This is a genomic window from Microcoleus sp. B4-C1 (genome assembly GCF_036705285.1).
Classification (GTDB): domain Bacteria; phylum Cyanobacteriota; class Cyanobacteriia; order Cyanobacteriales; family Microcoleaceae; genus Microcoleus.
Genome location: NZ_JAUBUC010000033.1, coordinates 1 through 57,521 on the forward strand (window position 1 = coordinate 1; position 57,521 = coordinate 57,521).

Annotated in this window: 55 protein-coding genes; 20 read left to right on the top strand and 35 right to left on the bottom strand. The window is 46.5% G+C overall.

The window, feature by feature from the left end; genetic code table 11:
• Window positions 1-73 precede the first annotated feature (73 nt).
• Both QUB26_RS14980 and QUB26_RS14985 read right to left on the bottom strand, forming a co-directional pair.
• On the bottom strand, window positions 74-2,029 hold the full coding sequence (locus QUB26_RS14980; RefSeq protein WP_333318620.1) for a CHASE2 domain-containing protein: 1,956 nt from the start codon (window positions 2,027-2,029) through the stop codon (window positions 74-76).
• A gap of 71 nt (window positions 2,030-2,100) precedes the next feature.
• Window positions 2,101-2,772: a response regulator transcription factor gene (locus QUB26_RS14985; protein ID WP_333318622.1), complete on the bottom strand. Its 672-nt coding sequence runs from the start codon at window positions 2,770-2,772 to the stop codon at window positions 2,101-2,103.
• 363 nt (window positions 2,773-3,135) lie between these two features.
• Between QUB26_RS14985 and QUB26_RS14990 the strand changes: the two genes are divergently transcribed.
• A complete protein-coding gene (locus QUB26_RS14990) occupies window positions 3,136-3,954 on the top strand; it encodes a methyltransferase domain-containing protein (RefSeq protein ID WP_333318624.1) in 819 nt (272 codons plus the stop codon).
• A gap of 543 nt (window positions 3,955-4,497) precedes the next feature.
• On the opposite strand, the gene QUB26_RS14995 is transcribed toward QUB26_RS14990, so the two are convergent.
• From QUB26_RS14995 to QUB26_RS15010, 4 genes are all read right to left on the bottom strand, one after another.
• Complete coding sequence (locus tag QUB26_RS14995; RefSeq protein WP_333318627.1) at window positions 4,498-5,097, bottom strand: Uma2 family endonuclease; 600 nt, start codon at window positions 5,095-5,097, stop codon at window positions 4,498-4,500.
• A 79-nt stretch (window positions 5,098-5,176) separates the two neighbouring features.
• Window positions 5,177-7,417 carry a phosphoketolase gene (locus tag QUB26_RS15000; protein WP_333318629.1) on the bottom strand — a complete coding sequence of 747 codons (2,241 nt, stop codon included), beginning with the start codon at window positions 7,415-7,417 and terminating at the stop codon, window positions 5,177-5,179.
• Window positions 7,418-7,745: 328 nt separating this feature from the next.
• Entirely contained in the window at window positions 7,746-8,969 is a 1,224-nt protein-coding gene (locus tag QUB26_RS15005) for a COP23 domain-containing protein (RefSeq protein WP_333054773.1), read from the bottom strand.
• A gap of 762 nt (window positions 8,970-9,731) precedes the next feature.
• The gene (locus QUB26_RS15010; RefSeq protein WP_333238015.1) at window positions 9,732-10,340 is read right to left on the bottom strand and encodes a COP23 domain-containing protein; all 609 of its coding nucleotides are present in this window, start codon (window positions 10,338-10,340) and stop codon (window positions 9,732-9,734) included.
• A 681-nt stretch (window positions 10,341-11,021) separates the two neighbouring features.
• Between QUB26_RS15010 and QUB26_RS15015 the strand changes: the two genes are divergently transcribed.
• The 3 genes from QUB26_RS15015 to QUB26_RS15025 all read left to right on the top strand — a co-directional run bounded on the left by QUB26_RS15015 (window position 11,022) and on the right by QUB26_RS15025 (window position 13,261).
• The gene (locus tag QUB26_RS15015) at window positions 11,022-11,627 is read left to right on the top strand and encodes a hypothetical protein (RefSeq protein ID WP_333238013.1); all 606 of its coding nucleotides are present in this window, start codon (window positions 11,022-11,024) and stop codon (window positions 11,625-11,627) included.
• Window positions 11,628-11,765: 138 nt separating this feature from the next.
• The gene (locus QUB26_RS15020; protein WP_333238011.1) at window positions 11,766-13,142 is read left to right on the top strand and encodes a cytochrome P450; all 1,377 of its coding nucleotides are present in this window, start codon (window positions 11,766-11,768) and stop codon (window positions 13,140-13,142) included.
• On the top strand, window positions 13,139-13,261 hold the full coding sequence (locus QUB26_RS15025) for a hypothetical protein (RefSeq protein ID WP_333104963.1): 123 nt from the start codon (window positions 13,139-13,141) through the stop codon (window positions 13,259-13,261). The genes QUB26_RS15020 and QUB26_RS15025 overlap by 4 nt, the downstream gene beginning before the upstream one ends.
• A gap of 420 nt (window positions 13,262-13,681) precedes the next feature.
• Here the strand turns inward: QUB26_RS15025 and QUB26_RS15030 are convergent, their stop codons facing one another.
• The gene (locus tag QUB26_RS15030; protein WP_333238009.1) at window positions 13,682-13,969 is read right to left on the bottom strand and encodes a hypothetical protein; all 288 of its coding nucleotides are present in this window, start codon (window positions 13,967-13,969) and stop codon (window positions 13,682-13,684) included.
• Window positions 13,970-14,463: 494 nt separating this feature from the next.
• Between QUB26_RS15030 and QUB26_RS15035 the strand changes: the two genes are divergently transcribed.
• The 3 genes from QUB26_RS15035 (at window position 14,464) to QUB26_RS15045 (ending at window position 16,995) form a co-directional block, all read left to right on the top strand.
• Entirely contained in the window at window positions 14,464-14,724 is a 261-nt protein-coding gene (locus QUB26_RS15035; RefSeq protein WP_333238006.1) for a MoaD/ThiS family protein, read from the top strand.
• Between the two features lie 490 nt (window positions 14,725-15,214).
• Window positions 15,215-16,513, top strand: coding sequence for a threonine synthase (gene thrC, locus QUB26_RS15040; RefSeq protein ID WP_333238003.1), 1,299 nt, complete (start codon window positions 15,215-15,217; stop codon window positions 16,511-16,513).
• A gap of 206 nt (window positions 16,514-16,719) precedes the next feature.
• Window positions 16,720-16,995 carry a MoaD/ThiS family protein gene (locus tag QUB26_RS15045; protein WP_333054763.1) on the top strand — a complete coding sequence of 92 codons (276 nt, stop codon included), beginning with the start codon at window positions 16,720-16,722 and terminating at the stop codon, window positions 16,993-16,995.
• 226 nt (window positions 16,996-17,221) lie between these two features.
• Here QUB26_RS15045 and QUB26_RS15050 read toward each other — a convergent pair whose 3' ends face one another.
• The 4 genes from QUB26_RS15050 to QUB26_RS15065 form a co-directional block, all read right to left on the bottom strand.
• The gene (locus QUB26_RS15050) at window positions 17,222-19,108 is read right to left on the bottom strand and encodes a ribonuclease J (protein ID WP_333238001.1); all 1,887 of its coding nucleotides are present in this window, start codon (window positions 19,106-19,108) and stop codon (window positions 17,222-17,224) included.
• A 297-nt stretch (window positions 19,109-19,405) separates the two neighbouring features.
• The gene (gene dapA / locus QUB26_RS15055) at window positions 19,406-20,299 is read right to left on the bottom strand and encodes a 4-hydroxy-tetrahydrodipicolinate synthase (RefSeq protein ID WP_333237998.1); all 894 of its coding nucleotides are present in this window, start codon (window positions 20,297-20,299) and stop codon (window positions 19,406-19,408) included.
• Between the two features lie 106 nt (window positions 20,300-20,405).
• A complete protein-coding gene (locus QUB26_RS15060) occupies window positions 20,406-21,449 on the bottom strand; it encodes an aspartate-semialdehyde dehydrogenase (RefSeq protein WP_333237996.1) in 1,044 nt (347 codons plus the stop codon).
• A gap of 132 nt (window positions 21,450-21,581) precedes the next feature.
• Window positions 21,582-21,785, bottom strand: a complete 204-nt coding sequence (locus tag QUB26_RS15065) for a hypothetical protein (RefSeq protein ID WP_333252797.1) — start codon at window positions 21,783-21,785, stop codon at window positions 21,582-21,584.
• A 675-nt stretch (window positions 21,786-22,460) separates the two neighbouring features.
• On the opposite strand from QUB26_RS15065, the gene tig reads away from it, so the two are divergent.
• The 3 genes from tig to clpX all read left to right on the top strand — a co-directional run bounded on the left by tig (window position 22,461) and on the right by clpX (window position 26,425).
• A complete protein-coding gene (gene tig / locus QUB26_RS15070; protein WP_333318631.1) occupies window positions 22,461-23,876 on the top strand; it encodes a trigger factor in 1,416 nt (471 codons plus the stop codon).
• 506 nt (window positions 23,877-24,382) lie between these two features.
• Entirely contained in the window at window positions 24,383-25,072 is a 690-nt protein-coding gene (clpP, locus tag QUB26_RS15075; RefSeq protein ID WP_333045253.1) for an ATP-dependent Clp endopeptidase proteolytic subunit ClpP, read from the top strand.
• Between the two features lie 9 nt (window positions 25,073-25,081).
• Window positions 25,082-26,425 carry an ATP-dependent protease ATP-binding subunit ClpX gene (gene clpX / locus QUB26_RS15080; protein WP_333103398.1) on the top strand — a complete coding sequence of 448 codons (1,344 nt, stop codon included), beginning with the start codon at window positions 25,082-25,084 and terminating at the stop codon, window positions 26,423-26,425.
• 255 nt (window positions 26,426-26,680) lie between these two features.
• Here clpX and QUB26_RS15085 read toward each other — a convergent pair whose 3' ends face one another.
• Complete coding sequence (locus tag QUB26_RS15085; RefSeq protein ID WP_333318633.1) at window positions 26,681-28,762, bottom strand: DNA polymerase III subunit gamma/tau; 2,082 nt, start codon at window positions 28,760-28,762, stop codon at window positions 26,681-26,683.
• On the opposite strand from QUB26_RS15085, the gene QUB26_RS15090 reads away from it, so the two are divergent.
• Both QUB26_RS15090 and QUB26_RS15095 read left to right on the top strand, forming a co-directional pair.
• The gene (locus QUB26_RS15090) at window positions 28,739-28,975 is read left to right on the top strand and encodes a hypothetical protein (protein WP_333208245.1); all 237 of its coding nucleotides are present in this window, start codon (window positions 28,739-28,741) and stop codon (window positions 28,973-28,975) included. The genes QUB26_RS15085 and QUB26_RS15090 overlap by 24 nt on opposite strands.
• Window positions 28,976-29,300: 325 nt before the next feature.
• Complete coding sequence (locus tag QUB26_RS15095) at window positions 29,301-30,212, top strand: hypothetical protein (protein ID WP_333054755.1); 912 nt, start codon at window positions 29,301-29,303, stop codon at window positions 30,210-30,212.
• 17 nt (window positions 30,213-30,229) lie between these two features.
• Here QUB26_RS15095 and QUB26_RS15100 read toward each other — a convergent pair whose 3' ends face one another.
• The 4 genes from QUB26_RS15100 to QUB26_RS15115 form a co-directional block, all read right to left on the bottom strand.
• Window positions 30,230-30,952, bottom strand: a complete 723-nt coding sequence (locus QUB26_RS15100) for a DevA family ABC transporter ATP-binding protein (protein WP_333054754.1) — start codon at window positions 30,950-30,952, stop codon at window positions 30,230-30,232.
• Window positions 30,953-31,077: 125 nt separating this feature from the next.
• A complete protein-coding gene (gene devC, locus QUB26_RS15105) occupies window positions 31,078-32,238 on the bottom strand; it encodes an ABC transporter permease DevC (protein WP_333237989.1) in 1,161 nt (386 codons plus the stop codon).
• Between the two features lie 196 nt (window positions 32,239-32,434).
• On the bottom strand, window positions 32,435-34,078 hold the full coding sequence (locus QUB26_RS15110; protein WP_333318635.1) for an HlyD family efflux transporter periplasmic adaptor subunit: 1,644 nt from the start codon (window positions 34,076-34,078) through the stop codon (window positions 32,435-32,437).
• Window positions 34,079-34,149: 71 nt separating this feature from the next.
• Window positions 34,150-34,887, bottom strand: a complete 738-nt coding sequence (locus tag QUB26_RS15115; protein ID WP_333318637.1) for a phycocyanobilin:ferredoxin oxidoreductase — start codon at window positions 34,885-34,887, stop codon at window positions 34,150-34,152.
• Window positions 34,888-35,026: 139 nt separating this feature from the next.
• Here QUB26_RS15115 and QUB26_RS15120 point away from each other — a divergent pair, with 139 nt between their 5' ends.
• On the top strand, window positions 35,027-35,224 hold the full coding sequence (locus QUB26_RS15120; protein ID WP_333138464.1) for a TatA/E family twin arginine-targeting protein translocase: 198 nt from the start codon (window positions 35,027-35,029) through the stop codon (window positions 35,222-35,224).
• Between the two features lie 78 nt (window positions 35,225-35,302).
• Here QUB26_RS15120 and QUB26_RS15125 read toward each other — a convergent pair whose 3' ends face one another.
• The 12 genes from QUB26_RS15125 to QUB26_RS15180 form a co-directional block, all read right to left on the bottom strand.
• The gene (locus QUB26_RS15125; protein WP_333246247.1) at window positions 35,303-35,608 is read right to left on the bottom strand and encodes a type II toxin-antitoxin system RelE/ParE family toxin; all 306 of its coding nucleotides are present in this window, start codon (window positions 35,606-35,608) and stop codon (window positions 35,303-35,305) included.
• The gene (locus QUB26_RS15130; protein WP_333203029.1) at window positions 35,601-35,870 is read right to left on the bottom strand and encodes a type II toxin-antitoxin system ParD family antitoxin; all 270 of its coding nucleotides are present in this window, start codon (window positions 35,868-35,870) and stop codon (window positions 35,601-35,603) included. Before QUB26_RS15130 ends, QUB26_RS15125 begins: the two co-directional genes overlap by 8 nt.
• 179 nt (window positions 35,871-36,049) lie before the next feature.
• On the bottom strand, window positions 36,050-36,829 hold the full coding sequence (gene panB / locus QUB26_RS15135) for a 3-methyl-2-oxobutanoate hydroxymethyltransferase (RefSeq protein ID WP_333318639.1): 780 nt from the start codon (window positions 36,827-36,829) through the stop codon (window positions 36,050-36,052).
• Between the two features lie 20 nt (window positions 36,830-36,849).
• Window positions 36,850-37,149: a type II toxin-antitoxin system RelE/ParE family toxin gene (locus QUB26_RS15140; protein ID WP_333318641.1), complete on the bottom strand. Its 300-nt coding sequence runs from the start codon at window positions 37,147-37,149 to the stop codon at window positions 36,850-36,852.
• The gene (locus QUB26_RS15145) at window positions 37,146-37,412 is read right to left on the bottom strand and encodes a type II toxin-antitoxin system ParD family antitoxin (RefSeq protein WP_333054747.1); all 267 of its coding nucleotides are present in this window, start codon (window positions 37,410-37,412) and stop codon (window positions 37,146-37,148) included. Before QUB26_RS15145 ends, QUB26_RS15140 begins: the two co-directional genes overlap by 4 nt.
• A gap of 148 nt (window positions 37,413-37,560) precedes the next feature.
• On the bottom strand, window positions 37,561-37,977 hold the full coding sequence (locus tag QUB26_RS15150) for an aspartyl protease family protein (protein WP_333246241.1): 417 nt from the start codon (window positions 37,975-37,977) through the stop codon (window positions 37,561-37,563).
• Between the two features lie 151 nt (window positions 37,978-38,128).
• Window positions 38,129-38,398 carry a hypothetical protein gene (locus QUB26_RS15155; RefSeq protein WP_333318643.1) on the bottom strand — a complete coding sequence of 90 codons (270 nt, stop codon included), beginning with the start codon at window positions 38,396-38,398 and terminating at the stop codon, window positions 38,129-38,131.
• Window positions 38,399-38,647: 249 nt separating this feature from the next.
• Window positions 38,648-39,448 carry a hypothetical protein gene (locus QUB26_RS15160; protein ID WP_333237977.1) on the bottom strand — a complete coding sequence of 267 codons (801 nt, stop codon included), beginning with the start codon at window positions 39,446-39,448 and terminating at the stop codon, window positions 38,648-38,650.
• A 64-nt stretch (window positions 39,449-39,512) separates the two neighbouring features.
• Window positions 39,513-39,992: a hypothetical protein gene (locus tag QUB26_RS15165; RefSeq protein WP_333237975.1), complete on the bottom strand. Its 480-nt coding sequence runs from the start codon at window positions 39,990-39,992 to the stop codon at window positions 39,513-39,515.
• A 90-nt stretch (window positions 39,993-40,082) separates the two neighbouring features.
• Entirely contained in the window at window positions 40,083-40,466 is a 384-nt protein-coding gene (locus QUB26_RS15170; RefSeq protein ID WP_333054741.1) for a toxin-antitoxin system TumE family protein, read from the bottom strand.
• 1 nt (window position 40,467) lies between these two features.
• The gene (locus tag QUB26_RS15175; RefSeq protein WP_333054740.1) at window positions 40,468-40,845 is read right to left on the bottom strand and encodes a hypothetical protein; all 378 of its coding nucleotides are present in this window, start codon (window positions 40,843-40,845) and stop codon (window positions 40,468-40,470) included.
• 83 nt (window positions 40,846-40,928) lie between these two features.
• A complete protein-coding gene (locus QUB26_RS15180; protein ID WP_333318645.1) occupies window positions 40,929-42,686 on the bottom strand; it encodes a serine/threonine-protein kinase in 1,758 nt (585 codons plus the stop codon).
• 619 nt (window positions 42,687-43,305) lie between these two features.
• On the opposite strand from QUB26_RS15180, the gene QUB26_RS15185 reads away from it, so the two are divergent.
• The 3 genes from QUB26_RS15185 to QUB26_RS15195 all read left to right on the top strand — a co-directional run bounded on the left by QUB26_RS15185 (window position 43,306) and on the right by QUB26_RS15195 (window position 45,665).
• A complete protein-coding gene (locus QUB26_RS15185) occupies window positions 43,306-44,736 on the top strand; it encodes a form I ribulose bisphosphate carboxylase large subunit (protein WP_333045238.1) in 1,431 nt (476 codons plus the stop codon).
• A gap of 137 nt (window positions 44,737-44,873) precedes the next feature.
• Window positions 44,874-45,284 (top strand): RuBisCO chaperone RbcX, encoded by a 411-nt coding sequence (gene rcbX, locus QUB26_RS15190; protein ID WP_333237970.1) that lies wholly within the window; start codon window positions 44,874-44,876, stop codon window positions 45,282-45,284.
• Window positions 45,285-45,329: 45 nt separating this feature from the next.
• Entirely contained in the window at window positions 45,330-45,665 is a 336-nt protein-coding gene (locus tag QUB26_RS15195; protein ID WP_190745620.1) for a ribulose bisphosphate carboxylase small subunit, read from the top strand.
• Window positions 45,666-45,875: 210 nt separating this feature from the next.
• Here QUB26_RS15195 and QUB26_RS32005 read toward each other — a convergent pair whose 3' ends face one another.
• Complete coding sequence (locus tag QUB26_RS32005) at window positions 45,876-46,106, bottom strand: hypothetical protein (RefSeq protein ID WP_445299609.1); 231 nt, start codon at window positions 46,104-46,106, stop codon at window positions 45,876-45,878.
• A 21-nt stretch (window positions 46,107-46,127) separates the two neighbouring features.
• Window positions 46,128-46,787 carry a restriction endonuclease subunit R gene (locus QUB26_RS15205; protein ID WP_333237968.1) on the bottom strand — a complete coding sequence of 220 codons (660 nt, stop codon included), beginning with the start codon at window positions 46,785-46,787 and terminating at the stop codon, window positions 46,128-46,130.
• An 85-nt stretch (window positions 46,788-46,872) separates the two neighbouring features.
• Here QUB26_RS15205 and QUB26_RS15210 point away from each other — a divergent pair, with 85 nt between their 5' ends.
• Window positions 46,873-47,022 (top strand): hypothetical protein, encoded by a 150-nt coding sequence (locus QUB26_RS15210; RefSeq protein WP_333318647.1) that lies wholly within the window; start codon window positions 46,873-46,875, stop codon window positions 47,020-47,022.
• A gap of 26 nt (window positions 47,023-47,048) precedes the next feature.
• Here QUB26_RS15210 and QUB26_RS15215 read toward each other — a convergent pair whose 3' ends face one another.
• Together QUB26_RS15215 and QUB26_RS15220 are read right to left on the bottom strand one after the other, a co-directional pair.
• Window positions 47,049-47,282: a hypothetical protein gene (locus QUB26_RS15215; protein WP_333318649.1), complete on the bottom strand. Its 234-nt coding sequence runs from the start codon at window positions 47,280-47,282 to the stop codon at window positions 47,049-47,051.
• 10 nt (window positions 47,283-47,292) lie between these two features.
• The gene (locus QUB26_RS15220; protein WP_333318651.1) at window positions 47,293-48,516 is read right to left on the bottom strand and encodes a hypothetical protein; all 1,224 of its coding nucleotides are present in this window, start codon (window positions 48,514-48,516) and stop codon (window positions 47,293-47,295) included.
• Between the two features lie 220 nt (window positions 48,517-48,736).
• Here QUB26_RS15220 and QUB26_RS15225 point away from each other — a divergent pair, with 220 nt between their 5' ends.
• A complete protein-coding gene (locus tag QUB26_RS15225) occupies window positions 48,737-49,006 on the top strand; it encodes a hypothetical protein (protein ID WP_333138436.1) in 270 nt (89 codons plus the stop codon).
• A gap of 127 nt (window positions 49,007-49,133) precedes the next feature.
• Here QUB26_RS15225 and QUB26_RS15230 read toward each other — a convergent pair whose 3' ends face one another.
• Entirely contained in the window at window positions 49,134-49,508 is a 375-nt protein-coding gene (locus QUB26_RS15230; protein WP_015179219.1) for a hypothetical protein, read from the bottom strand.
• 262 nt (window positions 49,509-49,770) lie between these two features.
• Between QUB26_RS15230 and QUB26_RS15235 the strand changes: the two genes are divergently transcribed.
• The gene (locus tag QUB26_RS15235; RefSeq protein ID WP_333237962.1) at window positions 49,771-50,340 is read left to right on the top strand and encodes a Uma2 family endonuclease; all 570 of its coding nucleotides are present in this window, start codon (window positions 49,771-49,773) and stop codon (window positions 50,338-50,340) included.
• A 7-nt stretch (window positions 50,341-50,347) separates the two neighbouring features.
• Here the strand turns inward: QUB26_RS15235 and ruvC are convergent, their stop codons facing one another.
• Window positions 50,348-50,881: a crossover junction endodeoxyribonuclease RuvC gene (gene ruvC, locus QUB26_RS15240; RefSeq protein WP_333054731.1), complete on the bottom strand. Its 534-nt coding sequence runs from the start codon at window positions 50,879-50,881 to the stop codon at window positions 50,348-50,350.
• Window positions 50,882-50,970: 89 nt separating this feature from the next.
• Complete coding sequence (gene bchI, locus QUB26_RS15245; protein ID WP_333318653.1) at window positions 50,971-52,086, bottom strand: magnesium chelatase ATPase subunit I; 1,116 nt, start codon at window positions 52,084-52,086, stop codon at window positions 50,971-50,973.
• A 1,399-nt stretch (window positions 52,087-53,485) separates the two neighbouring features.
• Between bchI and QUB26_RS15250 the strand changes: the two genes are divergently transcribed.
• Window positions 53,486-57,521: DUF4114 domain-containing protein (locus QUB26_RS15250; RefSeq protein ID WP_333318656.1), on the top strand; the 4,036-nt coding region annotated here is incomplete at its 3' end.

Here is a 57,521-nt window from a genome sequence, read left to right on the forward strand (position 1 = left end):
GCTGATGGTAGCCAAACAGAGATAAGTTCGACTGGATGATCCAAGAATCCCTGCGCCTTTAGGCAAGGGAGTGTCAACAGAACCACCGCCGTTTCGCTGGCCAGGTTAACTCGCACACTGTCCCCTTCGGTACATTCGGGTAGCGCCGAAATGCTCCGCCTAACTGTTTGGCTAAGTTCTTTGCAAGCTGGGTTCCTAATCCTGAAGGTTGAAGTTTAGGGTTTGGATCTTCGGTTATCTCCCTGTCTCGATCGATTTGGGCCAAGCTAAGCGTTTCTGACTGAGACGGTTTCCCCCTACCATTATCCGCCACCCGAATCACCTGCCGATCGCCCTCCTGAGTGCAAATTACGGTCAAGCGAGTGGCTTCGATCGCGTGTTTCCCCACATTGCAGAGCGCTTCTTCCAGAAAGCGGCAGAGTGCTCGCTTGTGTTCCAACCGCAGATGCGAGGTGTTCAAGGGATCGAACTGCACAATTTTGAATTTGATCGTTTTGAGGTAGGGCAATTCTTGTTCGAGCGTGTTGGAATAGACCTTGTAGAGCAATTCATGCAATGGAGCCTGCAGAGCCAATTCGATCGCACTTCCCATTCGCAAATGCGGTTCATCTGCGATCGCATCTCGTTGCACCGAGCCGTAAACTGCCCGTAATTCTTCATTCAGGCGTTGCAAATCCGATAAAAATGGCGGCGGTGGATCTTGCTCCCCAACTGTTCTCAAAATCACCACTAATGTTTGTAAAGGCCCGCTATGAATCGCATTAAAAGTTTGTTCGATCGCAAATTGACGTTCCTCCAACCGCAGTCGGAGTTCCTGTTCGTGGCGATAAAATAACGCTGCCGTCAACCCAACCCCATTCAACACGAGTACGAGCAATACAGGTACGATTGGCACCCACCATCCCAAAAGAATGAACCAGTAACAGAGCGCGATCGGGGTAATACTAGCGATTAAGATCCCGATCACAATTTTCCAGGGCGATCGCAGAAATTGTCCCAAACTCATCCCCAAGAGTCCCCAGACCGCAATCCAGAGCGTTTCCCAGCCCTCCCCCCAAACCTGAAGCAACGGTCGCCGATCGAGCACCGCGCTAATCATCTGGCTGGTTTCGTGGGCCTGCATTTCGACTCCGTAAATCCGTCCGGGATTGATACCTGCGATCGCACCTGAACTTGCCAGATCCTTCGCGCTAAAAGACATCATCCCAATCAGCACAATTTTGCCTCGAATCCAATCCGGGTTGACCTGTCCCGATTTGATTTGCGAGAGAGAAAGCACGCGAAATGGCATTGTCCCGCTGCGAACATTCAGTAAAATCTGGTTCCCGCCTGCATCCGCCCCCACATATCCGCCAGAGTTTGACTGCACTCTGGTCAATTCAATGTTGCCAAAGCGCTTCGCCTCCCGATCGCGAATTCCATTACCTAGCTTAATTCCTCGGGTTGCTAAATAGAGTTCTGCCAGCCGGATTGCGAAGGAAAAACGGTATTCCTGCTGATGGCTACCAGTGCCCAATAAACTGCGGCGCTGGTAGCCATCCGCATCGAGTACGAAATCTGCAAAGCCAACCTGTTCGGGTGGCAGCGCGGGCGGAGGTGCGACGGTAAAGCCACTGCGATCGGGCAAAGCAATCTCCACTCCGATCGTATTCTTGCTGCTGCGAAACACCGATGTCAGTTCAGCATTACCCGGTTCAACCGGAATATCGCGGACAATATCCAGCCCGATCGCGATCGGTTGATAGGCCTGCAAGCGTTTGAGTAAATCGGCAATATCGCGATCGGGAATCGGATAAGTTCTAGCGCGTTGAATATCCTCCTCAGTGATGCCGACAATTACAATCCGTTCATCCATTGGCTCAGGAGGACGCAAACGCAGAAATCGATCGAACGCAACCAACTCCCAAAACTGAAGCGCACCGCTCAATCTAGCCATCATCACAGCGACAATCACCATCAACCCTGGAAGCGATCCGCGCCGCCAAGTCGAGATATCTGCTTTCACTGCTTGTTCTCGATCGGGCTTCAATAATAGACATCTCCAATAATTCTTGTGGAACAGGCATCTTGCCTGTTCTGGATTTGGTATTCGGTCGAGGCCTAATCAATCAATCCTTGTTCCCTAGCTCGCACTTCCGTTTGAATCCGCAGATTTTTGTCATCTTCGGTATGCACATCTAGCACATCTCGAATCTTACTCCAGTAACACTGCACAGTGCGTTCAGAAACATTCATCCGTTTGGCGATCGCAGTATCCTGCAAGCTCTCGTGAAAAGCAAATTGCAACACCTGCATCCAGGCGGGTTTGAGTTGCAGCCCATTGCGGATCTCTCTGGGTGTATAAATCCGCTCGTGCAGCGCCCAATCAACCATTGCCAGCAAGTCTTTCATCGGCTGGCTCTTATCGACAACTGTGAAGCCGCCCATGTGATTGTCGATCGACGGTTTCAGCCAAACTAAAGTCCGAACATGGGCACTCTGCACCACAATATTCAGACTCGGATACTTATCCATCAACGTTTTGAGGAGTTGAAGCCCTGAATTCGCTTGCGCTATGGAGCCGATCGTCTCTGGCATCACCAGATCCACAATCACCAAATCCGGGGTCCTCTGCGCTATTTGCTCAAGGGCTGCCTGAGCCGTCGAAGCCGTCAGAATGTCTGCCTCTGGATATTCTTGCTTCAGAATGTTAAGCGTGCCACCTAACACCATCGCATGGTCATCCACAACTAAAAAGGTTCGTTTTTCAGATTGAGCTAGAGTTTTGGGCATAGTGCATAAAATAAAAATAGTAAGGTCGGCGGGAAAATCAGCGTCTTTAGTTTAGGTAATCCGTCATCTTCTTACAATAGAGGAATTACCGGGTTTCCGTCCTGCATCTGTCCGCCAACAGTGGTTGTGGATGTCGGCAACGAGAATTGCGCTAAAGCGCAGTTCTGATGATTGTGTTGCAAAATCCGCACTTCATCGTCCTGTATTCATCTCTCTCTTCTCGAACTCTGCGTTCTCTGCGTCCTCTGTGGTTAAATCATTCCCATGCCACCGGAAACGATCTTACGCACAGATAACTCGATCGGAGATTTGATTATATTTCTATTATAATCCTGGTATCCTAGTAAGAATAAGGATAATTTCATGCCAGCAGAAGGTTCGTATCAAGCAAACACGTACAATCTGGAACTTGACGCAGAAATTCAACGGTTAAAAGCTCAAGTTCTCCTCAGTTGGGAAAAGGAAGCGCGCAATTTAAAGTGGTTCGGTTTAGCCGACGGGATGAATGTTTTGGAAGCGGGAAGCGGGCCGGGATTTTTCACCGAAAAACTGTTAGAATTGCTGCCCAACAGTCCCGTAACAGCGGTAGAAATTGACCCGGTACTGCACGAAAAAGCAGTAAGATATTTGCAGGACAAAGGGGGCGATCAAGTAAATCACGTCCAAGCATCGGTTGCGGATACTGGTTTGGTGGCTAACACTTTCGATTTTGCGATCGCCCGTTTGCTGTTCGTTCACCTTCCCGATCCCGTCGCAGCAGCTAGAGAAATATTCCGCATCTTGAAGCCTGGGGGAAAACTGGTGATTATCGATAGCGACGCGGATATGTTTTGGCTGACAAATCCACCGTTGTCAGTCGAGATTGTCCGCGAGAAATTCAAGCAGGTGATGGCGTCGCGGGGCGGCGATTTATCGATCGGGAGAAAGCTGTGCCGCATTCTCAAAGAAGCTGGGTTTGGTAGCGTTGATTTAGAAGCGGTTGTCAGCCACAGCGATATCATCGGAATTAAGGCGTTTCAACCTTTGCTTGACTCCGGGCCCATTTTGCAAATGGTCAAACAAGGGCTGATTTCAGAGTCGGAAATAGCCAGCTATATGGTTTCGCGGGATGAGTTTGTCGCTGCGGGCGATCGATCAATGATGAGTTTTTGGTTGATGGCGTGCGGGGGAAAAAATCAATAAAATTAAGACAGGTTTTTCACAAAACATTGATATTCTGCCGCAGCAAAACCTCTAGCACTCTTGCTAAATTCCCCGATGACAAAGCAAACTTATTTAACAGCAAACCCAAAAAAACTTCAGAATAAATTCTCCCCTCAGCATTAGGTTAAAGCTGCACGTATAGCACTAGAATCGTATCATATCAAATCCGGTAGCATCGTCGGGCGTCAAATCTAGTCAACAGCAAAAAATCAAGGATCGTGCAACCGGGATTGAGATAATCCATCTGCGTTAATCTGTGTTTATCTGCCCTCATCTGCGGTTAAAAAAAGAGAAAATTTTAACCGCAGATGACAATGGATTAACGGAGATTCACGCAGATGAAGGAAGAGAGATAGGAATAATTTAGTAACTTTACACCTACAAGTCTAACCAATCGTTGGAGCCGATCGCGCAAAGGTTGTTTGTGAGAGCAAATGGTTGTCTGTCACATTTTAGCTTAACCAATAAAGCCGTTAGCGAAGCCCTCGTAGGCGATCGCACTTTTTACCAACTCCTCAACATTCAACCCACTTGCCGAACCCCATTAAGAAACTCCGTCCTTGCCTCAATCCTTGAAGGCATTAAAACGCAGCGTACCAGCAATTCTAAATCCAATTCCGGCAGCAACTCACTTCTTGAAACTTGCTCATAATTATCCTCCCGCAACCCATACACAACCAACTGATTATTTTCCCAAAACCAGACTTCGGGAATGCGAAGTCGCAGATATTTAGCTAGTTTATTTGTGCTACCGCTACTAATCGTTACTTCCACGGCTAAATCGGGATGCTCTTTTCTTGAACCTATATAATAAGACTCGTCTGGTTCAAATGATACATCTCTTGCCCGGTCTCTGCGAGTTGCACTCCCTACAGGAAAGAATTCAATTCCGAGTTCAAAAAAGTATGCTTCCAGTAATATAGCGAGCGCTTTTTTAAAGCTTTCATGTTCTTCGCCCACTGTCATAAACTCGATCCACCCATCAAGATAAGTTATCCGTAAACCCGGAGAGTCTGCCATTAAAGATTCGAGATCCTCAAATTGCTCCCAAGTATAATAACCAGGGAGAAGCAATCGCTGTTCCGCAAGCGTACCTTTTTCTTCTAAAAGTTGTGCAGTCACAGGTATCACCATCCTATTTTAAATATTACTAGCCCCTACCCAGCACAAACCAGGCAGGGGCATTCACTCACATTCTAACTTAATGAACTAGCTCGATCGCCCTTTTAGTCAACGCCTCAGCAGTCAACCCGTTAAACGCCATCAACTGACCAGCACTAGCAGTAGTTTCCCCCCGCTTCCAAGCGAAAGTATCCCGCTTGCAATTGCTCCGTAGCATCACAGGTTCCAACATCCCAGAAGCACCGCCTGTCACGCCAATCAAGGCATCTCCGCCAAACAATTCGGCAAATTTATCATCGCTCAAAAAGCCGCCGTCAGCTTCCGAACAAGTATCCCAAGCAACATCGCTAGCACGATACAAACGCCGGGGATTCACAATAGAAACAATCCGCACTCCAATCCCTTCTGTTTCTAAAAATGCCGCCGCTTCAAACACTGGCATTAAAGTCATGTCGCCGACAACTGCAAACACAACTTTCTTGCTTCCCCCTTGATTGTGAGCAGCTTGCGGGGAATCGACTTCGTGCAGCACTATTGCACCGTCTTGCAAACCTTGGCGAGTCTGTTCAAAAGTAGTGCGAATTGGCAGTGGCGACTTGCTTGCAGTAATCACAACTCCCTTATTTTTAGCAGTCAAAGCCCACTCGTAACAAGCTTGAATGCTGTTAGCATCCGGTGGAAACAAAGGAAACACATTTCCGTTCCGCATCATCGCGGCAAAATAAGCCTCAATTTCCGGTCGCTGGTGCGTCCAACCGTTGCGGCCTTGTTCCAATGCACCCGCTGTAAATAAGGTGACAGTTGCCGGAGTTGGACGGCGCAATTCTGCCATTGCTTGGGTTACAGTTTGCCAAATTGGTAAACCGTTGATGGCAAAAGATTCGTAGGAACACCACAAACTCCGCGCTCCAAATAGCGATAAACCTACGGCTAAACCAGCGCAAGCATCTTCGCTCAAAGGTTCGTAAACTTGACCGTTTGGCGATTGATTGTACAGGTCATCTGTCGTCGGGTGAATAATCTTGAGAGCTTGGTTGATATTGGCAATTGCCGATGCTTCATTGCCGTCTGCATTAGTGACAAGAAAAGTACGATCGCACTCGCCGACTTTCCCTACCAAACGTCCCATTGCTGTTGTCGAAATCTTCGCTTCTCCCCCAACTGCAAATTCTTCTAAAGGCAATTCGCCTAAATCTGCCAGCGGCAATGTAAACTCAGTAACAACTGTTTTCGCCGCCGGCCCGCCGCCCGCACGCTCGCAATTTGTCCGCACCAATTGCCAAGCAGCAGCAGTTAAAGCGCGCTCTTTTAAAGCACTGACAATGTGCGGAGCATCCAGCGTATCTTTCGGATAAAGGTTGTGAGATTTTGCTCCGCGCGCGTGGACGCCGGCACCTTTTAACTGTTTGATAATAAACGCAGTTAATTTGCCACCGAGAGCAGATTTGGCCGCTTTGTCTACTCCTTGTAAAACAGCTTTGGTAAATGCCATCCGCTGTTCGAGCGAAAAAGCAGTGCTGTCCACATAATCTTCCGGTTGATTTTTATCGTCAAATTCCTTAGCATCAACTAAGATAACTTCTTCAAAACCGTTCCCTTGCCAATAAGCAATCATTTCAGCATTAGTTTTAGTCGAAACCATGCTGTGATGTTCCTGAGAATATCCGTTCCAAACCAATACAGGCAAAAAGTTAGTAGCTTTGGGATAAGCAGTGTGGAAATGCGCCATGCTGCTCATCGGGTAAGGTTCGCCCATGCCACCGTCGCCCATTGTGAAAGCAAACAGTTTGTCGGGGTGCAAAAGTGCTCCAGCCATTGCGAAATGCTGCCCTTGTCCGAGGGGGCCGGCCGGTGCTAAAAGGCCGGGAATGAAACCGGAAAGATGTCCTAACAAACCGTCTTTTTCTCGGAATTTATCGCGCACTTGCTGCACGTTGAAAATTCCCATATCCTCTAAAGATCGATCGAGAAACATGGCACTATAAAATCCCGGCGCGTGATGGCCGACTTCGGTGACAATATTCTTGTGTCCCAGCATCACCAATGCTGCGTAGGCTTCTGCTTGGCTAGCAAAACCCCCCGGATGTCCCGATGCTTTGCTGGCGGTAACTTGCAGCGTCAGGTAGCGCAGGGCGTCTGCTGCTAGCATCGTTTGAAAGACGGCGACGGGATCGGCCGGATCGGCGATCGACTTGCTCCCCTGGGCGATCGCAGGTGTTTTCCCATAAGTATCAAAACCAGGGACTGTTTCAGAAAAATATTGAATGCCTTCGCAAAAAGCGGGCGTTGTTGACGTTGCCTGTGGGGTAGTTGCTGTCATGCTTGATACCGGAAAAATTTGAATTGGATTAATATAATAGTAATTTTATAGCTTCCGTGTTCCAAAAAATCATGAGTTCTATTAAGCTGTTGCGGCCTTTAAATTGTCTGTCAAAAAACAATCAAAGTCTTGTGGGGAGTAGGGGTTGAGCGTCCCGCCCGCCTCGAATATGCAATTTAAATGCGCGACAGCTTATGTCAGTGATAAATAAGTAAAATCTCTCAAATTTTCAGCTAATAAGTAGTTGTTTGAGAACCCGGAGTTTTTTAATAAATCCGGGTTCTGTGTTTACCCATTACTAATCCCTCTCAAATCTCAAATCGCCAATCTAAAATTGTTCCAGCCGTTCCCGCACATCGATATACAGCACAGTACCGCTTTCAGAAAGAGAAGGCACAGCTTTTTGATTCCGCAGCCAAACAAAAAAACTGCTAAGTGCAGGAGTCGGATCTTGATCGCGGCGCAGCGTGTAGATCAAACCTTCGCAAGGCCCATTAACGCGGCTAGTCGTGCAAATCGCTTTCTGGTTATTTACTATACCCACCGTCACATAATTTAGCTGTTTATTTCGGTTATAATTCTCAAGGCGCTGAGTCACTTGTTGGCAGCGAGTTAAAGGATCGTAGCCAGAACTAGAAAAGAAATTAGAATTCCAGCGAATCCAAGGCTCCCTGAACCCTTGCGGATTTTGATACACAGTCACCGGCTCGCCCGTGGAGGTATCGCATACAAATCCTCCATAACTCCGATTCGGCTGGTTTTGATCCGAGGCGCTGCTGAGAGAAAGATTGCTGAGAATGTCCCAGCCGTTACGCTTGTTTTGTGAAAGCAATGCCATAAAAGCATCGATCGGGATTGCCGCATTTAACCCCGTTTTTATCTCCTCAATCTGACCGTTCCACTGACTTCTAATTGTGCCAACAGTATCCCCCTGACCGTGAATTCCTATTACCCTGCCATCAGCATTAAATACAGGCCCGCCGCTCATCCCGCGCCTGGTTACAGCTTGGTAGCGCAGACGATACCCTGATGAGGCGCTGCCCAAGCGAGAAGAGATGATACCAGTAGTAAACTCAAGTTTTCGTTCAACTCCCGAAATTGGCAGCGGATAGCCAGAAACGTAAATAGCAGAACCAACAACAGCACGTTCTGACTCGCCCATTGGTGCTACTGGATACTGTTCTCGGCTCTGAAACTGGATCAAAGCCAAGTCTATATCCGTGTCATTTTTCGGTAGGCGCTGTATTCTAATCGCAGCATAATCCTTCTCTAAATGAGTGCGAATGCTGTATTTTTGAGCGAGGCTTGCCACTACATGATTAGCTGTCAAAACAGTGTAAATATTACCCTGTTTGGCAATAATTACTCCCGAACCACTAGCAAAAAAACCCAGCGTATTGTTGACTTCCACAGTTGTCAAGGTCGCTAGCTGGGCAATTTCTTCTGCTGTTTTGGCACAGGCAGCATATTGTTGACTGACAAGCGCCGTCACTGTTAATGCACCTGTCAAGATGATTGTCAGCGCGTCAAACCGCAAACTCCACACATTCATCGATAACTCCCTAGATGAAACGAGGCGAACTGCCAATATATACTAATTGGAATTCCCCAACTGGATTTAACCATTTTTTCCGATAATTCCGCTGTTGGTTCACTTCCCTCTTCAAAAGCATAAACGCAAAAATTTGGATCTCGATACTTGCCCCTACAGTTAATCCCAATCAAGAAACCTTTGGCATTAAAAATCGGGTCGCCACTCATACCGATTTTACCTCATTTGTATAGCCCAACCTATAACCTTGAGGCAAAGATTTGGCTAGCGGCACCGAAACGAAGCCCGCGTCAATCGATTTTAGATTTTAGATTTGAGATTTTAGAGGCGACCCCACGGATAAATGCTCTTTCTTGAGGATTTTCGATTTTCGATTTGGGATTGACTTGCGCGAGATAAATCACGTGGCGGGTACCACCTTTGAAATTCGTGGTCAGCGAAACTCCCAACCTCAGCACCCGCAGGAAAGCCGACTGCCAACACTGGCTCAGACACCGCTCCGGGTTCAAGGCTGAATAGTGCTATTTTATACTCGATCGCGCTGCGAAACATAACGATCGCCCGATCGGTATTGCCCAGCCGCCTCAGAACTCCTAGCAGTGGGTGGAGGAGGCCGTCGTCGGTGGCAATTGTCCGATCGCCACAACCTGCTAGTTAGTGAGCACCGTATAGGTTTGGCCCTGCTGCCGGACGATCGTCCCGGAACCAGAAGATATTCCGGTCGGGATGCGTACCGCTGTTTGACGCGCCAACTTTTCCACCTCAATCCTTGGAATTGGTGATGGGATGGAAAATTTGCCAATCTTTAAGGCTGTCCGAACGGTGGGGAAAAGGGGGCAGTTGCGCGCTATCGGCAGTGTTTTCCCCTAGCTTTTCGCTGACATCAATGTAAGGAATTTTACTGGTTTCATCAAAAGACGGCATCCCGACATATCCTTGGCGCCAAGCCAACAAATTATACAAAGAGCCGATCGGGTCTTGGCCGGGTCTGAGGGTATAAATCAAATTTTGACACCGCCCATTGACTTGATTCGCCGTGCAGATGACGTTCTGGCCGTTCATTTGGCCCGCAGTAATGTACTTAAGCATTCGTTGGCGGCGATAGATTTCGAGGCGTTGACTCACTAATTGGCACCGAGTTGCCGGATCGTAGCCAGAACTGGAGAAATAATCGGAAGTCCACTCAATCCAAGGCTCTACGGCACCTTTAGGGTTTTTGTACACCGTCACCGGCGCACCGGTCGAGGTATTGCACCAAAATCCACTTTCCCCCGGTGCTCGCCGACCGTAACTCGGTCCAGAAGCAACCGTCAGGCCACTGAGGGCGCAAGCTGTTGCCGCCAAAACTTTTGTCAATAATTGCTTTTTCATGATATGTCCACTCTTTATTTAGAGGATTCGGGACAAAAATCACCGAATGCTGAGATAACCCTCTTGACGCGCCTGTTCATTAAAGATCCGCTGACTTCGGAATAATGTTATTCGCGACTTGACCAGAAACCCGTTTTTTTTACGAAAACACTTCGTTGCAGCCGTTATGCCTGGTTAAAAAACCCGGTTTTTTTGCTCTTGATGCGTAAGTTTTGATATTGTTCGCGACTTGCACGTTCCCTCTAACCGCGATTTCGGCGCTGTTAAAAAAGCGATCCGAAGCCGAGCTTAAAATGCGCGCGCCAGTCGGAATTCTGTCCTCATTACTACTAATCAAACTCAGGCTTTTACCAACCGGAAAGAGGCTTTTAACCTCAGACCTTGGAAGGGATCGAGTTGGAACGGTACATCACACCACTGACAAGGTATTTGATATTACTTACGAGCTGGGTCGCAAGCTTGATCTGCTGAGACAGGTAAACTGCTGGGTCACACCAGCGAGGGGCAAAACCCCTCTTATCTGATCTAACACTAAAATCCACGTATTAACAAGAACTCTTAACTTGTTTTCATCTCCGTACTGCGGGAAATACTTCTAAGTGAGTGTAATCAGGGTCTAAGTGCTTTCTACCACCAAAATTCACCCTCCATACACTGACGTTTAGTAAAGTATTAAAAACTATGAACCGTATCTGCAAACCGTTAGGATATTTAGGCCTTTGGTTAATTTTGATGGGCGGTAGCAGTTGTTCTAGCTCCGATGCAGCTACCTCAACCGAAAACCAGAGCCAACTCTCAGCAAGCGCCACTCAATTCCAACACCTACAGCTAACGGGAAATCAAATTGAGGCTCGATCGAGTCAATTCACGCAGCCTTCTAACTCTGTTGCCTCTGTTTTAGGCAGTGCTGACCTCTCAGAAAATACTGCCACCGTTACGGTTTATAAGGTAGATAATTTGTGTCAAACTCTGAACCCGGAAACAGTTACAGGCCCAGAGAACCAGTTAATGTCATCGGCGGTTAATGAAGTGTTAAAGCAGCAGATTTTCGATAGTCTTGGTTTGGCTGGCTATCGCCTCAAGATCGATCGCGACCTCGGAATAGCTACCGTGGATCTGCGAGCCTCCGGAAATTCGCGGCAGAAATTGCAAAATCTGTCGAGTTGTCAAATGTTAGGTTTGTTCGGGGGCGTGCGCCAAACTTTAACCAGTTATGCTCCTTGGCAAATCAAAACTGTTCGTTTTACAGAGCTTGGAGAGAATATTTTGAGCACAGTTCGAGAATAAGCTATTAAAATTATTGGAGATGGGAATTACACAATTCTCCCCTTAAAAACAAGGGTTGGGAGGGATTGAATAAACCTTCAAACCCTTTGAAGTTTTTTGATACTGCTAAGTCCTGTGACCCAAACCCCGGTAATTCCTATGACACTACCTAACGGCCCCACAGATCCACCCCTTGTGCAGCTAATTCAATGGATCGGCGATCCCCTGACATTCATGGATAAATGTGCCAAACAATACGGCGACATTTTCACCGCTCAACTGAACAAGGGGAAACCATTGGTGATGATCCGCCACCCCCAAGCTGTCCAGGAGATGCTCAACAGCAACGCGTTTCACGCTCCAGGCCGCCTGAACAGCCTCCTCAAACCCTTGCTGGGAGAACAATCCATGTTTCTCCTCTCAGGAGAAAGGCACAAACGCCGGCGCCAATTATTGATGCCGCCCTTTCACGGCGAACGGATGCGGAATTACGGCCAACTAATTTGCGATATTGCTCAAGATGTTGCCAGCAAGTGGTCGGTCGATCGACCTTTTGTGGCCCGCAGCGCCATGCAGGAAGTCACCATGCGGGTAATCTTGCAGGCTGTCTTCGGCATGGATGACGGGCCGCGGTTACAAGCACTCAGGCCCTTACTTGCCTCAGTCGTCGATATGACCAACTCTCCCCTGCGATCGAGCATACTGTTTTTCGGCTGGATGCAGCAAGATTGGGGCTCTTGGAGTCCTTGGGGACGCATGAAACAGCGGCAGCGGAAAGTTGACGCACTCATCGACGCGGAAATTGAAGAACGCAGACAGCAACCAGACACCAGCCGCACCGACATTCTCAGCTTAATGATGGCCGCGCGCGACGAAAACGGGCAACCAATGACGAAGGAAGAATTGCGCGACGAGTTGATGACGCTGCTGCTGGCCGGCCACGAAACCACAGCAACGGCCCTAGCTTGGGCGTTTTACTGGATTCACAGTTTGCCCTCGGTGCGCCAGAAGTTGCTGCAAGAATTGGACAGTTTGGGGGAAAATCCCGACCCGATGGAGATTTTCCGCTTACCTTACCTGAGTGCTGTTTGTCAGGAGACGCTGCGAATTTACCCCGTGGCAATGCTGACGTTTTCGCGAGAAGTTCTCACGCCCGTGGAACTGATGGGATATCAACTCGAACCGGGCACGGTTGTCATCGCCTCGATTTATTTGACCCACAGACGGGAGGATTTGTATCCAGAACCCCTGCAATTTAAACCGGAACGGTTTTTGGAGAGGCAATTCTCGCCTTATGAGTATTTGCCCTTTGGAGGTGGCAGCCGCCGCTGTATCGGCTTGGCGCTGGCACAGTTGGAGATGAAACTCGTGTTGGCAACAATTTTGCGGAATTTCGACCTTGTATTGGCCGAGAAAAAGCCCGTACAGGCCAAACGCCGAGGGGTGACTTTAGGGCCGGCTGGCGGCGTGCGGATGGCACTGCTGGGGCGGCGGATGCCGCAGCCGAAGCCTGAACCTGTTGCTACTGGGGTTTGAAGTCGCAGCAGTTGCAGCGGGCGATCGAACTTTCTGCTTTGAGTGCAAACAATTTAGCGAGAATGTGCGATCGTCCGCCAATGCCACCATTTTTTGTAGCACCCGCTACAGATAAATAGCTAGAATCCTTAACCTGTAAGCCTCCCCCCTCTCAATTTTCAAATTCTCAGTCTAAAATAATAGGAGCCTCGCAAACACAGCCTGAAAGCAAAAGTGGGTGATTGCAATAGTCCTCTTGATATCTCAAAAGCATCCCTGCCATACTTTAAAAACATATGCATACCCTGTTATTCAGCAAGGTCGGAAGCGTGTTGGCATTGCCACCAATCTTCCGGCCTCTTTATTTTTTGGGCTACTTCAGGCATTGGAGACAAGATGCAGAAGGCAAGGCAAAAATATAAATTCTCCCCCTGTCCCCCTCTGCCCCTCTCCCCAATGTAGAGCTTCTCCCTCTAATTCCAATAGAATCCGACAGCAAGTTTAAGGAATCACTAAGGAATAATTAATAACTTGTTAAATTATCTCCTTTGGCCCTTCTCTCAATCTTCTGTTTTCAGAAATTCTGACACCGAGACAGACTTCGGGAGACTCTCCATATCTTGAATTTCGCTTTCGTGGGCAAAAAACTCGACTTCTTTGTCGTCAATCTGGATTTGATAGCTAGCGGTAGCTGTCACAACCCGTCGCTTTTTTTTATCTTCTATTAAAACCCAACACACGACAGGTCTTACCCATCTCTCAACGTGCTGGTTTTGCTTGGTACTCCCAAAGGCATACCAGCCTTTAGCTTCAATAATCTGAAGCACTTTAAAATCGTTACTTGCCATATATCTCTATCGCGTTAACTTCAGTATTCTTCTTAGATAGAACGGCTAGCTTGCTAAGCATGGCAAAGGTTTGACTATCCCAAGCCACACTTTATAACCTGATTTTTTGTCAGGAAAAGCGGGTTGGCAGGGCCTTGTCTGCGTTGTTGCCTGCTAAATGTAGTGCGAGCTTTTTGTACTCTCCCACAATTACCGTAAAGTATCTATACCGCATCCTCAAAAAATATTCTCGCATTAGCCTCAACAGCAGCCAACTAGACCTTAGCTAGCTGCATCTAAGTGGATGCCAACTGCTTCTAACGCCTGGTTGGTGAGAGCGATCGGCATACAATCCTGTTAAGAGTTTTTGCTGCAATCAACTATCATCTTTACCCGATGGGGTAAAACTTAACTAGAGGTTGCCGCTTTCAATTCTAAGCCTCGGTGCGCCTAATTACTAATTAATTGTATGGTGTAGTTGATAATTGCCAAACCGTCGATCGCACTCAACAGCCGTGTCTAACTCTTCGATTACCATCACCGTTAAACTGTTCGCCGCCTTCGGTGAAGCCTACGGCGTTTCGGAACTTACATTAGAACTTCCTCCCGAAACCCCAGTGTCTCAAGTGCTCGAAAGCTCGATCGCCCAATATCCTCAATTAGAACAATGGCGCGATCGCACCCGCTTCGGCCTCAACATGGAATTCGTCCCCCCCGACACCATCCTCCAAGACGGCGACGAAGTTGTACTCATCCCTCCCGTCAGCGGCGGGTAGGCTAAGTTGGTTCATCTGAAATGTTGCACCATTCTCAATAAGCTATTTATGAACAGGCTTTCCGGCCTGTTCCACAAAGAGTGAATTTTCTTGTGGAACAGGCCGGAAAGCCTGTTAAGCGAGAATCGTGCAACATCTCAGTTAATCAAAAATTCGAGGTTTTGTAGTTGTGTTCGATCGCACGACTGCCCAATTCTTAGCCAAAAAAAGATTTATTAAGTTTTGTAACAATTTCGTCGGCAAATCATCCTTGATCTCGATCGGGCTGGCGTGCGGGCCTGAAAATCTGGATTAAGAACCCGATCCTGAAAACAACTCAAATCCTTGTGGTCTGGGCGTCCCGCCCGCCCAAATATCAAAGTTAAATACACCACTGTTTAATTGAAAAATCAATCCCGACTAAAAAAATCGGGTATGGTTGACGAGGTAAATTGACCGTGTTAATCTTGCACAAGACTAAGAAAACATCGCAAAACTAGAGAGTTGAGCTATGACCCAGGCCACCAGAACACAATCCACAGCAGCAACCTTCACAGCCCTCAAATGTAAAGAATGCGGCGAAGAGTACGAACTCCAAGCCAAGCACGTCTGCGATTGCTGTTTTGGCCCGCTTGAAGTCAAGTACGACTACGACGCCATCCGCCGCAGCGTCACTCGCCAAACCATCGCAGCCGGCCCCAACTCGATCTGGCGCTACCGCGCATTTTTACCAGTCGCTACAGATAACGTCATCGATGTCGGCACGGGGATGACTCCTCTATTAAAATCCCACCGCTTGGCGCGCCGCCTCGGTCTAAAAAATCTTTATATTAAAAACGATGCCGTCAATATGCCCACTCTCAGCTTTAAAGACAGAGTGGTGTCAGTCGCCCTCAGCAGAGCGAGAGAATTGGGTTTCACAACGGTATCCTGTGCCAGCACCGGCAATTTAGCTAACTCTACGGCTGCGATCGCCGCCCACGCCGGACTCGACTGCGTAGTCTTCATCCCCTCCGACTTAGAAGCAGGCAAAGTCCTCGGCACTCTGATTTACAATCCAACTGTCATGGCAGTTCACGGCAACTACGATCAAGTTAACCGTCTCTGTTGCGAAGTCGCCAATACACATGGCTGGGGATTTGTCAATATCAACTTGCGTCCCTACTATTCCGAAGGCTCAAAAACCCTCGGTTACGAAGTTGCCGAACAGCTAGGCTGGCAATTGCCCGATCACATCGTCGCTCCCCTCGCCTCCGGCTCTTTGTTCACAAAGATTTACAAAGGCTTTAATGAATTCATCGAAGTCGGTTTAGTGGACGAAAAGAAAGTCAGATTCAGCGGTGCCCAAGCTGACGGCTGTTCCCCCATCGCCCAAGCCTTCCGCGAAGGCCGTGATTTCGTCAAACCGGTGAAACCGAATACAATTGCTAAGTCGATCGCGATCGGCAATCCAGCCGACGGTATGTACGCCTTGGAAATCGCCCGCAAAACAGGCGGCAACATTGAATCCGTCAGCGACACCGAAATCATCGAAGGCATGAAACTGCTAGCAGAAACTGAAGGCATATTCACTGAAACCGCAGGCGGCACCACAATCGCAGTCTTGAAGAAACTCGTAGAAGCAGGTAAAATCAATCCCGATGAAACCACAGTCGTTTACATCACCGGCAACGGTTTGAAAACGCAAGAAGCAGTTCAAGGCTACATCGGCGAACCCATCACCCTCGAACCGAAACTAGAAGCATTCGAGCGCGCCCTAGAACGCGCCCGCACGCTCGAACGCCTAGAATGGCAACAAGTTTCGGTTTAATAAATAGTCATTAGTCATCAGTCATTAGTCATTAGTTATTAGTTATTAAGCTGTTGACTACTGACTGAGGACTACTGATTAATAGTCATCAGTCATTAGTCATTAGTTATTAGTTATTAAGCTACTGACTACTGACTACTGACTACTGACTACTGACTACTGACTACTGACTACTGACTACTGACTACTGACTAAGGACTAAAAAAATGACCGTCAAAGTTTTAATTCCAACCCCCCTGCAAAAATTTACCAACAATCAAGCCACCATCGAATGCGCCGGCGATAACATTTCCGAACTCATTGAATCGCTGGAAACAAATTGTCCCGGCATCAAAAAAAGCCTGTGCGACGAAAAAGGAGAACCCCGCAGATTTCTCAACTTCTACGTCAACAGCGAAGACATCCGCTTTTTGGATGGCTCAAACACAGCCCTCCAAGATGGCGATGAAGTTAGCATTGTTCCAGCAGTTGCTGGTGGCTGATTTTGCAACCGCAGATGGTGGCAGATAAACACAGATGAACGCAGATAGAATTAATTACTATCTGCGTTCATTTGCGTTTATCTGCGGTTAAAAACGATTCCCTCACTTAGTGAGGAAACCTATTTGTGAAATCCAATCTAGGCTTGTAGTTGCGCTGGGGCGTCCCAGCGCAACTACAAACATAAAACTCATTTCTTTGTTCGCAGTGCGTCAAGGAATTATCCCACTAGGAAGCTGCCCTTGCAGCAGTCCGGGGACGGCGCCGGCCCGTCACCTGATTGGCAGGAGATGGCAAGGATGGGGATGATGGGGATGATTGCGATGATGGCGATGATTGCGATGATAATAGCTTAGGTGCTTCCAGGGCACCTGGAGATACTGCTGCTTTTTCCGATCGCACTGCTTCTTCAGGAATTTGCATCAGGAATACCAGCAACGGATTGCTTTGCAGTTCCCGGCGCATCACTCGCTGAATAGCCTTTTCTATTTGCGTTTGCACTCCTACCCAGTCAATATCAACTTGTGAGTCTGAAGTAGCAGGTTTTACAAATTCTGACCAACGATCGCTCAAAACTGTTTCAATGGTTTGAGTGATTAATTTGATCACCTCTGCGCGATCGGCTGATGTCACTACACCTTTCAAGTGGACTTCCGGCTTAGCAACTAATTTGCCTTCCCAGTTCAAAGCCGCCGCTACAGTTACAACGCCATCTCCGGCCAACTGCTGACGTTCCTTGAGGACACTGGCTTTGACAACGCCTGATCGAGAAGCATCTACCAATTCAATTCCTGAAGGCACTTGACCAGCAACTCGCATTGAATTTTCGGTCAATTCTACGACATCGCCGTTGTCAATAACCACCATATTGCTAGCGGGAATGCCCATGCTTTGAGCCGTCTTGGCGTGCTGGATCAGCATCCGGTGTTCTCCGTGAACCGGCAAGAAGAACTTGGGACGAGTCATGTTAATCATTAACTTTTGGTCTTCTTGACAACCGTGACCCGAAACGTGAATGCCTTTGTCGCGGCCGTAAACCACGTGTGCTCCCAGCATCATCAGTTTATCGATCGTGTTTACCACTGCGATCGTATTTCCGGGAATCGGATTAGCTGAGAAAATGACAGTATCGCCTTTTCTGATTTTCAGTTCGTGATGTTCGCCGTTAGCAATGCGAGTCATCGCCGCCATCGGTTCGCCTTGGGAACCTGTAGTTAAAATCAGCACCTTGTCTTCTGCCAAATTGCGGATTTCTTTCAGCGGTTTGAAAATACTATCTTCGCATTTGATGTAGCCAAGATTGCGGCAGTGAGCGATGACGTTAAGCATCGACCGGCCAACCACTCCGACATACCGATTGTTTTTCTTAGCCAAGTCCAAAACAATTTGCAATCGGTGTACCGACGAAGCAAAAGTCGTCAGCATTATCCGTCCCGGTGCTTGAGCGATAATTCTGTCTAAATTCGGCGCCACAGAACTTTCCGAAGCGGTAAAACCGGGAACTTCCGAGTTAGTAGAATCGCTGATCAAGCACAGCACGCCTCTCTCGCCGTACTCCGCCAGCTTTTGCAAATCAAAATGCTCGCCGTCTACAGGAGTGTGGTCAATTTTAAAGTCTCCGGTGTGGATCACAATTCCGACGGGAGTGTGAATTGCCACCGTAAAACTGTCGGCCATCGAGTGAGTGTTGCGGATGTATTCGACTAAGAAATTCTTGCCAATTCTGACAGTATCCCTGGGTCGAACCGTTCTCAATTCTGTGCGGTGAGACACTCCGGCTTCTTCTAGTTTTCCGGCTAGCAAAGCCATCGCCAAACGGGGGCCGTAGATGACCGGAATTTCAAATTGTTTGAGGTGATAAGGGATACCGCCGATGTGGTCTTCGTGACCGTGAGTCACGATCATACCTTTAATTTTGTGGCTGTTTTCCCGCAGGTAAGTCATGTCTGGAAGGACAATATTTACCCCGTGCATTCCATCTGTCGGGAACGCTAAACCAGCATCTAAAAGAATTATTTCGTCGCCGTACTCGAACACACAAGTGTTTTTACCGATTTCGTGCAGCCCGCCGAGGGGAATAACTTTTAGAGCAGATGCAGTTGTATTTTTGATCATGCGTATCCTTTGTTAGTTATTTTTGTTATTGGTCTGTGGTCTATGGTCTGTCGTCTTTCGTCTTTCGTCTACGGTTCGTTGGTAGGGCGATATTTTTCCAAATATTTATGGAAAAATCCCTGGCGGGTTTTACTCTCCCGTACAGTCAGTTGTCTTTGGCCTTCATTCTTCTATCTTCAGTCTTTAATCCTTGACTGTTAGCTACTTACTAACACTTAATTACTAATGACTGATGACTCAGAACTAATGACTGATAACAACCAATATTCAGTTGTCTGAAAACTCGTTCTCGCTCGTCTAGCTAGCTGATACTGCTGCTAGCTGACTCAGTACGTCCTTTAACTTTTGAGTTACCTCAACGGGCGGATCGCACAGGGGCGGACGGGTGGAGCCTACATCCCAGCCTTGAAGCTTGAGAGCTGTCTTGACGGGAATGGGATTTGTGGTGAGAAAAAGAGCTTTAAACAGGTCAAAAAGTTGCAAGTGAATCTGGGTAGCGACTTGAACTTGACCGGCCTCGAAAGCTTTGATCATCTGTTGCAGTTGTTCTCCTACCAGATGGCTGGCTACGCTAACTACACCAGATCCTCCTACCGCCAACATTGGCAAAGTTAGGGAATCATCTCCAGAATAGATGGCAAATTCAGGGGATGTCAAGCACCGAATTTGACTTGCTTGATCCAAGTTGCCACTTGCTTCTTTTACGGCCACAATGTTGGGGATTTCGGCCAATCGAGCCACCGTCTCCGGCAACATATTCTGACCAGTGCGACCGGGGATGTTATATAACATTATAGGCAATTCTGGAGCAGATTGCGCGATCGCCCGAAAATGATTATATAAACCTTCTTGCGGGGGTTTGTTGTAATAAGGAACCACCTGCAAACAACCATCTAACCCTAGTTTAGCTGCTTTTTTCGTAGCTGCGACTGCTTCTGAAGTAGAATTCGATCCTGCTCCTGCGATTACCAACGCCTTACCGGCCACCGCCTTTTGTACCACCTGAAATAATTCGTACTCTTCATCCCAGGTCATAGTGGGAGACTCGCCCGTTGTGCCGCACACTACCAAGCTATCCGTACCGCGATCGGCTAAATGAACTGCCAATTGTTCTGCTACCGCATAGTTAACGCTGCCGTCTTCCTTAAACGGCGTAATCATTGCAGTCAGAACCCGTCCAAACTTTACCACACTTTCTCCGATTTTAGACTGTTGATGTTTGATTTTAAATTTTTGATTTCAGATGAAAGGTTTATCTAAAATCCCCAATTTCAATTTTCAAGTTGCGAGGGTTCCCCTAATTAGAAGCCGCCGCCACTTGGCTTCGCAACAAATTTTTTTCTACCAGCAACTCAGCTATCTGCACCGCATTTAAAGCCGCCCCTTTGCGAATTTGATCGCCCGACAGCCACATTTCCAACCCGCAGGGGTGAGAAATATCTTGGCGAATCCTGCCGACTAACACGTCATCCTTACCGCTGGCTTCTGCGGGCATCGGGAAATAATTAGCTTGCCAGTCTTCTACCAGCTTAACCCCGCTTGCCTGCTTTAAGATTTCCCTGGCCTCGATCGCGCTAAAAGGCTCTGCAAACTCTAGATTAATCGCTTCCGAATGAGCCCGCAGTACGGGAACCCGCACACAAGTTGCCGTAATTTTAATCTCGTCCGTACCAAATATCTTCCGAGTTTCGTTTACCATTTTCATTTCTTCTTCACAATACCCCAAATCGTTAATCGGGGTGTTGTGCGGAAACAAATTAAATGCTAACGGGTAGGGAAATATATCTGTTTTGGGAGTTTCTCCCTGCAAAATTGCTCTTGCTTGAGCTTTCATTTCCTCCATTGCCCTGGCCCCCGCCCCGCTGGCAGACTGGTAAGTTGCTACAACGATGCGCTGTATCGGCCTAACTTTGTGAAGTGGCCAAACGGCAACCGCCATCAAAATAGTCGTGCAGTTGGGATTTGCAATTATACCTCGGTGAGCGGCTGCCGCTTGGGGATTGACTTCGGGAACCACTAGCGGTACCGTCGCATCCATGCGGAAAGCGCTAGAATTGTCAATTACCACTGCCCCGGCTGCCACAGCTTGCGGAGCCCATAATTTAGAAGTAGAGCCGCCGGCAGAGGCGAGCACCAAATCTACATTATCAAAAGATCGCGCCGAAACTGCTTCGACCGGCAGCATCTCGCCACCAAAAGGCAAAGTTGTGCCTGCTGAACGTTCCGAAGCCAGCAGCTTCAAGTTAGAAATCGGAAAACTCCGGCTGTGCAAGAGTTCTAGCAACTCGGCCCCGACTGCGCCGGTAGCTCCTAAAATGGCAACTCGATAGGATTGAGACAAATTAGTTTCCTCCACAAATTAAAGTCTAAACGATCGAAATCAAAAATTTAAATAACTGCAATTCTCAATATCAAACTTAATTAATGTTATGCGATATCAGGAGCATGAGAGGATAGCAATGGTGCAGTTAACCTAAAAGGGCGATCGAACTTCCCGATCGATCCGTGCGATCGTACCCAATCCCAGTTTAGCATCTTTTGCCACTCGCCCACGCCCAATCCGCATCCGGTTAAGTTTTGCGATATATCTGCATTTTCGCAGGCGCATCCATTGACTTTGACTGGCCGCAGAGACCGGCAAGATTGACATCACAGGGCGATATGTGCTATGGTGCATCGGCAATTAGTGGACTTAACCTCCACATTCCTAGCAAAAGCTAGTATCCTCAAACCCAAACTATTTGGCAAGAGCCAAAAAAGTAGCCGGCAATGACTTACAGTCTCATCCGGTAAAGGTGTTGTAGTTGTGCCGTTACGAGTCAAAGCGTACAAAATTAAAATGCAGGCAAAGTCAGATTTGTATGTATTTTATCAAGGAAATTGGGTCTAAAACCCTGTCCTTCTAGGACGGCTTTAATTTCTTAAATCCCTTCCTAAAAGTCAGGAAATTTCTAGTATTCTAGAGTAGTCAAGGTTAAACTCCTGCGCCCTAGTGCATAAAAACAGTTAACGACACACTTTGGCGCGTAAACCGGGGGACAAAGAGCGGCGAAAACTCTATAAACAGCTAGGGGCTTAACACAGTTCCTTTAACCAGAGAAACAAACTATTTAGTCTTGTTAAGTAGGGTAGGGCATACCCGAACTCTAGGTAAATATCCTAGTACGCTTTTGGAGATAGACCAAGAGGGATGACTGCGAATCAGGCTCGTTAATTGGTAGGATTTCTACGGTTAAAAAGTTTGAGGATTGCCGAAAGGACGCAACATTTTAAGGTCAGTCGCTGAATTAAGAATCCCTGACCTAAAGGACAGGGAGTGTCAATACACTATTGTTAAATATCAAAAAAGCCGATGAAAGTAACCCAGGAAAAACTTCCAGCTAGCCAAATTGGTCTGGAAATCGAAGTACCGTCAGAAAAGTCAAAACAAGCTTACGAGCAAGTAATTAAACAATTTGCTCGCGAGGTTAGTATTCCTGGGTTCCGCAAAGGCAAAGTTCCCCGTCAAGTTTTGCTACAGCGCCTAGGCCAGAGTCGTTTGAAGGCGACGGCTTTGGAAAATTTGATTAATGATTCCCTGCAAAAAGCCCTCGAACAAGAAAAAATTGCGGCAATTGGCAGTTTTGAACTTCGCACCGAGTTTGAAGAATTACTAGAGAAGTTCGATCCAGAACAGCCTCTGATTTTTTCGGCGAAGGTTGATGTACAACCCGAAGTGAAAATGGGTCAGTACACAGGTTTGCAGCTTCAAGCAGAAGAAGCTAAGTATGATGAGGGTCAGGTAGATGAGGTATTGGCAAAATATCGATCGGACAAAGCTACTTTAATCCCCGTAGAAGGCCGGCCGGCTCAGTTGGGAGACACGGCTTTGGTTGATTTCGCCGGCAGATTTGCGGAAGCACCCGAAGGCGAAACTCCCGCAGAAATTCCCGGTGGCGAAGCAGAAGACTTCCAAGTAGAATTGTCGGAAAATCAGTTTGTACCGGGCTTTATCCAAGGCATGATCGGGATGAATCCAGGAGAAACGAGAGAAGTTTCTGTACAGTTCCCCGAAGAGTATAGCAGTGAAGAATTAGCCGGAAAACCAGCAGTCTTTACGATTACCCTCAAAGAACTTAAGGAAAAAGAATTGCCGGAGTTGGACGACGACTTCGCCCAAGAAGTCAGCGAGTTTGAAACCTTAGCAGAACTGCGCGAATCGCTCGAAACTCGGTTTAAAGCAGACCAAGAAAACAAGACATCAGCTAATAAGGAAAAAGCTATATCAGCAGCCCTTGTGCAGCTAATAGAAGTGGAAATTCCCGAAACAATGCTCGATCGCGAAATCGATTATTTGTTGAATCAACAAGCCCTCCAATTGAAAAATTACGGCATAGATATCAACCAACTGTTTACCGAAGAAAATATGGGGCCGATGCGGGAACGCTCGCGCCCGGAAGCAATCGAGCGCCTCAAGCAGAATTTAGCTCTGGCAGAAGTAGCCAAGCTGGAATCCTTATCTGTTGAACCAGCAGAAGTAAAAGCAGAAGTAGCAAAAATCAGAAAGCAGTTTCCCAAAGGAGATTTTGACCCCCAAAGGTTGCAGGAATTTGTAGCAGAAGACTTGCTCAAACAAAAAACCCTGAAATGGTTGGAAGAAAAAGGAACAATCGAACTCGTACCTGAAGGCTCACTGACTCCTGCAGCAGCAGAATCAGAAGAATCGGACGCTGAAGATTCAGCAGAAGCAGCCACGAGCGTTGAAGTGGAAGTCGTAGGCGAAGAATAGGGCGCAGAATCAAAGTAGTAGGGACAGCGCACGCCAGCCCTTCTTCGTGTAAACAAACACGTTAAACCCTCAGTCCGGCAGGGGTTTAAACCCCTGCCTCAAAGCGAAAGTCCTCGCTATGAGGACTGAATAATTCATTAGTCCTCATAGCGAGGACTTTAGCTATAAGCCCCGTGGAATTGATTCCCTGGCGGACTAGCGGGTCCACTGGTGGACTTGGCGGGCTGAAAGCTTAAGTGGACACTAATTGGCTCTTGGAGTGTCCCTAGGGCGGGGATCGGGGGTATCTGAAGTGCGATCGAATTTTACGTTCACTGTCGAACTACTGTTGAATTTGAGTTAAATAGTCACAAGATTTTTGCTCGACTATGCCCTGTTTGGCCAATGCCCAATTCCCCATTCCCCCCATATCTGTTCAGAAGAGGCATAATAGTTAAAAGCTGGCGGCTTAATTTAAAGCTTTCATCAGCAGCAGCAAATTGTCTAGAATCCTTGACTGGTGTCTTATGGTTGTATCTCAATCTTCCAATTACCTAATTACAAGCTATAACGATTTTGATGTCAGTTCCAGCCCCAGCAATGTAGTGCCGATGGTACTAGAACAGTCGGGGATGGGCGAGCGGGCCTTTGACATTTACTCGCGCTTGCTGCGGGAGCGAATTGTGTTTTTAGGAACTCCCGTAACCGACGAAGTTGCTGACTCGATAGTGGCTCAGCTATTGTATCTAGATGCCGAAGACCCAGAAAAAGATGTCCAAATGTACATTAATTCCCCCGGCGGCTCGGTGACTGCCGGCATGGCAATTTATGACACAATGCAGCAAATCCGCCCGGATGTGGTGACGATTTGTTACGGTTTGGCAGCGAGTATGGGCGCATTTCTGCTGACAGCAGGAGCTCACGGTAAGCGGATGTCTCTTCCGAGTTCCCGGATTATGATTCACCAGCCGCTTGGAGGCGCTCAAGGTCAAGCAGTTGATATTGAGATTCAAGCCAAAGAAATCCTTTATCATAAGCGTAAGCTGAATCAACTGCTAGCGCACCACACAGGTCAACCGATCGACAAATTAGAGGCGGATACAGAGCGCGACTTTTTTATGTCAGCCGAGGAAGCCAAAAATTACGGTTTGGTCGATCGAGTTATCGAAAAGGAAAACCTTCCGACGGCGGGAGAGAATGTCACTGCACTGAATTAAGAGGCTGTTATGTCTAAGTACGACTCCCATCTAAAATGTTCGTTTTGTGGCAAGTCTCAAGAGCAAGTACGCAAGTTGATCGCAGGGCCCGGGGTGTATATCTGCGACGAATGCGTTGACTTGTGCAATGAAATTTTAGATGAGGAGTTGTTTGATTCGAGTGCAGTACCCGCAGCGGCGGTGGCTCCGAAGCAGGAAACGACGCAAAAGCGCCGCGCTACATCGGGCAAAAGTATGTCGCTGAGCCAAATTCCGAAGCCGAGGGAAATTAAAAATTATCTCGACGAAAATGCGATCGGGCAAGATGAGGCGAAAAAGGTGCTCTCGGTGGCAGTTTACAACCACTACAAGCGCCTCAGCTTTATCCATGCCAAAAATAGCGGCAAGCACCCGCCGGAAGAAGTAGAACTGCAAAAATCGAATATTTTGTTAATCGGGCCGACGGGCTGCGGAAAAACTCTGCTGGCTCAGACGTTGGCAGATATGCTGGACGTGCCGTTTGCGGTGGCTGACGCGACGACGCTGACGGAAGCAGGCTATGTCGGGGAAGATGTGGAAAATATTTTGCTGCGGCTGCTGCAAGTGGCAGATATGGACGTGGAAGAGGCGCAGCGCGGAATTATTTATATTGATGAAATTGACAAAATAGCCCGCAAGAGCGAAAATCCTTCGATTACGCGGGATGTTTCTGGGGAAGGCGTGCAGCAGGCGCTGCTGAAAATGCTGGAGGGGACGATCGCCAATGTACCTCCCCAAGGTGGCCGCAAGCATCCCTATCAAGACTGCATCCAAATTGACACTAGCAATATCATGTTTATCTGCGGCGGTGCTTTTGTCGGTCTAGAGAAAGTGATAGAGCAGAGAACGGGCAAAAAGTCAATGGGCTTTATTCAGCCCGGAGAAGCTCAGCCGAAGGAAAAGCGGGCTGCTGATGTACTCAAGCAACTGGAACCAGATGATTTGGTGAAGTTTGGGATGATTCCTGAGTTTATCGGGCGGGTGCCGGTGGCGGCGGTGTTAGAACCGCTGGATGAGGAAACGTTGATGGCGATTTTGACGGAACCGCGCAATGCTTTGGTTAAGCAGTATCAAAAGCTGCTGAAGATGGATAATGTGCAGTTGGACTTTAAGCCGGAGGCGATTCGGGCGATCGCCCAGGAAGCATACCGTCGCAAAACTGGAGCACGGGCGCTGCGGGGAATTGTCGAAGAATTGATGTTGGATGTGATGTACGAGTTGCCGTCGCGCAAGGATGTTGCCCGGTGTACGATTACTAAGGAAATGGTCGAGAAGCGATCGACGGCTGAGTTGTTGGTACTTCCCTCTTCCCTACCCAAGCCAGAGTCAGCTTAAAAGTAGATATTCACAATCACTAGGTGACTATAATTCAACCTAAAACTTTTAGGGTATTAAGAAACCTGGAAGGGCGGCCACTCTTAGCAGCGCCCCTACTAAAAAAACCGGGTTTCTCGGTTTTTTTTAGTGATCTTTTTTTTAGTGATCTATAGCAATCATCGCATCATTTGTGAATTTCTTACTCCCTCCCCTTGGTAAGGGGAGGGTTGGGGTGGGGTAAAAAATTTACGACTCCTGCAAGGATTGCTATAATTACCAATCTATAAAATCATCCTCACCTAACTCAGAAGATAACTCGGAAAAATCAGGTTCAGATTCCAATCTAAAAGTGTCCGACTCCCAAATCTCCAAGTCATCCGACAAATCGACTACTTGCCCGTCAAACATATCAGCCCATTGCCTAGCCCTATTCGCGACATCTCGCGCGTCATCACGCACCGCTATAGCCTGAGCGTTAAAGTCAGTTTGAGAGTCTGTAGAACCGTTTGTGGGCGATCGCGATTCGGAAATTGCCGGCACATTAACAGCGGTATTTTCAGTCGCAGGCGGGTGTTTTTGTTCTTCTCTACCCTTCCCCAAAAAATCATCTGTAATCTCAGAAGCCGCCGACTTCTGCACCTGTTGGCCCGCATCATCCGCAGGATGAGAATTGCTGGCATTTTCGCCACCACGTCCGTTAGAAGTTGGCAAATTCTTGGTGCGGGAACTATTAGTTTCAGCGGGATTTGTCAAGCCCACCTTTACTGTTACTCGACGGTTAAAAATTTGCAAAAAAGCTTCTGCAATATTAGCTACTTTGTCTTTAACCATATTGAGCAACGGCTGCGAACTAATCTTGACATAAGCAGTATCATTGCTAAAAATTACTAGCTGTCCATGTTGACGAAGCAGCGATTGAGTTCCATGGGGCCGCACGCGGTCAAGTACCTGTTCCCACACTCGATTTAAATCGATTTCATCGCCTGAATTAGCCGGGGAATAATTTGTTTGATTCGTTTCAGCAGTTGGTGCAGGTGCGGGAATTGCAGCAGGAGGTGTGCTTTCTATTCGATTAGCCACAGGCGGCGAAGTCGGCGGAGGATTTTGCGAATTGGGAACAGAAGATTGTTCAATATTAGATGTTTGACTTCCTCCCGATTGTAGGGGCGGTGCCCCCGTGCCCGCCCTTGGTTGGGGGGGGTAATTTTGTGGTGGTTGAGCAACATTTTTCGCTGGTTCGGCTGTTGGTTGCTGCTGAGTTCTAATTGCTGATGGCAATAATCCCAACAGCGTTACTTCCAGCCACAAACGCGGCTGAGTGGTGTTTTTAATTTGCACTTCGTGGGTTTGCAAATGTTTCTGACCGGCCAAAATCAACTCGGCATCCCAATTGCGGGCAAAATCCGCCAATTTTTCCCAAGTTGCCGATGTTAAAGCTACTAAATCTGACCGTTTCGGTGCAGATTTGGCTATTAGCAAATCTCGGTAAAAGCTCGCGAGACTTTGCAGCACGATTAGCGGTTCCCGACCGCGATCCATTAGGTGACGAGTCATGTCTATTAATGCTGTAGCGTTATCTGTATCAATAGCTTGCAGCAAATCCATTAAATCATTTTCGGGAACCGCACCGACTAAATCCCAAACTTTTTCGACTGTTACTTGACCGGGAAATAAGCTCAGTTGGTCGAGCAAACTTTCGGCATCTCGCAGACCTCCTTGGGCGATTTGAGCAACCATTTGTACTGCATCACTGGCAATATTGATGTTTTCTAATTGGGCAATTTTGTGCAAGTGAGCAATCATTGCTTCGAGGGGTATGCGGCGAAAATCAAATTTTTGACAGCGAGAAATAATGGTTGGTAATACTCTTTGTGGGTCGGTTGTGGCGAGGACGAATACAACGCGATCGGGCGGTTCTTCTAATGTTTTCAATAAGGCATTAAATGCCTGGGTACTGAGCATATGAACTTCGTCTATTACATATACTTTATAGCGGCACTGTACGGGGGAAAATTGAGCTCGTTCGATCAAATCCCGAATGTTATCTACTCCGGTGTTGCTGGCGGCGTCAATTTCGATGACATCTAGTGTGGAACCTCGGGCAATTTCTTGGCAAACGTTGCATTTGCCACAGGGTGTGGGGGTGGGGGCAACCGTAGAAATACAGTTGAGGGATTTGGCGAAAATTCTGGCACTGGAGGTTTTACCGGTGCCTCTGGGGCCGGTGAATAGATATGCTGGTGCTATGCGCTCTTGTAGGATGGCGCTGGTGAGGGTTTGGGCGATCGCCTCTTGACCGACTAATTCGGCAAATGTCTGAGGGCGATATTTGTGGTGCAGGGGTTCGTAGGTCACGATCGAATATTGGTGGTATTAGCTGTAATCTTAGCTAAGGAGACGTTGTTCGATCGCAAAGAGAGCTCGACTCTCACAGCAAGCCGCCCGGTGGGCTTGCACGGGGGGAGTGAGCCAACAGTAGGAATTAGCACTCTTCAATGTCCGCCCCTCGATCGTCCGGGCGATCGACTGTTCTGCTTGATGTTTTCCGCAGCTCGCTTCCAGAGTTAGTATTAATTTATGTGTATTTCTTTTTATTTTTCTAGAAAAGGAGACCCCCGAACCAACATTTTTTTTAGCTGTATTGGTATAATATCTTACAGACAATTCACCATTTCTATTGGCCAGTACCAGCGCACGATTTTCCGATATTTCGGAAACCTGCTTGCAGTTAAAGATAAAGTATTAATTAGAGGGTGCGTGCTCCAGTTGCAGAAATCCAGTTGTACCAAGATGATGGTGGAATGATGTCAATGTTGGTTGATCCAGTTGCACTACCAGCTCTACTCTGGAGTCCTGTATAAATATAGCGTCAAATTTTACCCTTTAAAAGCCCATGTCAACCCAAATAATCCTTGTAGAACCAAGGTTGGCAGTAGCCTCTCCCAAACCTAAACAGGCTAAACCCGGAGATCCGTCCTCAGACCAACTCTTCATGGGAGCGTCGGGATTACTGTTGTTATTGCTTATCGGTTTAGCTGTGTTTACCAAGCTAAAACTCGACGATTTGAGCAAAAAGCTCAAGTTTGAGGAGTTTAGAAATCGAGAACTCCAGAAAAAATACAAAATGGCTCTGGAAACCATGTCAAAGATGGAAAAGAATCCCGACCTTATCCACTCGCGAGACTTTAATTTAGACTACCTGAGAATGCGAATGGCGGAAGAAGTCTTTCACTTTGCCATTGTGAATCAGATTAAGGTAAAAGTCAAAGAGAAAATTAGTATTGCCCTGCGTCCGACTCAGGCTGCAGTGGGAGATAAAAACGGGAATGCCGGCAGTGGCAGGCAAGTGGATTCGATGTTTGATATCGAATACGAAACTGGCGATCCGGCGGTAAAAATAGAAAAACGAGTGCTGTTTCGGATTCAAATTAAGCTGATGAAACTGCCGACTCAGGCTACATCAGCGACAATTAATCAAATTATTGACTGTTTGGAAACTTATCTGAGTCCTTCAGACGACCACGACAGTTGGCAGCCGACAATTCAAGGTCGCATCGTTCATATTGAGTGGGATCAAAAAGCCAAGCCGACGCCGATGTTGGTGCTGGAACAGTCGAATGAAGGGGTGAATGTTACCTTTAGGACTACGAGAACGCCTGCGGGCCGACCTGCAAATGACCTTGAGAGCCAGTTGACAGGAGCGAAAGGCCAAAAAAACGGCAAAAGTAGTTCTAAAACTCCAGCCAAAGGTGCAACAAAAAGTCCTGCCAAGGTAGGAGGAAAGCGTCCCGGTTCTCGGAAATAAGTTGAGGCGGATTAATATTATTTTCCCGAAAGAACGCCTGTGGCAGCCGCTGTTGATGTATCTTGTGCGAGGTAGCCGTCTTCCATGTGAATAATGCGATCGGCTATGTCTAAAATGCGGTTGTCATGGGTGACAAGCAAAATAGTGCTGTGCTGTTCTTTGGCTAAACCTCGCATGATTTCTACCACATCTCGACCTGATTTACTGTCTAGTGCTGCTGTGGGTTCGTCTGCTAATACTAATTTCGGCTGGCTGACTAATGCGCGGGCGATCGCAACTCTTTGTTTTTGGCCGCCCGAAAGACTGCTTGGGTAATAATCTATTCTGTCTCCCAACCCCACAGCTTCCAGAATCCCTTCTATTTTATCATTAGTTTCTTTGTTAGAAAGATGGTTGTGTAGGTCGAGGGACATTTGCACATTTTGCCTAGCACTCAAGCATTTCAGCAAATTATGAGCTTGGAAAATATAACCGATGTCGCGACGGACTTGTACTAATTTATTTTTCGGCGTTCCCCGCAATTCTTGGTCGAGAATTTTCAGACTACCTTCTTGGATAGATCGCAAAGCTCCAATCAAGGTTAACAATGTTGTTTTACCAGACCCAGAAGGCCCCGTCATCAGAACGATTTCGCCCGGATAAATTTCGAGGTTGATGTCAAATAATGTCTGTTTGCGAAGTTGTCCTTCGCCGAAGGAATGATTGAGATTTTTAATCGAGACAACTGGTAGAGTGTTCATGGTTATTAGTTATTAGTTATTAGTTATTAGTTATTAGTTATTAGTTATGAGTGTTTTTTTATTTCATAATTCCTCATTCTTTAATCCGTGTATCCGTGTCAGAATCCGTGTCGTGCCTTCCTTCCTTAAAAAATATCCGCCGGATCTGCCGCCTGCAACTTCCTAACCGCGATCGCCCCTGATACAGTACACATAATAACTGTCATTGTAAACACAGTTACAACTTTTCCAAAAGTCATGTACATCGGCAAACTCGTAGCAGTTCTCGCTAAATTGTACAGCACCATAGAAATCCCAAGCCCTGGCAAATAACCAAGGATTGCCAAAATTAAAGCCTCTTGAAAAACCACACTCAAAAAGTAACTGTCTTTATATCCCATCGCCTTTAACGTAGCGTATTCTGGCAAATGGTCATTAACATCAGTATAGAGAATTTGATAGACAATCACGATTCCAACGATAAACCCCATTGACGCGCCGAGAGTAAAAATAAATCCGATCGCCGTGCTTTCCTCCCAATATTTTTTCTCAAAAGCTACAAACTCTTCTTTAGAAGCAATTGTCACGTCTTGCGGTAAACTTGCCCTCATTTTTGCAATCACTGCCTTGACATCAGTTCCCGGCTGCAAGTGAACAATTCCGACATCAATTAAGCCTCTAGTTCTTCTACTGTGAAAAATCCGCAGAAAGTTCAAATCGCTGGTAATAATATTGCCATCTGCACCGAAAGATGCTCCTAAAGTAAATAACCCCTCTACAGTAACGCGACGGTTATCTATTTCAGTTTCCACAGGCTTTCCCTGGTTGAAATAGTCTGCTACTGGCCCAAACTCCGGGCGGGAAGCTCGATCGAATAAAACGACATCTGAAATTTTGATTTTGTCCAAATTATCCTTAACTTCCGGCAGCTCAAAGATGGGACGAGCGGGGTCAAAACCGATTACCATCAGTTGGCGGGTATTGTTTTTGTCTGGTTCGGGATTTTTCCACAACCCAAAGCCTAGATATACCGGGCTGATTCCGGTAACGCCATTAAAACTCAAAGCTTGATACAAACGCCGTTGGGGGAAACTTTTCATGGCTATTAAAGCCGTTGACTGGGTGCTGGTGATAAAAATATCCCCTTTTAATTGCGAGTGAAAGCTGATGGAACTTTCAAACAGCGCATCTCTAAATCCAAACTGGATAAACATCAGCAAGTCGGCAAATCCAATGCCGGCTAGCGCGATTACTAAGCGCATTTTTTCGCGAGTTAACTGTGCCCAAGCTAGCGGTATTTTTGCCATAAGAGTCAATCAATTTTAGATTTTAGATTTTAGATTTTAGATTTTAGATTGGGGATTTTGGATTGAATAATTTTAGGATTTAAGCACGGGTGTTGAGAAACCGGGTTTTTTACCCTTATATTTGATTCACACCCTTAATCTCGGTAAAAAACCCGGTTTCTTGAGTCCCCATGCGTCAGTTTTGTCAACGTAAAATTTAGATATCTATTTTAACTTCAACCTGCAAGTTTGTTAGGGTTGCAACTTTCTTGCTCGATGCCGGATCGAGGCGAATTCTTACTTCGATAACTCTCGCGTCGGTGTCGGCTGCGGGGTCCGTATTGAGGACATCTTTTTTGCCGATTTGTTTGCCGATGCGAGCGACTGTCCCTTCCAAAGTGCCTGCAAAAACCGGGCTGGTGACTGCTGCGCGCTGGCCGTTTCGCACTTTGGCGATGTCGGTTTCATAAACTTCTGCTACGGCGTACATTTGGTCGGTGCGGCCGATTTCTACGATGCCGTCTTGAGTGTTGACACGTTCTCCTTGTCGGCTGTGAACTTTGAGAATGTAGCCGGATACGGGTGCTTTGACGTAGCTTAAGTTTAAGTCTACTTGAGCTTTTTGTCTGGTGGCGATCGCACTTTCGACGGCGGCTTGGGCGGCTTGCACGTCTTCGGGACGTACTTCGGCAATTTGGTCTAGATTTGCTTTGGCTTGATTGATTTCTTCTTGGCCAGTTTCTGCTTTTTGTTTGAGTATTGCTTCGGCTTGATTAATTTGTTCTCTACCTGTTTCTATCTTTTGATTTAAGGTTGCTCTAGCTTGGTTAATTTCCTGCCTACCTGTTTCTAATTTGCGTTTGAGATTGGCTCGCGATTGATTGATTTCCTGCTGGCCTGTTTCTAATTTTTGTTTGATTGTTGCTTTAGTTTCGACTATTTCCTCACGCAAAGTTTGCACGGTTTTTTCTAATATAGCTTGCGCTTCTTTGACTCTCTGGCGAGCCGTCTCTGCTGCTAAGCGTTTGGTGTCGTAGGCGGAAGCAGAAATCGCGCCTGTTTCGGAAAGTTCTTTATTGCGTTGTTCCTCGGCTTCAGCGTTGGTTAATTCGGCTTTTAGCCGATCGACTGTAGCATTTTGAGAGGCAATTTCGCCGCGCAATTGAGCTTCTAACCTAGCCAATTTGGATTGCTGCACCTCTGTTTCTCTGTCTAGTTGTGCCTCAAATTTAGCAAGATTAGCTTGTTCGGCTTCGGTTTCTCTTTGCAGTTGTGCCTCGAATTTGGCGACGTTAGCTTGTTCGGCTTCGGTTTCTCTTCGCAGTTGAGCTTCTAAGCGGGCGACATTGGCTGCTTCGCCTTCGGTTTCTCTTTGACGTTGAACTTGAAACTTGGCAACTTCTGCTTTCCCGGCGCCGACAACGCCTGTTTTTGCGCCTGCTTGAATTTTCGCTAATTCTGCTTGTTTGACTTTGACTTCTTTGTCGGCTTGTTGGAGGATTGCTTGGAGCCGATCGCGCGTATCGAGAACTGCTATGATTTGTCCTTGACTGACTCGATCGCCCTCTTCCACCTGCAACTGTTCAATTCTTGCTCCCTCCGACGCCGAAGGGGCCGACAATTTGATAACTTCCCCCTGGGGAGTCAACCTACCCAAAGCGGTAACGCTGTTGCGGGTGGCGACGGAAGTTGCAACCGCCGTTGCAGCCGCCGCCTTTAACTCTTCGGCTTTTTTAAGTTGAGATACTTGCCAAAAACCGACTCCTGTGGTAATGAGAGTGGCGGCGATCGCTAAACCGATGATTCCTCGCCCTGGGGGTTTTAAAAATGATTTATCCTTGAGCCGTGATTCCTTTACCATTACTTATAAAGTAGGTGATTTCCTGATTAAGTTTTTTCCCCCTACTGTAAAGTATTGTAAACAATTTTCAGCTATTTAGGGATATCAAAAAGCACCTCGGTCATGTAATGTTCTGCCCAATCTTGACCGAAAGCTTTTTCGAGTACGCGGCGGGTTTTGTCGTTTTGCTGCTGCTGGGTGCAGTAGTAAATTTGAGCGTCTAGAATTTCCGATGCTTCGGCGGCAGAGACTGGTTCGGAAGCGACTGCGTGTTTGCAGTGAATTTCAACGTAGGATTCAACAATATCCAAAAACCGATTGTTTTCTTCGATCGACTCTGGCCGCACAAACAGACAAAATTCTGAGAAAATATCCCCCCATTCGGGAATTGGGCGGGGACAAGAAAATTGCTGAATCGGCAAAATTTCCAGTTGGGTTCGGTAGGTTTCCGACAAAGTTCGATCTCGATTGAGGGGAGAAAGGTCTGCGATCGCGGCGCTAACTTGGCCTTTGCCTGCTACGATATCCGTACCGAACATCGGCAAAGCATAATTCGGTCTGGGAAACATCACGCAGTGCAGAATGTCAAGTACCGGCCCGACTTTAGCGAGTTCAAGGTGGATTTTGCGGAACTGGGGCGTTTGATAGCAGCGGTTTTCAATGATCAGTTTTTCTCCTTCCAAGCGGCCTTCTACGTATCCCAACTCAGCGGGCAGGTGGTAGGGTTCGAGGTCGAGATAGCGGTGCCATACTGCTTCCATCCGGTCTGCTAAATCGCGGATGAGATGGTGCTGTTGCTCGCGCAGAGAAGGCTGGGATGTTTCTAACATTCTTATTTATCGTGCGATAGCTTAATTAAACTTGATTCTACTGTTGCAAGATGCAGGAAAAAAGGTAGATACTTTAACAATATCAGTAGATTGACTTAAGATTGACTTACGATCGAGCAAGTTTTAGAGGAGATTTTGTATGTTTGGTCTGGGATTGCCCGAAATGGGCATTATTGCGGTGGTGGCCATACTAATTTTCGGCCCCAAGAAGATTCCTGAGTTGGGAAATGCTTTGGGGAAAACGCTGCGGAGTTTTAAGGAAGGGGTTGGTCAATCTGAGGATGAAGCTGTTGAGAAGGAGAAGGAAAAGGAGGAAAAGAGCCAGTCTGGGGATTAGATAAATTAGGGATCGTTCGATTTTAAAAATGCGATAGATTCTGGGGAGAGAAGGCGATCCACTAATTTTAAATGTCAATTAGTTGTCGCCATTCTCACATAATAGAGCTTCTAGATCGCGGTAGCCACTCAGCAGGCGTTCAACTGCAATCCCATTTTCAAGGGGAGGGTAGAAGATGATATAGTTTCCAATAGCAAAACCGCGCAATCCCGGTGCTAGTTCTTCATAACTCCGTCCCATTCTAGGAGATTTTGCAATTAAATTGCATTGGTTTCTAAAGGTTTCAACAAAACGCCTCGCTGCTGCAATATTATCGCGAGCAATATAATTTTTAATCTCCCTCAAATCATACTTAGCTTGAGTGCTAAGAAAATACCTACTCATTGATTTCCCGCTCTTCTAATTCTATTTCTTCCAGAAGTTCTGCAACTACTTCTTCGCCATCAAAAGTTTCTCCTCTATTCGATTGCTCAATACCAACAGCCACTTCTCGGCGAAGTTTTTCGATCCGCATTTGACGCTGCATATCTCGCTCTTCAAGCAGTCGCAATGCTTCCCGAATTACTTCACTAGCCGATAAATACCTGCCAGTGTTGACCTTTTGCCGAACAAATTTTTCTAATTCAGGTGTCAGCGATACATTCATAGCTGAGTTGAGGTTGTGATGTATTTAAGCAGATTTTAGCAGGAATGTCAAAGTTTATCAAACTTTGTTATGGCTGAGATATAGCAGGCTTTCCAAAAAGTTGCAGGGCGGGTTTCACCGACAATAATTGGGGAAAACCCGCAATCTCCTAAACCCGAAAGATCCCAACTATAAAATCTTTACGAATTAGGAAATTTTCGTTCTCTCACTTCAAGGGAATAATCTTTCACAGCTTGAGTAATTGTTTCTCGCAAATTGGCGTAAGCTTTCGCAAAAGGCGGCTGTTTTTCGGAAAGTCCCAACAAATCGGAAGTAACTAAAACTTGACCGTCGCAGTGCGGCCCGGCCCCGATACCAATGGTGGGAATAGTTAGTTTTTGGGTAATTTGAGCGGCTAAGTCTGCGGGAATGTGTTCTAGCACGATCGCAAAGGCACCTGCTTCTTGAAGCGCGATCGACTCTGCTATGATGCGATCGGCTGCTTCGGCCGTTTTTCCTTGTTTTTTATAGCCGAGTTGGTGTACAGACTGCGGAGTTAAACCGACGTGTCCCATCACCGGAATTCCGGCGGATGTTAGCTGCGAAACTGTGGTGGCCATTGCTGGATATCCACCTTCCAATTTTACAGCTTGAGCGCCAGTTTCTTTCAAAGCTCTCCCGGCCGAGTGCATGGCTTGCTGGGGACTTTCTTGGTAAGTCAAAAACGGCAAATCGACCACAATTAATGCTTGTTTAACTCCACGGCGCACTGCTTTAGCGTGGTGCAGCATTTCATCGAGGGTTATGGGTAGGGTTGTGTCGTAGCCTAAGACTGTCATGGCGAGGGAATCGCCGACTAGGATGATATCTACGCCTGCTCGATCGATGAGTTGGGCGATCGCATAATCATAAGCTGTCAGGGCAACAATTGACCGCCCTTGTTGTTTCCACTGAATTAATTGATGAGTAGTGACTGACATTTTAGTGCAAAAATATAATATTATCTGTCTTCTACAAAAACATCCTCAAAGTCTCTATAACCACTCAACACCCTTTCAATTTGGATACCATTTTTAATAATGCGGTAAAAAATTACATATTTATCTACAGGGAAACTGCGTAGAGACGGTGCTAATTCCTCACGACTGCGCCCCATTTCTGGAAAATCTGCTAATAAACGAAATTTTTCCTGAAAAACATTAAGAAAATGGTTGGCTGCATTGGCGCTAAACTGCAACAGATAGTTCGTGAGTTCCCTTAAATCTTGCTTGGCGGGGGCACTCAAAGTGTATCGACTCATTTTTCACCCTCATCGGCTTGCTGAATCTCCTCACGCAGTTCTCTTAACACTTCTTCACCATCAAAAACCTCTCCGCGATCGGAAGCTTCAATTCCAATCATTATTTCCTTGCGGAGTTCCTCTAAACGCACCAAGCGTTCCATTTCTCGTTGTTCTAGCAATCGTAACGCAGCCCATACCACTTCAGAAGCTGATGAGTATCTACCGTTGTTGACTGTTGACTGAACAAACTGCTCTAGTTCGGGAGTTAAGGATATGTTCATTACGTTGAGTCACCTATTTGAGTCAACTACTATTTCCCATAATAACAAAAAACTATCAAATTTTGCGATCGGGATTTTAAACAATGAATCAGAGACAAGTAAGCTCTAATGTAGGTATAGCCAGAATTTAACGTTAATAATTTAGATTTTACACGCGAATATAGCTTTGCATTCCCTCCGCCGGCAAAACAATCAACCGCTGATTTTTCAAGTCCGGTTCTAAACCCAAATCTTCGAGGGGAATTAAGCCCAGTAAAGGTTCTTCTCCTGCGGGAATTTCTACACAATCATACCTGCCTTCTCGTCCAGCTACAGCAAGACTAACATTTTTGAACAGACGAAATTGTCTAGATCCTATTGCAGTATTTCCTTGGATTTCACCAACTAAAGTTAAACCTAACTGAGCGATAATATCTGCTGGTAAGCAGAGTCGAGTTGCGCCTGTATCGACTAAGACGTTATCGATGGTGATACAGCGTATTTGCTCTGCGGGGATGAACCCTCTTTCTGCTAGCATCTTGTCTACTTCGTTGGTGACGGTTATTGTTGCGGTGACTCGGCCCATTTTTTTATCCTTTTGTTTTGCTAGAATGTTTCCGTTGCTTTTTGACTAAATCATATACGATTCAGGGTGCATTTTCTATATTTTAACAATATTTGTAACTGATAGCGCTGTTGTTCTTTATTCTTTAAATTGGATTGAAAAATATGGCCAATTAATAGCAAAAATGCTCTCTAATTATTGAATTACGAAGCTTCTGCCATTCTTGTTTAGAAACATCTGCACGAGTTTTGTCACCCGATGGATCGCGGATATCCCAAATTGTATCTGCAATCCGATCTAGCGATCGCCCATGATAACGATAATTGAAGTCCCAGAAAGCATCACCGACGCAATCTCCTTGTGTAGTAATCATTTCTCGATCGACTGTATTACGAATAGCATTCCATTCGCGGATGTAGGCAGAAGAATCGTCAGATCGCAATTTTCGACCTCCCAATTGAGGATTCACTCTATAAAAAAACCAATCCGTCAGCCTATCCACAGCTTGAGTTCGTGATTCATAATCGCGCGCTGTAGCACAGTCTAGATTGGAACCACCGAGTACAAGGGATATAGCTAACGCACACACCCCTAAAAACTTCGATTTTGACTTAAGTGAAAGTGATTTAGTTAGCACGATTAAACCCAATAAAAATTATCAATATCCCAGATATAGCTGGTAATAAATCTTTTATTTCCATCCATCTTTAGAACAAGAAATTCCTCCTGTTTTAGGTGCGAGAGTAGATAAACACCAATAACTTTTTCCATCAAACACAACGCCTTTTGTGATATATTGTAACTCAGATAGAGGTTGCCACGGTCGGTCGATATTAGACTCATCATAATATCGATATTGTTTTCCCTTGACCTCTAAACCCTGAGCCGAACCTCCCAACCAATAACGACCTTCTTGAATTATGTTTGATGACGATTTTTGTTGAGGGCTATCTGTCTTTTTCTCAATCCACCAATTCCTCACAAAACGTTTTGTATTTTCAGAACCTCTTGTTGTAGCGACTACAACTAGCAGTTCTCCTTGTTGATTGATAAACTCAAAACGACAAGGCCCCTCTCCTGTACCCGAACAATCCTTAATCTCTTTATATCCTAAATCAAATAGCTCTTTAACCGAACGATCTCTGAGGTTAGGTTGACCTTGTAAGCTGGGCTGCCACCCTTGTTGAATCAGGATTTGGCGCGCCTCTTTGTATGGCATACCTTGTTGAAGAGGTATTTTTCTTGGGGCATTTACAGAATTTTCAAGGCTGACTTGAACTTTTTTATTTAAAGCCTCGATAGTTGAATTTTCGGGTGGATTATTCAGGTAATTTTTTTTAGTTGTGGTATCGATGTTTGCACTATTTATGCTGGGAAGTTGTTGCTGTGTGGCAGCATCCGCCAAACTTGTATATCCAATGGCGATTAGTCCCATCAATGGTGCAATAATTCTGGTTGTAATAAGAGTGCGATCGCATATCCAACTTTTCATACTCATCGGTTTAAAATCTTTCGTTTTACAATCAATGCTGCGTGCGGCGTAAGGCGATCGAGTATCACAGTCCACAATTGGAAATATACATTTCGCGTCGAATTGCTGACCATTCACTAATGCCGATCCGATCGCTTTTGGGAATGGGCTGTCCGGTTCGTTGAGGATGGCGGCTGTAAAAAATTGTATCTGCAAGTAAATCGTAGGTTTGTTCGTAGGTTTCGCCGTTAATTGTGGTGAATTCCCATCCTATCTCTCCTGGGGCTGGCCTAAAGCAGACTTCTTGTACCGACTTGACTCGCGGATCGATCGCCTCGCGCAATCTCCGCCATTGATTGCTATATTCGCGATCGCCCGCTTGCAGTTTGCGATGGTTTAACTGAGGATTAACCCTGTAGAATAAGAAATCGGTCAATCGATCGACGGCTTGTTCTCGCGATTCGGCTTTGGCTAGATTGGGGCTGCTGAGGACAAGGGCGATCGCGATCGCACAAATTATTGATAATCTGGAGACGGGTTTAATTGACAGCGACTTGATTAGCATAAGAGTCTATAAACCGGGTTTTCATGAAAATACTTGGTTACCGTCCGTAGACTCCGCAAAAACCCGGTTTCTTTGGTATTTATGAACATATTACAACAATAACCTGTTGATTTCATGTAACACTTCAGCTAACGTGGGTGCGGAAGAGGCCACAATATTTTCTTCACTCTCTTCATGCTTATGGTGAGGTAAATTAGGTAAATTCAACTTAGGTTTATGGTCAGCATTATCATAACGAAAAATTAGATTTTCCGACGAATTAACATAGTGATATGAATACATATCCCGCTCAACTTCTGTAATTACATAGACAAACTCGCGCAGATGAAGTAATGAGCCATCTGGAAAGTAAACCCTCCCCCGCAAAAACCCGGTATAACTATCACGTTTGGCTTCTGTCAGTTGAAAAGACTCAACTGCTGTACAAGCAGCAATAGCCTCCCGAATTTGCTCAAAATACTCCTCAATGAACAAACTATGCCTCCCTCATTTCACTCACTAATTGAGCTGTGGCTAAATCGGCGGTGATTGTGGCTATAGTGCCATACCGCCGGGACTGCGGCGTTACAAAAAATTCAATACTGTTTAATTCCTTAGCATTATCTTGCAATCTCTTCAGCATCCTAGATTCACCAATCCACTCATCAAAGTCGGGACTATGATGTAATTCATCATTGCTAAACTTGCTTAAAAACTCTTGAGTGGAAAATTGATATTGAGTTTCAAACTCTCTCAATCTCTCCTCAGTGACTCTAATTCCATCGGCGAGTAATTGTAACTCTTTAGTAATCGCATCTGTGACGAAACGCAGGATTGAGTCTGGGCGTTCACAGATGATTTTGATTTCAGCCATTCTTGTGACTCCTTTTGAAGCTTAGATTATTATACCAAATCCGGTGGCATTGGAATTGATATTACGCAAAACAATCATAACCATTACTTCCATCCCAACCACCTTAACAAAGGCACAATTAAATAATGACTAACTCCCAAACAAAGCCCGATCGCACTTCCCAACAAACCAAAAAACACAATCGAGCCCCAAACTTGCAGCCAGCCGAAGGTAACGTTAGACAGTGACAAAATCCCAAAGAAACTCCCCGGAAAAATGTTCCACGCATTCAGAAACAGAAACATTCCCGTAGAGAAAACAGCCACTACCAAAGCGTGAACTAATTGATGACTCCGCAAACCCATTCCTACAGTCATAGAGGCGATCGCAAAAGCTCCCAAAATAACCCCCTGCACACCACTAGAAGCTGTTGCTTCCATCCAGCACAAACCCGCCAACAAATAACCCTGAGCTCCCATCAATCCAGACAGCCAATACTGTTTTTGCTGGCGAAAACTCCCCGCATCCGTCAAACCGATCGCAGTTCCGAACCCCGCAAATCCAAACAGCAGCACTTCCGGCCCGACAGCGAAAGTCATATTAGGAATTAATTGCTGCAAACCTTCATTCAGAAAACTGGCAATTTCCGGGCCAATAGGCGAAGCATAACCCAAAACCAAACCGCCGATCGCCCCCGCACTTCCACCAACGGCACCCAGCACCATTTCCCAGCCGGTATCCAGAGAAGCTACCACGATTTGGGCGATCGCGCCGAACACAACACCAGTCAGGCTGACAGTTTTTTGCGCCCCCGCCACCACTATTTGCCGGCAGAATTCTAAAATAGCTTGACCCATTGGGGCGATCGCGATTTTGCCGTTACTCCTAGCATAAATCTCCTGCAAACGCGATCGAACATCGCCAGCAGTAGCCGGACGCTGCTGCACGTTCGATCGCACCATATCGTCCAACAAATTCGCAAAAGGCGGACTCACAGATACAATGTGGCGCCACCGCAACTCTCCCGTCATCGGATCTTCAATTTCCGCCGGATACTTCCCCGTCAGCAAGTGAATGCAAGTCCGCCCCAACGCATAAAAATCCGTCGCCGGCACCACACCGCCTCCCACAATTTGTTCCGGCGGACTGTATCCGGGCGAAATCAACCGCGTCGAACTCGGAGAATCTTTCCCCACCGGTTCGACACCGCCCATCTGTTTAACTCCCCCAAAGTCGATCGTCACCAATTGCAGTCCGCCCAAACCCTTGCTTAGCAAAACTTGGGGCGATTCCGGGTCTCGCAGCATCAAATTTGAGGGTTTAATGTCGCGGTGAATAATCTGACTCCTGTGCAACTCCTCTAAAATTTCCACAGCTTGACTCAGCCAACTAAACACCCATTCCTGCGGACATCCTTGAGGGTGCTCGTCGAGAACTTCTTCTAAAGTTTTGCCGTGAATCTTTTCCATTACCAAACAAGGCAGCCGCTTCGCCGCCGGATTTCCCTCCCCGCCTGCAAAATTTTGTGTTTGGACGTGAAAATAACCGTCAGGATCGACTCTAGGGACGCCAGGGTGCCGCAAAAGTGCCAAAACCCAAGCTTCTTGCTCGAACAGTTTCAGGGCTTTCGGGGCCGTTTCGAGCAACACTTTCAGGACGCGCTCGGTTTCAGTTTCTGTGTCCCAGACTGTGAAAATTGCTGCAAAACCCCCGGAACCGAGGCTTTCTAGAGGCACGTAGCGATTTTTTAGCCGCAGCGGAGCTCCGCAACTATGACAAAAATTGTTGCCCCAAGTCTGAGGGTAGGGCCTTGGGCAATCTGGATTGATGCAGTGGACGGCTTTTGAAGGGGGGTGAGGCACAACCAGAGTAAAAATGGGGCTAAATATCCATAGTAGACTTACGCGCAGCTAACCCAGAAACCCGGTTTTCAGCGAGGTTAAATGGCTGTAACGACGGATTGGGTTTGAGAGCACAAGTCCTGTCCATATTATGTGCTATGCTGTCGATTTTTGACTTCGCGGTCTCCGATTCACGGGATTTTAGATTTTAGATTTTGGATTTTAGATTGCTACATACTGAATAACAGTTGAGATCGATCGGGCGATCGATCTTAACTCCCAACCATAACTTTAGGTATTTCTAACTACTTCCCCCTTGCCGATTACCCATTACAAATTCTGATTTTTAAGTATTAAATTCTTTACATAAACCGTATTGATCCGCTGTTCCGCTTGCTGCACCATATCTTTCGGTCGAGCAAAATTCCCCCCCACTCTGCGATCCCCAGCCTTTCCTCCTGCATCCTTCGCCCCTAGAATTTCATAAGATATGTTACAAATATTTGCTTAATGTAAAGCAAAATAAATAATACTTATGATGATTAAAAGAATATTAAAATTTGAGAGTGACACTTTGTTGATATATTTTTAACAGCCTGCGATCGGGCAAAAAAATTAAGCGAATACTAGGAAGCGAGATATGGCTTACGCGCAAACCCAAACTCAATCAAAGGCTGGGTATAAAGCCGGAGTTCAAGACTATAAACTAACGTATTACACGCCGGACTACACGCCGAAAGATACAGATATTTTGGCTGCCTTCCGCGTCACACCGCAGCCGGGAGTTCCCCCAGAAGAAGCTGGAGCTGCTGTGGCTGCTGAATCTTCTACAGGTACATGGACGACTGTTTGGACTGACCTCCTGACCGACCTCGACCGCTACAAAGGTCGCTGCTACGACATCGAACCAGTTCCCGGTGAAGACAACCAATACATCTGCTTCATTGCCTATCCTTTGGATTTGTTTGAAGAAGGTTCCGTCACCAACTTGCTGACCTCTTTGGTCGGTAACGTGTTCGGTTTCAAAGCTCTGCGCGCTCTGCGGTTGGAAGACTTGCGGATTCCCATCGCTTACCTGAAAACCTTCCAAGGCCCTCCTCACGGTATTACCGTTGAGCGGGACAAATTGAACAAGTACGGCCGTCCTTTGCTGGGTTGTACAATTAAGCCCAAATTGGGTCTGTCTGCTAAGAACTACGGCCGTGCCGTTTACGAAGTTCTGCGCGGCGGTTTGGACTTCACCAAAGACGACGAAAACATCAACTCGCAACCGTTCATGCGTTGGCGCGATCGTTTCTTGTTCGTTCAAGAAGCTATTGAAAAAGCCCAAGCAGAAACCGGCGAAGTCAAGGGTCACTACCTCAACGTAACTGCCCCCACCTGCGAAGAAATGATGGAGCGGGCTGAGTTCGCTAAGGAAATCAAAACCCCCATCATCATGCACGACTACCTGACCGGTGGTTTCACTGCAAACACCACCTTGGCCAAATGGTGCCGCCGCAACGGTATCTTGCTGCACATTCACCGCGCTATGCACGCCGTGATTGACCGTCAGAAAAACCACGGTATCCACTTCCGCGTGCTTGCCAAGTGCTTGCGGATGTCCGGTGGAGACCACCTGCACTCCGGTACAGTTGTGGGTAAACTCGAAGGCGAAAAAGGCATCACGATGGGCTTCGTAGACTTGATGCGCGAAGACCACATCGAAGAAGACCGCAGCCGCGGTATTTACTTCACCCAAGATTGGGCCTCCATGCCCGGTGTCATGCCGGTTGCTTCTGGTGGTATCCACATCTGGCACATGCCGGCTTTGGTGGAAATCTTCGGCGACGACTCCTGCTTGCAGTTCGGCGGCGGCACCTTGGGCCACCCTTGGGGTAACGCACCTGGTGCAACTGCTAACCGCGTTGCTTTGGAAGCTTGCGTCCAAGCTCGTAACGAAGGCCGCAACTTGATGCGCGAAGGCGGCGACGTAATTCGCGAAGCTTGCAAATGGTCTCCTGAACTGGCTGTTGCTTGCGAACTCTGGAAAGAAATCAAGTTTGAGTTCGAGGCAATGGATACCCTTTAAGGATTTTTGGTTTGAGATTTTAGGTTTTAGGTCGCAAACTTGCTGGGAAGTCTTTATCTTTGAAGAAGATTTACAAGTAAGTTTGCATCCAAAATCTAAAATCCAAAATCTAAAATTTGAGGGAGCTGGGGTCAAAAATGGATCTCAAACAAGTTGCGAAAGACACCGCTAAGGTGCTGGCAAGTTACCTAACCTATCAATCCGTGCGGATGGTGGTCGCTCAGTTGAGCGAAACCAATCCTCCTCTGGCAATCTGGTTGAATGAGTTTTCCACTAAGGGCAAAATCCAAGATGGAGAAGCTTATATTCAAGAGTTGCTTTTGGAAAATCAAGATTTAGGCTTTCGGATCATGACTGTGCGAGAGTATCTGGCTCACGATGTGACGGAATTTTTGCCAGAAATGGTTTGTACTGGCATTCAACAGGCGAATATGGAACACAGACGCCAGCATTTAGAGCGAACTACGCAACTTAATTGGTCTGTTTCTAGCAGTAATCCTGAAACATCAATAGATTCTGAACCGAATCTGGATAATTTGTCGAGTTAATCGATCGACAAGTGCGATCGAACACACACCTTAGAGATACAAAAAATGAAGACTTTACCTAAAGAGCGTCGTTACGAAACTCTGTCCTATTTGCCCCCGCTGACAGACGCGCAAATTGCCAAGCAACTCCAGTACATCCTGGATCAAGGCTACATTCCCGGCGTAGAATTCAACGAAACCTCTGCTGCTGAAATGCGCTACTGGACTTTGTGGAAGTTGCCTTTGTTTGGTGCTCGCAGCGTCCAAGAAATCATGGCTGAAGTTCAAGCTTGCCGTCAAGAAAATCCTAGCTGCTACATCCGCGTCATGGGTTTTGACAACGTGAAGCAATGCCAAGTGCTCAGCTTCATCGTCCACAAGCCTAACACCAGAGGCTACTAAAAAGTATTGGCTGGCTAATCTAACTTTTAGGTTAACAGTCATTGCAGATTGGAGGCGGAGAATTTTCTCTGCCTCTTTTTTTAGGTTCGTTCGTAGTAAGGACTTTAGTCCTTCTGCTTCTGCTTCTTCTGTAGGTTGGGTTGAAGGATGAAACCCAACATCTACCGGGCGTTGGGTTTCATCCTTCAACCCAACCTACGAAAGTCGATATTATTTAATCCTCATTGCTGATAGCTTACAAATAGCTTTTAAAACTTGCAGCAACAAAATTGAAGGTTCGGCTTCCATCAAAGTCAAAAATGGCATTAGCTGATAGGTTGGGGGATTTCCTCTGCGGATATGGACGAACTGATAAAACTCTCCTTCTGCTTCTGCTTCTTCTGTAGGTTGGGTTGAAGGATGAAACCCAACATCTACCGGGCGTTGGGTTTCATTCTTCAACCCAACCTACGAAAGTCGATATTATTTAATCCTCATTGCTGATAGCTTACAAATAGCTTTTAAAACTTGCAGCAACAAAACTGAAGAGTCGGACTCCATCAAAGTCAGAAAGGGCATTAACTGATAGGTTGGGGGATTTCCTCTGCGGATATTGACAAACTGATAAAACTCGCCGCTAGTTGCCAATCCCCAAACAGACTCTTGATATTCTAAACTTTTAGAGGCGTAAGTTAGGAGTTGGGGCAAACCTGCGCGGGGAGCAATTAGACTATTTTTAGATTCTATTACTAAAATCCAAAATGGTATATCAGCGGCAATTTGTTTCTCTTTATTGATTGCTAAAATGTCAAATCTGCCTGTAATCGTTGTGTCTTCATCTTCTATAGTTATGTTAGCAATGTCTTGTTCTAGACTCATCTTGATTGGGCGGCGGTAGAAGCCAGCCAATCGCATTAAGGGAAAGGTAGTTAGAGCTTGTACCAGTCCTTCAGAGACTCTTTCCACTGAGAGGTATTCGCGAAAATCGTTGCGGATTTGGGCGAGTTCTAACTGTTCTATCTCTGTTAAGGATTCTAAGGATAAAAAATTTGTGTACGTGTCATTATTAAGCTGCTCTTGGAATTTCAAAAATTGACAGACTTCACCGAGAGTTATATTTTTGGCGTTAATAGTTGTTGTCATGTTTTGATAAGTATTTAAGTTTTAGTTATAATTATAACATAGAGATTGTGATAGTCAATTTGTACCATTCTTAGGAACAGGCAAGATGCCTGTTCCACGACATATTAAGTTTCTTGTGGGGTATGCCGGAGAGCCGGCCCATATTATTAGGAACAGGCAAGATGCGGAACAGGCAAGATGCCTGTTCCACGACATATTAATTTTTTTGTGGGGCGGGCATCTTGCCCGCCCATGAAAGTGACAAATGGGATAACTGCGAACCTAATCTATCCTTTTCATCACAATTCCATCAACTATTTCATAACCCCAATTAGAGTTGCGATTTGCCAACTGATCGGCCATATCGCATTCGCCTAAATTGCATAGTTCAACTAACTTTTGATATCCTGCATCTCTTTCTCGCTGTAACCTCTCTCCCCGCAGTTTTTCTCTCTCTTCCTCAGAAGGATTTGGTCGCTCTTCTCCCAGCGGATTAATCTCGCTAACTCGTTTCATATCAGCCTCATTAAAAAGGGATGGATTCGACTATTTCACCGTCTACTATTTCGTAGCCCCATTCTGGGTTGGCAGCGATTTGTTTTTCAACAATACTTCGACCTAGAGGAGTTTGGTAAGCTTTTTGCAAAGAGGAAATACTGGGGATTTCGGCGGGGGGTGGCAGCTCTTTTTGTTCGAGTTTTGGCGGTTCAGCAATTGTTTCAGATGTGGATTGATTTAAGGCCGATTGAGGCGCGATCGCCCCTAACTTCCGCATAACGCTATCCTTGGTAATTTGCTGTTTTTCGTTGAAGGAAGACGGCAGATATGGTGTGTCAACGCCCTGCTGTTTTGCTTTGAGTGCATCATCAGCAATACGATCGCACTTTCGCAGAAATCCCTCCCACAAATCTTTGCCCAAAACCGGGTTTCTCAAGTCAGCACGGGCTTTAGATACTGCTGCTTCTAGCGGTTCTCCTTTGTGCACGTAATACTGAATTCGCTCTTCTTCAAAAGCAGGATAAGGCACTTCCGGCTCGATTTCCCAATCTCGCTTAACTTTCTGACTTTCTCCTAAAGGAATTCCGGCGATAAATTCATCCCAAAAAGTCGAGGTTAAGCCTTTTGTCATGCTGTCAATAATTTTAAATGCCCATCCAGAAGGATTGCCGAATCCTAAGTTGCGCTCTTGAGCATATGCTTCTAAAGCTCGCTGAAAATTGTGAAGTTCTTCTTGGGAATTCCAAGGGCCGCTAAATCGGTAATGAGGCGTTACAGCAACGGCTATTTGCTGGCGGGGTTGCCCGAAATATTTGTCGGTTTTAACTACATGATTTGGGGGTGATGTTTCGGGGATTATTTCTACAGGGCGATTGGTGCTTTCGCGGCTTGTCTGTGTTATAATTTCTGGCAGATTCGGTGTCCAAAAGTTATTGAGTTTTTCCTCGAAAGCGTCAATGTCCGCCCAGAGTTCTAGGGTGTCGGTGTTGGGATTTGGTAGTTTTTCTTTCAGGAGCGATCGCACTTTGAGCTGCTTTCTCGCTAATTCCTGTTCTTCCTGATTTAAACCGGTGGCTTTTTCTATTTCTGCGCTGTTAGTTTTCACCCATTCGCCGGAGTTGGACTGTTGTGATTGCCATTGCAATAATTGGCACAGAAAAATACTGGCTGTGACTCCGCCGGTGATTTTGGCGAGTTTGGGATAGTAGATGGCGGGGTTTCCTAGATTTCCTAAAAATATTCCTATTTTCATTTTTTATATTCCTAATTCCCTTGAATAGTAGGGTGATTTTCGGCGCACCATACCTCGACTAAACTAGCATTGAAAAACTTAAGATTTTCTTTAAGCTTCTGTCTATTCCCGACTGAATGGAGTTTCTAGAGTAAAAACGGGGATCGCTTATTCGATCGCCTGATTGACAGGAATCAGTTAAGCGTAATAATAAATTATTTACTGTACAGCTCCTCCCAAAATGAATCCAGAACGCCAAGAGGCTTATTTGAACTTAATCGAGCGAGTGCTTACCTGTCCCAACGGCCAAGAACCAGAGGTTTTGAGTTCCTGTTCCGATTTAATTGATGCGGGATTTGTGCAAATGCTAATCCAGATATCGGCTTCAATGGCCCGCGAAGGTGACGAAGATACTGCTAATTTTTTAGTACAACTTGCTCGTTTGCTGGGGAAATCTTTGGGTTTGTCGCCGGATTTGATGCTGGCTGGGTACAGTAGTGGACAGGGGTAGAGAAAAAGTGCGTTAGCGAAGCCCTCGAAGAGGATCGTCTCGTTGTATCATGTTTTGAGAAAAGAGGGCGATTCCCTACCCTTCGGGATAGCTTCGCCTCACCTAATTTTTAAATGCAGCGATGGCTTTACAGTTTATATTCGAGAGGTTCACAAAAATCATTCACCCCAGTTTTAAATACATAAATAATCACCGAAGTCACCAAAATATCAGGGCAAATTTTTGCTGCAACTAAATCTCTAAATGCTGCATTCAATTGTCCGTTTGTCAACTCTTCTTTAACCTCTGATTTGCAGATAGCAACGCGGCATCTTTTGGCCAATCCGTCTAACCAATTTTCCGAGATATTCGGTTCTTGTCCGGCTTGAATTGCTAGAGATATCGCAGCATCTTCGATGTTACCTTCGCAATCTTCGATGGCGTCTAGGGCTTTTAGGGCTTCGGGATATTCGGCTAATTGCGAGCGAAATTGGGCAATTTGTTGTGAGGTAATAATCACCATATTATTTTCCTGGGTTCTCTGTTGGCGGGATAAGTTTAGCAATTAAAGGTGATATTATAGCATTTTTTTGATTGGGGTGGGAATTGGGCGATCGAACTTAATTACATTTTCAACTAATATTTTGCACTTCGCAATGGTCGGGCTGGGGCTTAAGCCCTGGTATTAAAGCTTAAGTCCAGGCTATGAGGAGTGATGTTAAAATTAACAAAATGCGGCGCTAAAATAGGTTTGCAGGATTCATATTTCTAGGGAGTTAGGAAAAATGACAACCATTATTTTAAACTTAGATACTGTCGAACTAACAGACGAACAGTTTTACCGTTTATGCCAGATGAATCGAGATTGGCAATTTGAACGGACACCTAAAGGAGAAATTATCATTATGTCACCCGTAGGCGGAGTCAGCGGCAATCGAGAAGCCTATTTAATTACAGATTTGGGCTTGTGGAACCGTCAAACGCAGCTAGGGAGAGTGTTTAGTTCTTCTACAATTTTTCGATTGCCTAATAATGGGTATCGAGCTCCAGACGTGGCTTGGGTTAGCTTAGAAAGATGGTCTGCTTTAACAGCAGAAGAACAAGAGAAACTTCCGCCAATTTGTCCTGATTTTGCCATTGAATTGCGATCGCGCCCAGACCCGCTGCGGCCGCTTCAGGAGAAAATGCAGGAGTATCTAAACAGCGGTTTACGCTTGGGTTGGTTAATTAATCCTCTAGACGAAAAAGTGGAGATTTATCGCCCTTCTCGCGAAGTAGAGATTGTACAATTTCCTGTCAGTTTATCGGGAGAAGATGTCTTGCCCGGATTTGTGCTTAATTTGCCGATGATTTGATATTGCATCAAATTTTTCCTGTTTCCAACTGTATTTTCTTCGGACAAATATCATCATCGTACCAACCAGTCAAAGCCACCGCCAAAGCATCCGCCGCATCGTCTGGTTTCGGAATATAACCCAACTCCAACTCCCGCGCCACGGCATCTTGCACTTCGGATTTATCCGCATTACCGCGGCCCGTCAAAGCTTGCTTAATTTGAGCCGGCGTAAACTCGAACAACGGCACTCCACACTGCGCCAATACTAGCGTCAAAACGCCCCGCGCTTGCGCTACAAGTATGGTATTTCCCATCTTGTAAAAGAACAGTTTTTCGGCAATTGCTATATCAGGTTTAATCTGTTCAATTACCTCGTGCAAATCGTCGTAAATTGTTTTCAAGCGCTGTCCCATTTCCTGTTTTGGCGTTGTTTGTATGACGCCGCAATCAATCATGGAAACGCTGTTTTTATCTTGTTTGCCGGGGACAATTTGACAGGAAATTGCCCCGTAGCCAAGATTTGCTAAGCCCGGATCTAATCCTAAAATTCGTTTTTCCATTGCCAGAATTAGTAATTGGAACTGGGAAGGAGGCATTAAAAATTTGGGAAATGTTTCCTCACTACCCATTACCAATTACCAATTATTAATTACCCCTCAGTTGTTTCTAGGCCGAATACCCGATCGAACACTTTAGTCACTTTATACCCCGAATCTATTGATTCTAGCGGGTCTTTCCGCAATCGGTGCCGCAAACACAGAGTCATCACCCGGCGAATATCGTCCACAGTCACCTCTGTGCGGCATTCCAAAGCCGTGAAAGCTTTCGCAGCCCGATTCGTCACCAAATCGCCCCGCAGCCCGTCTACGTCCAATTCCGCGCACACTTGGGAGATTTTTACCCGCAACTCTCGATCGATAGTTACCGATTTCAACCTTTCCTGAGCTTCCACCAACTTCTGCTGCATATCATCTTGTTCGTGCTGATATTTCGCGAGAAACTCCGGCGGATTTTGGTCAAAACTCGATCGCTGTTCGACAATTTCCACTCTTAAATTCGGGTCTTTTACAGTCCGAATTTCTGCGTGCATCCCGAATCTGTCGAGCAACTGCGGCCGCAATTCTCCTTCTTCTGGATTCCCGGAACCGATTAAAATAAACTTAGCCGGGTGGCGGATTGAAATGCCTTCTCTTTCAACAGTATTCCAACCGCTGGCGGCGGAGTCGAGCAAAACATCGACTAAATGATCGTCGAGCAAATTGACTTCATCAACGTAAAGAATGCCGCGGTTAGCTTTAGCTAAAAGCCCCGGTTCAAAAGCTTTAACACCTTCCGACAAAGCTTTCTCGATGTCGATCGTACCGCAAACTCGGTCTTCGGTCGCGCCCAAAGGTAAATCTACCATTTGGACTTTTTTGCGGGCGATTTTAATGTCAGTTTGAGATAAAGTGCGATCGCGCACCTCATCACTCATCAAATCAGGATCAGTGGGATGACTGTTAAAAGGATCGTCAGCCACCACCTCAATTTCCGGCAGCAAGTCAGTGAGGGCGCGGATTGTGGTAGATTTACCAGTACCTCGATCGCCCATAATCATCACCCCGCCAATTTTGGGATCGATGACATTCAACAGCAGCGCCAGTTTCATCTCCTCCTGGCCAACAATTGCAGTGAAGGGAAAAACAGCGCGGCGGGCTGCGGTAGCGGTAACGGTTGGTAGAGCGCCCGCATTTAGGGTATTGCTGACTTCGGCAGTAGGACTCACAGGATAACTCAAAATATAATAATTGCTTGTTTATTGTAGGGGATAAGGGATTCTCTGGGGCGATCGCACTTGTAGGGCCCGCACCGATCACAAAGTCGCTTCAACATCCAAGCGCAACGCCAGATTTGCTGCATTTACATTGTAGATTTTGGCGGGCAGGATGCCCAACCCCTACTCCCCACAATAGTTTGAACCAAAATCACCAGGTACATTAAATGTAGGTAGCGCCTTCAACACTCAAGCGCAACTAAGCTTTTCTCGATCGCGACTTACGCATCAAAACCAAAGAAACCGGGTTTTTTGCCGTTTCTGCGGTTTGTAACGAAATATTGTCCCAAAAAAAACCCGGTTTCTGACCACCGGTGCGTTCAGGAGTATTTATTTGAATTGCAGCTTTGGGCGGGTTCTCCTGCCCACCCCACAATAGTTTCAGTCAACTGAACCAGTAAGTTAAATGCGGGGTGGCTTTGAATTTTTGGGCGATCGGCAACCCAACTGTAAACTAATGTAACGATTTCCTGCGATTCGCATAAAAACCTCAAGTTCCCCCAGATAGATAATTAAGAGCGCTTTGCTCGCAAAGTGCTGTAACTTTGGGCGATCGGGCAACGCTAATGTAAACTTATGTAACAATTTTCCCGAATTTGCATAAAACCCTCAAGTTCCGCCAGATATATATTTGAGTCCACTTTGAAGCAAATTTTTTTCATGGTAGTTAGTCCAAGACGCAGAAACAACGTATTTCTATCATTATTCGCTGTGCTACGTAATCGCAAGCCTTTGTTTTTAGCGGTTCTTGCGTCTAGGACTGGTAGTATAGCTGTCGATCGACGATTAAGGAGCTTTAAAGTAATCGTCATTAAATTCGGTTTAAAGGAGTTTTAAGTAATGTCATAAAGTCCTGTTTCTTTGATACTTTACACAAAGTTAACAAATCTTCTGCATTGGGGATGCTTTACATCTGCCGTGCTTTGCTAACAGTCTGGTGGGCAATAGCGCTAATACTTTATTAGTGCTTAATTTCTATGGTTTTTGGCTCTTTCACAGTCATCCTACCAAAAATTATATTGGCGATCGTAAAGTTCCTGTAAAGTCTTTAATGTAAAAAAACCGTATTCCTACGTATTGCTTTTTTTTTGCTTTCTGATAATATAAAAACGAGGTAAAATTTGGATTAAAATCTGACACGCTGGCAAATATCACTAAAGCTTCTTCACAAATAAATGCAATACTTCCCTGCTTCGTTGAAACAGTAAACAAGCAGTCTTGAAAGTTTACCTGTTGAGGAAAATTTCAGGTGGCTCGAAATGCTCAAAAACGCACCGGAGAAAACATAAAAACATAATAAGGCGATCGCTTCTCAACAACTGATTTAACCAACTATTTTTCAGGGGTACAAATGGCTGAACTTAACATCGGGGCATTGGCTGACGGCAAAACCTACACAGGTAGTGTTGGCGCTACAAATATCTACGACCTTTACAAATTTAATATCACCAGTCCGGGAAGTTTCCAATTTTCGATCGACGGTTTGAGCGGGAATGCCGACATATTTTTATTAAACTCTAGTGGCGAAACCCTTTACAGTTCCACCAACGCGGGAACCGAGGCAGAAAGAATTAGCGCTGACAGCTTAGTAGCCGGAGACTATTCACTCAAAGTCAAAGTTTCGCAAATCAGCGGCGACATCAAATACACGCTGAATTCAGTACCAACTAGCACTCAAAAATCATCCGACGCAGACACCCTCACCGGTGCACAATCAGATTCTCCACTTCCCTCAAACAGCGCCGCAACTTCGGAAAAACCCACTGCAAACATAGATGTAATTACAGGAAGTGCTGTTGATGACAAGACTGTCACCGCAGAAACAACATCAACAACTACCGACAAACCAGTCACTACAGACTCCGAAACAACTCTCACATCTGAACCGGAAAAACCTATAGCAACGAGTGAATCTGCGGCAGTAATCACCTCAACAACTACCGAAAAATCAGTCACTACAGACTCCGAAACAACTCTCACGTCTGAACCGGAAAAACCTGTAGCAACAAGTGAATCTGCGGCAGAAACAACAACTACTACCGACAAATCAGTCACTACAGACTCCGAAATAACTATCACATCTGAACCGGAAAAACCTGTAGCCACGACTGAATCAGCTAGCGAAGAACTGCCAAATGAAGAGACTACATCAGCGGGGGAAATCGCACCAGACAAACCACCAACCGATTCGGCAATTTCAACCGCCGAAGAACCCAGCGAAACTGCTGCCACAAACAATCCAAATAGCACAGCCGCCGCCAAAAAAGATGCAGTTGCAGGCGAAACAGTTGCCACTCAAGAACCAAAAACAGGCGAGACTTTAGTTACTATTTCCCCAGATGCCAGCAAGCCAGAAGACGAAACAAATACTGACACTAGCAACGGGGAAGAAACAGAGAAAGAGAATTCAACTACTACCGTAGCAACAACAGAAACCAAAAAAGAACCTGAACCGACTACGGAGAAAAAGTTAATTTCTCCCTTTACATCGGGGGTATTTACTACGGATCAAACTGGTCGCATCAGTATAGAGTACACATTTGATGGTGGGAGGTTCCAAGGTGAGTTAGCTATTTTCAACTTAGACGATTTAGACAAATTTGAACCCGGTTCGGAAGCATTCATTAAAGAAGTAGCTGCGCGTTCTTTAAGTAACTCGGTGAAAGGTCATGTAGTGATTAATGATGCTACAGAAGGTGCACGGTTTTCCGGTTTGTTAGGAGAGAATAATGCCAACGAAGGAGTCTACTTAGGAGTCAAGAGTTTTGCCGTAACTGCTGGGGGTAAATATGGGGTGATGTTGGTACCCAACGGTAGTGTCAAATTCGTTTACGATAATCCGACTGTTGGCGGCGCTCAACGTCCTTTATTTTCTATGGCAATGGCGAATCCTGTGGAGGGATTTCACTTTGGTCAAATTGCCGATGTCACGGGAGAAGGCAATACCTTTGTCATGGAGGATATGCGGTTAGATTCGGGGAGTGATAGGGATTACAACGATATCATTTTCCAAGTGCGGGGTGCGACTGGAAAAGCTGCCAAATTAGATGAGTTAATTGCTCCAGGTAAAGATTGGCGTGGTTCGGACTTAGGAAAAGAGGTGATTTCTTACATCACAAAGCCTGTTGATATTGACCCGATCGTCCCAACGCCAACACCGACACCAACACCAACACCAACACCGATCGAGCCACCTGTTGATATTGACCCGATCGTCCCAACGCCAACACCGACACCAACACCAACACCGACGCCGATCGAGCCGCCTGTTAATATTGACCCGATCGTCCCGACGCCGACACCAGCGCCAACACCAACACCGATCGAGCCGCCTGTTAATATTGACCCGATCGTCCCGACGCCGACACCAACACCGACACCAACACCGGCACCAACACCGATCGAGCCACCTGTTGATATTGACCCGATCGTCCCGACACCGACACCAACACCGACACCAACACCGGCACCAACACCGATCGAGCCGCCTGTTAATATTGACCCGATCGTCCCGACACCGACACCAACACCGACACCAACACCGGCACCAACACCGATCGAGCCACCTGTTGATATTGACCCGATCGCCCCAACGCCAACACCAACACCGACACCAACGCCAGCACCAACGCCGACGCCCGTCAATATTGACCCGATCGCCCCAACGCCAACGCCAGCGCCAACGCCAACGCCCGTTGATCTTGACCCGATCGCCCCAACGCCAACACCAACACCGGCACCAACGCCAGCGCCGATCGAGCCGCCTGTTGATGTTGACCCGATCGTCCCGACACCAACACCAACCCCGGCGCCAACACCAACGCCGATCGAGCCTCCAGTTGATCTTGACCCGATCGTCCCAACGCCAACGCCGACACCAGCGCCAACGCCCGTCAATATTGACCCGATCGTCCCAACGCCAACGCCGACACCAGCGCCAACGCCAACGCCCGTTGATCTTGACCCGATCGTCCCGACACCAACACCAACACCGGCACCAACGCCAGCGCCAACGCCAACGCCCGTTGATGTTGACCCGATCGTCCCGACACCAACACCAACACAGGCACCAACGCCAGCGCCAACGCCAACGCCCGTTGATGTTGACCCGATCGTCCCAACGCCAACGCCAACGCCGATCGAGCCGCCTGTTGATGTTGACCCGATCGTCCCAACGCCAACGCCAACACCGACGCCAACGCCAACACCGATCGAGCCGCCTGTTGATGTTGACCCGATCGTCCCAACACCAACGCCAACCCCGACGCCAACGCCAACACCGATCGAGCCGCCTGTTGATATAGAGCTGAGCATCACAGAGGAAAAATTTGTCGATTTGTGGGTTACGGAAGATACCCAAATAAACAAGTCAGAAGATGATTCTCATATCTTAGATGTGGTTTCAGAGGATGAAGTCATTAATATTTGGGATGTCAAACGGGAAATTGATCCGTCGTGGGAAGAACTAGGTTTAGTTGGTGGTTCGCTGTACTATTCAAACCGCGCTCCAGTAGTCACTGCTTATAACCAAACGGTTAATTCGGGTGCGAGTATTACTCCCAGTTTCTATGCGAGTGACCCCGATGGCGATAGCATCGTCTACTATACATTAATTGACCAAAACACCAGCAGCACTAGCGGTTATTTCACCTTGAATGGTGTTAAACAAACCAGTGCATTATATGTAACCCCGACCCAGTTGAGCACTGTCGGTTTTGTCGGCGGTTCAGTGGCAGGCACCGACCAAATTACCATCTTGGCTTATGATGGTCAAACTTTTGGAAGTCAAGCAGCCACGATTACTACAAAAGTTAATCAGGCACCGCTGGTAACAACTTATAACCAAACGGTGAATTCCGGTGCGAGTATTACTCCCAGTTTCTCTGTGAGTGACCCCGATGGTGATAGCATTACCCAATACTATTTCTCGGATAACAACAGCAGCAGCACTAGCGGTTATTTCACCTTGAATGGTGTTAAACAGACTAGCGGATTCTTTGCAACTCCTGCCCAGTTGAGCACTGTTCGTTTTGTCGGCGGTTCAGTAGCAGGTACTGACTCAGTTACCATCTGGGCTTCTGATGGTCAAACTTGGGGCTCTCAATCAGCCACGATTACTACTCAAAAAGTTAATCAAGCGCCAGTCGTTACTGCTTACAACCAAACCGTTAATTCCGGTGCGAGTGTTACTCCCAGCTTCACTGTCAGCGACCCCGATGGTAATGCGATTACCCAATACTATTTCTCTGACAACAACACCAGCAGCACTAGCGGTTATTTCACGGTAAATGGTGTCAAACAAACCACTGCATTCTTTGCAACTCCTGCCCAGTTGAGCACTGTTCGTTTTGTCGGCGGTTCAGTAGCAGGTACTGACTCAGTTACCA

Excerpts from the sequence above, each read along its gene's own strand:
- QUB26_RS15110 (WP_333318635.1), bottom strand. The coding sequence starts at position 34,078 with ATGGTAAAGGAATCACGGCTCAAGGATAAATCATTTTTAAAACCCCCA.
- QUB26_RS15210 (WP_333318647.1), top strand. The coding sequence starts at position 46,873 with ATGCCTGTTCCACGACATATTAAGTTTCTTGTGGGGTATGCCGGAGAG.
- clpP (WP_333045253.1), top strand. The coding sequence starts at position 24,383 with ATGGTTGTATCTCAATCTTCCAATTACCTAATTACAAGCTATAACGAT.
- QUB26_RS15120 (WP_333138464.1), top strand. The coding sequence starts at position 35,027 with ATGTTTGGTCTGGGATTGCCCGAAATGGGCATTATTGCGGTGGTGGCC.
- QUB26_RS15100 (WP_333054754.1), bottom strand. The coding sequence starts at position 30,952 with ATGAACACTCTACCAGTTGTCTCGATTAAAAATCTCAATCATTCCTTC.
- QUB26_RS15030 (WP_333238009.1), bottom strand. The coding sequence starts at position 13,969 with ATGGCAAGTAACGATTTTAAAGTGCTTCAGATTATTGAAGCTAAAGGC.
- QUB26_RS15150 (WP_333246241.1), bottom strand. The coding sequence starts at position 37,977 with ATGGGCCGAGTCACCGCAACAATAACCGTCACCAACGAAGTAGACAAG.
- QUB26_RS15065 (WP_333252797.1), bottom strand. The coding sequence starts at position 21,785 with ATGCACCATAGCACATATCGCCCTGTGATGTCAATCTTGCCGGTCTCT.
- clpX (WP_333103398.1), top strand. The coding sequence starts at position 25,082 with ATGTCTAAGTACGACTCCCATCTAAAATGTTCGTTTTGTGGCAAGTCT.
- QUB26_RS15215 (WP_333318649.1), bottom strand. The coding sequence starts at position 47,282 with ATGAAACGAGTTAGCGAGATTAATCCGCTGGGAGAAGAGCGACCAAAT.
- QUB26_RS15185 (WP_333045238.1), top strand. The coding sequence starts at position 43,306 with ATGGCTTACGCGCAAACCCAAACTCAATCAAAGGCTGGGTATAAAGCC.
- QUB26_RS14990 (WP_333318624.1), top strand. The coding sequence starts at position 3,136 with ATGCCAGCAGAAGGTTCGTATCAAGCAAACACGTACAATCTGGAACTT.
- QUB26_RS15115 (WP_333318637.1), bottom strand. The coding sequence starts at position 34,887 with ATGTTAGAAACATCCCAGCCTTCTCTGCGCGAGCAACAGCACCATCTC.
- QUB26_RS15010 (WP_333238015.1), bottom strand. The coding sequence starts at position 10,340 with ATGAAAAAGCAATTATTGACAAAAGTTTTGGCGGCAACAGCTTGCGCC.
- QUB26_RS15165 (WP_333237975.1), bottom strand. The coding sequence starts at position 39,992 with ATGCTAATCAAGTCGCTGTCAATTAAACCCGTCTCCAGATTATCAATA.
- QUB26_RS15005 (WP_333054773.1), bottom strand. The coding sequence starts at position 8,969 with ATGAATGTGTGGAGTTTGCGGTTTGACGCGCTGACAATCATCTTGACA.
- QUB26_RS15225 (WP_333138436.1), top strand. The coding sequence starts at position 48,737 with ATGAATCCAGAACGCCAAGAGGCTTATTTGAACTTAATCGAGCGAGTG.
- QUB26_RS15175 (WP_333054740.1), bottom strand. The coding sequence starts at position 40,845 with ATGGCTGAAATCAAAATCATCTGTGAACGCCCAGACTCAATCCTGCGT.
- QUB26_RS15000 (WP_333318629.1), bottom strand. The coding sequence starts at position 7,417 with ATGACAGCAACTACCCCACAGGCAACGTCAACAACGCCCGCTTTTTGC.
- QUB26_RS15015 (WP_333238013.1), top strand. The coding sequence starts at position 11,022 with ATGAACCGTATCTGCAAACCGTTAGGATATTTAGGCCTTTGGTTAATT.
- QUB26_RS15220 (WP_333318651.1), bottom strand. The coding sequence starts at position 48,516 with ATGAAAATAGGAATATTTTTAGGAAATCTAGGAAACCCCGCCATCTAC.
- QUB26_RS15160 (WP_333237977.1), bottom strand. The coding sequence starts at position 39,448 with ATGAAAAGTTGGATATGCGATCGCACTCTTATTACAACCAGAATTATT.
- devC (WP_333237989.1), bottom strand. The coding sequence starts at position 32,238 with ATGGCAAAAATACCGCTAGCTTGGGCACAGTTAACTCGCGAAAAAATG.
- QUB26_RS15095 (WP_333054755.1), top strand. The coding sequence starts at position 29,301 with ATGTCAACCCAAATAATCCTTGTAGAACCAAGGTTGGCAGTAGCCTCT.
- QUB26_RS15045 (WP_333054763.1), top strand. The coding sequence starts at position 16,720 with ATGACCGTCAAAGTTTTAATTCCAACCCCCCTGCAAAAATTTACCAAC.
- rcbX (WP_333237970.1), top strand. The coding sequence starts at position 44,874 with ATGGATCTCAAACAAGTTGCGAAAGACACCGCTAAGGTGCTGGCAAGT.
- panB (WP_333318639.1), bottom strand. The coding sequence starts at position 36,829 with ATGTCAGTCACTACTCATCAATTAATTCAGTGGAAACAACAAGGGCGG.
- QUB26_RS15145 (WP_333054747.1), bottom strand. The coding sequence starts at position 37,412 with ATGAACATATCCTTAACTCCCGAACTAGAGCAGTTTGTTCAGTCAACA.
- QUB26_RS14985 (WP_333318622.1), bottom strand. The coding sequence starts at position 2,772 with ATGCCCAAAACTCTAGCTCAATCTGAAAAACGAACCTTTTTAGTTGTG.
- QUB26_RS15125 (WP_333246247.1), bottom strand. The coding sequence starts at position 35,608 with ATGAGTAGGTATTTTCTTAGCACTCAAGCTAAGTATGATTTGAGGGAG.
- QUB26_RS15050 (WP_333238001.1), bottom strand. The coding sequence starts at position 19,108 with ATGATCAAAAATACAACTGCATCTGCTCTAAAAGTTATTCCCCTCGGC.
- QUB26_RS15020 (WP_333238011.1), top strand. The coding sequence starts at position 11,766 with ATGACACTACCTAACGGCCCCACAGATCCACCCCTTGTGCAGCTAATT.
- QUB26_RS15130 (WP_333203029.1), bottom strand. The coding sequence starts at position 35,870 with ATGAATGTATCGCTGACACCTGAATTAGAAAAATTTGTTCGGCAAAAG.
- QUB26_RS15140 (WP_333318641.1), bottom strand. The coding sequence starts at position 37,149 with ATGAGTCGATACACTTTGAGTGCCCCCGCCAAGCAAGATTTAAGGGAA.
- QUB26_RS15205 (WP_333237968.1), bottom strand. The coding sequence starts at position 46,787 with ATGACAACAACTATTAACGCCAAAAATATAACTCTCGGTGAAGTCTGT.
- thrC (WP_333238003.1), top strand. The coding sequence starts at position 15,215 with ATGACCCAGGCCACCAGAACACAATCCACAGCAGCAACCTTCACAGCC.
- QUB26_RS15230 (WP_015179219.1), bottom strand. The coding sequence starts at position 49,508 with ATGGTGATTATTACCTCACAACAAATTGCCCAATTTCGCTCGCAATTA.
- ruvC (WP_333054731.1), bottom strand. The coding sequence starts at position 50,881 with ATGGAAAAACGAATTTTAGGATTAGATCCGGGCTTAGCAAATCTTGGC.
- QUB26_RS15235 (WP_333237962.1), top strand. The coding sequence starts at position 49,771 with ATGACAACCATTATTTTAAACTTAGATACTGTCGAACTAACAGACGAA.
- tig (WP_333318631.1), top strand. The coding sequence starts at position 22,461 with ATGAAAGTAACCCAGGAAAAACTTCCAGCTAGCCAAATTGGTCTGGAA.
- QUB26_RS15195 (WP_190745620.1), top strand. The coding sequence starts at position 45,330 with ATGAAGACTTTACCTAAAGAGCGTCGTTACGAAACTCTGTCCTATTTG.